This window comes from Caulobacter hibisci (assembly GCF_016135805.1).
In the GTDB taxonomy this organism is placed as follows: Bacteria; Pseudomonadota; Alphaproteobacteria; order Caulobacterales; family Caulobacteraceae; genus Caulobacter; species Caulobacter hibisci.
On sequence record NZ_JADWOX010000002.1, the window covers coordinates 339,797 to 395,701 of the forward strand.

The following is a 55,905-nucleotide window of genomic DNA, read 5'->3' on the forward strand; positions in this document are numbered from 1 at the left end:
AACGCACAGGTGGACGCGTTCTTGGCCAAAGTGCTAGGGAGGCCACGGATATTGCACTGCGAGATTCAAAATCGTGGTGCTGTTCCAAGGCGAGACGACCCCGACAGAGGGCGCGGCCTTTTTCACTTTATCGCAGGGTGAACTCAAAATGCCGGTTGAGACGCTGACGAAGTCCCTTTGGGTCTATTCGTTCGGAGGGGGCGGCGCTGATGGCGACGCCTCGATGAAGAACCTCCTCGGAGGCAAGGGCGCCAATCTCGCCGAGATGTCGTCCCTGGGTCTGCCGGTGCCGCCCGGCTTCACGGTCACGACCGAGGCCTGCGTCCACTATTACACCAACGGCAAGCAGTACCCGGCCGACCTGGCGGGTCAGGTCGCCGCCGGCCTCGCCAAGGTGGAAGCCATCACCGGCAAGCGCTTCGGCGACGTGGCCAACCCGCTGCTGGTGTCGGTGCGCTCGGGCGCCCGGGCCTCGATGCCGGGCATGATGGACACCGTGCTGAACCTGGGCCTCAACGACGAGACCGTCGAAGGCCTGGCCAAGCTGTCGGGCGACCGCCGCTTCGCCTACGACAGCTACCGCCGCTTCATCCAGATGTACTCGAACGTCGTGCTCGACCTGGAGCACCACATGTTCGAGGAGATCCTCGACGATCATAAGGACCGCCTCGACGTCCACGTCGACACCGGCCTCACCGCCGACGACTGGGCCGCGGTGATCAAGGACTACAAGGCCGCCGTCCAGAACGAGCTGGGCAAGCCGTTCCCGCAGGACGCCCAGGAGCAGCTGTGGGGCGCCGTCGGCGCCGTGTTCGCCAGCTGGATGAACGACCGCGCCAAGTTCTATCGCCGCATGCACGACATCCCCGAAAGCTGGGGCACGGCCGTGAACATCCAGTCGATGGTGTTCGGCAACATGGGCGACACCTCGGCCACCGGCGTGGCCTTCACCCGCAACCCGTCGAACGGCGACAACCGCCTGTACGGCGAGTTCCTGATCAACGCCCAAGGCGAGGACGTCGTCGCCGGCATCCGCACGCCGCAGTCGCTGACCAAGGCCGCCCGCGAGGAGATGGGCGACACCACGCCGTCGATGGAAGAGGCGATGCCGGAGGTCTTCCAGCAGTTCAAGACCGTGGTCGAGACGCTGGAACGCCACTACCGCGACATGCAGGACATCGAGTTCACGGTGGAGCAGGGCGTGCTCTACATGCTGCAGACCCGCAACGGAAAGCGCACCGCCAAGGCCGCGCTGAAGATCGCCGTCGACATGGCCGCCGAGGGCGTCATCAGCAAGGAAGAGGGCATCAGCCGCGTCGAGCCGGCCTCGCTGGACCAACTTCTGCACCCGACCATCGATCCGACCGCCCACCGCGACGTCGTCACCGTCGGTCTGCCGGCCTCGCCCGGCGCGGCCACCGGCAAGATCGTCTTCGATAGCGACGAGGCCGAGAAGGCCGCCGCCGCCGGCGAAAGCGTCATCCTGGTCCGCGAAGAGACCTCGCCGGAAGACATCCACGGCATGCACGCCGCCCGCGGCATCATCACCGCCCGCGGCGGCATGACCAGCCACGCCGCCGTCGTGGCGCGCGGCATGGGCCGTCCCTGCGTCTCCGGCGCCGGCGACGTGTCGATCTTCCCCAAGGAAGGCCTGTTCCGGGCCAAGGGCCGCGAGTTCAAGGCCGGCGAAGTCATCACCATCGACGGCTCCACCGGCGAGATCCTCGCCGGCTCGCCCAAGATGGTCGAGCCCGAGCTGACCGGCGACTTCGCCACCCTGATGGGCTGGGCCGATCAGGTCCGGCGCCTGAAGGTGCGCGCCAACGCCGAGACCCCGCTCGACGCCAAGACCGCCCGCCAGTTCGGCGCCGAAGGCATCGGCCTGTGCCGCACCGAGCACATGTTCTTCGACGACACCCGCATCGCCGCGGTGCGCGAGATGATTCTGGCCGACGACGAGGCCGGCCGCCGCGCCGCCCTCGCCAAGATCGCGCCCTTCCAGAAGGCCGACTTCGTCGAGCTGTTCACGATCATGGAAGGCCTGCCGGTCACCATCCGCCTGCTCGACCCGCCGCTGCACGAGTTCCTTCCGCATACGGAAGAAGACGTGCAGGCCGTGGCCGAAGCCACCGGTCTGGACGCCGCCAAGCTGCTGCGCCGCGCCAAGGAGCTGCACGAGACCAACCCCATGCTCGGCCACCGCGGCTGCCGCCTGGGCGTCTCCTATCCCGAGATCTACGAGATGCAGGTCCGGGCCATCGTCGAGGCCGCCTGCGAGATCGCCAAGTCGGGCAAGGCCGCGCCGGTGCCGGAAATCATGCACCCGCTCGTCGCCAAGGGCGAGGAGATGAAGTACCTGCGCGAGCTGACCGACCGTACCGCCAAGGCGGTGCTGGCCGAGCAGGGCGTGGAGATCACCTACACCGTCGGCACCATGATCGAGCTGCCGCGCGCCGCCCTGCGGGCCGGCGACCTGGCCGCCCACGCCGAGTTCTTCAGCTTCGGCACCAACGACCTGACCCAGACGACGTTCGGCATCAGCCGCGACGACGCCGGCAAGTTCCTGGGCGCCTATATCGACAAGGGCATCTTCGAAAAGGACCCCTTCGTCAGCCTCGACCAGGAAGGCGTGGGCGACCTGATCCGCATCGCCGCCGAGCGGGGCAGGGCGGTTCGTCCCGACGTCAAGCTCGGCATCTGCGGCGAGCACGGCGGCGACCCGGCCTCGATCGCGTTCTGCGAGAAGGTCGGCCTCGACTATGTCTCCTGCTCGCCCTACCGCGTGCCGATCGCCCGCCTGGCCGCCGCGCAGGCGGCCTTGGCCGGGAAGTAGGGAAGGGGTCTCCCCCTAAGCTGCGACAACTTGAAACGGCCCCGCTCCCGCAGCGGGGCCGTTTTTCGTCGTCCGCCCGCTTGCACGAACATCGATAGGAAGCTATCTAAATAGATAGCAAGCTACCTATCGTTCTTCGAGCATCGTTCCATGACCGACGTCCGCATCCCCGACGAGCGCACCTTCACCGGCGCCATCCTGCGCCTGGCGCGCATCTACCGCCGCGAGGTCAATCGCGCCCTGGCCGCCCACGGCCTGTCGGACGCCCGAGCCCTGCCGGTGCTGCACATCGCCCGCGCCGGCGGCGGCCTGCGCCAGGGCATGCTGGCCGAGGAACTGGGCGTCGAAGGGCCGTCCCTGGTCCGCATTCTCGACCAACTCTGCGCCGCCGGCCTGGTCGAGCGCCGCGACGACCCTACCGACGGCCGCGCCAAGACCCTGCACCTGACCGAGGAGGGCAAGGCCCTGGGCGTCGTCGTCGAGGACGCCGTGCAGGATCTGCGCTCAAACCTGCTGGCCGGCGTCAGCGACGAGGATCTCGCCGCCACCCTGCGCACCTTCGCCGCCTTCGAGGCGGCGCTGGAAGCCGCCAACGGGCAGGGGGCGTAGACCCCGCCATGCCCAAGCTCGATCGGTGGACGCTGCTGTTCTCGCTGAACAGCTTCGCGGCCGCCATGCTCGCCCTCTGGATCGGCTTCGCCGTCGGCCTGCCGCGTCCGTATTGGGCCATGACCACGGCCTATATCGTCAGCCAGCCCCTGGCCGGCGCGGTGCGCTCCAAGGCGCTCTATCGCGTGCTCGGCACCCTGCTAGGCGGCGCGGCCGCCGTCGCCCTGGTGCCGACCCTGGTCAACGCCCCGGTCCTGCTGTGCCTGGCCCTGGCCCTGTGGGTCGGCGGCTGTCTCGCCGTCTCCCTGCTCGACCGCACGCCGCGCAGCTACGTTCTCATGCTGGCCGGCTACACCGCCGCCATCATCGGCTTTCCGGCCGTCAGCCAGCCCTCGGCCATCTTCGACCTGGCCGTCTGGCGCGTGGTCGAGATCGGCTTAGGCATCGTCTGCGCCACCTTGATCCACAGCCTCGTTTTCCCGCGTCCGGTCGGCACGGTCCTGCGCGCCCGCCTGACCGCCTGGCTGGGCGAGGCCGACCGCTGGGCGCTGGACGTGCTCAAGGGCGCCGACGCCCAGGCCTTCGCCCGCGACCGCCGCCACCTGGCCGCCGCCGCCAGCGAGATCCAGATGCTGGCCGTCCATCTGCCGTTCGACACCTCGCGCTTGCGCGAGACCTCCGGCGTCGTTCGCGCCCTGCACGCGCGCCTGCTGATCCTGATCCCACTGCTGTCGGGCCTGTCGGACCGCATGCTGGCCCTGAAGGACGTCCGAGATCCGGCCGCCCGCCAGGCGCTCGACGCCGTCATCGCCTGGATCGAGGCCGGCGCCACGCGCGGCCCGGGCCTGGAGCTGATCGACCACCTGAACGCCGAGGCCGCTGCCCGCCGCGGCGGCGATTGGAACGCCCTGCTGGTTGAGAGTCTGCTGGTGCGCCTGGCCGAGACCGTCCAGGCCCTGGCCGAGGGCCACGCCCTGATGGTCCGCTTCGAGAACCCCAGCGCGCCGCTGTCGCCGGCCCTGGCCGCCGCCACGCTCACCGCCGCCCGCCGCCGCATGCACAGCGACTTCCCGCTCGCCCTGCTTTCAGGAGCAGCGGCGGCCATCGCCGTCCTGCTGTCCTGCGCCATCTGGATCGTCTCCGGCTGGAGCGACGGCGCCACGGCCCCGGTCATGGCGGCGGTGTTCTGCTGCTTCTTCGCGGCCATGGACGATCCGGTGCCGGCCATCCGCAGCTTCGGGATCTTCACCCTGGTCTCGCTGCCGCTGTCGGCGCTCTACATGTTCGCCGTGCTGCCCGCCATCGACGGCTTCCCGCTGCTGGTGCTGACGCTGGCCCCGCCGCTGCTGTTCATCGGCCTGTTCATTCCCAACCCCAAGACCATGGGGGCGGCCTTGGCCGTGCTGATGGGCTTCTGCAACGCCATGGCCTTGCAGGAGACCTTCAGCGCCGACTTCGCCAGCTTCCTGAACATCAACCTGGGCCAGTTCGTCGGCCTGGGCGCGGCGATCTTCGTCACCGCCGCCATGCGCTCGATGAGCATCGACGCCGGCGCCCGCCGCCTGCTGTCGCGCACCTGGAAGGGTCTCGCCGGCCTGGCCCGCGCCCGCAACGCCCCCGAACCAGCCGCCTTCGCCGCGACCCTGGTCGATCGCCTGGGCCTGCTGACCCCCAAGCTGGCCGCTGTCGGCGAGCGCCACGACCTCGTCGGCGTCGACGTCCTGCGCGACCTGCGGGTGGGCATGAACCTGGTCGCCGTCCAGGGCGCGCGGGGCGAGGTCTCGGGCCCGGCCCGCGCCAGCCTCGACGCCGTGCTCGACGGCATCGGCGACCACTACGCCGCCCTGTCCGCCGGCCGCCGCCAGCCGCCGCACGCTGACCTGCTGGCCAAGCTCGATCGCGCCCTGACCCGCATGGGCGAGACCACCTTCGTCGCCGGCGGCGTCACCGGCCTTGTCGGGCTGCGCCGCAACCTGTTCCCCGACGCCCCCGCCTTCAATCCGGAGCCCGCCGCATGATCGGCGAATACGATATCGACGGCGTCTTCCTGTCGTCCGTCCTGGTCTCGGCGCTCGCCGCCCTGGCCGCTACCTTCGTGCTGCGCCGCGTGCTGTCCTGGACCGGCGCCTACCGCCTGGTCTGGCACCCGGCGCTGTTCGACACCGCCCTGTTCGTCATCCTCTGGGCCGCCGCCGTCGCGACGCCCTGGTCCTCTTTCCGTCCGTAAGAACCATGCCCCAGCTCAAGACCATCCTTCCTTACGCCGGCCGCGTCGCGGTCACCCTGGCCGTCGTCGCCGTCGCCGCCGTCGGCGGCAAGCGCCTCTGGGACCACTATCAGGTCGATCCCTGGACCCGTGACGGCCGCGTCCGCGCCGACATCGTCCAGGTCGCCCCCGACGTCTCGGGCCTGGTCACCGACGTCCGCGTGATCAACGACCAGACCGTCAAGGCCGGCCAGCCGCTGTTCTATGTCGACCGCGACCGCTACGCGCTGGCCCTGCGCCAGGCCGACGCCGCCGTCGCCGCCCAGAAGGCCCAGCTGGCCCAGGCCCGCCGCGAACTGGCCCGCAACCGCCTGCTGGGCGATCTGGTCGCCGGCGAGGTCACCGAGCAGAGCCTGGCCAAGGTCGAGCAGGGGCAAGCCGCCCTGGCCCAGGCCGACGCCGCCCGCGATCTCGCCGCTCTGAACCTGTCGCGCACCCTGGTCACTGCCCCCGCAGACGGCTTCCTGTCGGACCTGACCCTGCGCACCGGCGACTACGTCACCGCCGGCAAGCCGGTGCTGGCCCTGATCGACAGCCGCTCGTTCCGGGTCGAGGGATACTTCGAGGAGACCAAGCTCAAGGGCCTGCACGTCGGCCAGAAGGTCGACGTCCGGGTGATGGGCGAGGACCGCCCGCTGCACGGCCACATCCAGTCGATCGCCGCCGGCATCGAGGATCGCGATCGCGCCGCCGGGTCCAGCCTGCTGCCCAACGTCAACCCGACCTTCAGCTGGGTGCGCCTGGCCCAGCGGGTGCCTGTCCGCGTCGCCCTGGACGAGACCCCCAAGGACCTGCGCCTGATCGCCGGCCGCACCGCCACCGTCGCGGTCCTGGGGGCTGCGAAGTGAGCGCGCTACGCACCCTCGGCGCGGCCGCCTCGCTGCTGGCCCTGGCCGCCTGCACGACCGTCGGCCCCACCTACCAGCGGCCCGACGTCGCCAAGATCAACGAACCGGCCGCCCAGGCGCCGTTCATGGGCGCGACCAGCGCCGCCGTCAGCCAGGACCCGGTCCCCGACGGCTGGTGGAAGCTCTATGACGACGAGACCCTGAACGGTCTGGTGCAGGAGGCCCTGACCGCCAACACCGACCTGCGGGTCGCCGCCGCCAACCTGGCGCGCGCCCGCGCCGTGGCCGGCGAGGCCGACGACGCCGGGGGCTTCTCGGCCGGCGCCTCGGCGGCGGCCATGCACGCCCGCGAGTCCGGCGAGCAATATCTGATGACCGAGCCGCTGCCGGTCGAGAACCTGGCCGACGCCGGCGTGAAGGTCTCCTATCAGGTCGATCTCGTCGGCCGGCTCAAGCGCGCGGCCGAGGCCGCCCATGCCGACGCCGACGCCAGCCAGGCGGCCCTGGATCTGGCCCGCGTCAGCGTCGCCGCCGACGTCGCCCGCGCTTATGTCGAGGTCTGCTCGTCCGGCCACGAACTGCACGTCGCCGAGCAGAGCTTGGACCTGCAGCAAAAGAGCCTGGACGTCACCGGCCGCCTGATCGCCGCCGGTCGCGGCACGGCGCTGGACGCCACCCGCGCCCGCGCCCAGGTCGAACTGCAACGCGCGTCGATTCCGACCTTCGAGGCCCATCGCAGGGCCGCGCTCTACAAGCTGGCTGTCCTGACCGGCAAGCCGCCGGCCGAGTTCCCCAAGGTCGTCGAGGCCTGCGCGTCGCCGCCCAAGCTGTCCCAGCCGCTGCCGGTCGGCGACGGCGCGGCGCTGCTCAAGCGCCGCCCGGACGTGCGCCAGGCCGAACGTACCCTGGCCGGCGCCACGGCCCGCATCGGCGTCGCTCGCGGCGCGCTCTATCCGAACATCAGCTTCGGTCTCGGCGCCGGCTCCACGGGCCTGCTCGCCGACATCGGCCAGCCCGCCGCCAATCGCTGGAGCCTGTCGGGTCTGGTCTCCTGGACCCTGCCGGGCGAGGGCGAGCGCGCCCGCATCCGTGGGGCCGAGGCCGGCGCCGACGGGGCGCTGGCCAAGTTCGACGGCGTGGTCCTGAACGCCCTGCGCGAAACCGAGACTAGCCTCACCGCCTACGCCCACGAACTCGACCGCAACGCCGCCCTGCGCGCGGCTCGAGACGAAGCCGCCAAGGCCGAACACCAGGCCGCGACTCTCTACAAGGCCGGCCGCGCGCCCTATCTCCAGGGTCTCGACGCTCAGCGCACCCTGGCGAGGGCCGAGGCCTCCCTGGCGGCGTCCGATGCGGCCGTGGCGGCGGATCAGGTGACCCTGTTCCTGGCGCTCGGCGGCGGCTGGGAAAATGCGCCGGCGGTCAAGACGGTGCAGGCGCAGAGGTAGACGCGTTCCTGGCCCTCTCCCAGAGGGAGAGGGAGGGGCCCGCGCGAAGCGTGGGAGGGTGAGGGTGTACGCCGCCAACCGTCGTGCCGGCACGCCGTCTTCAGTCCCTAACCCCTCATCCGGCGCTTCGCGCCACCTTCTCCCTCTGGGAGAAGGAAACAAGAGGTCGGACGGGGATTGGCGAGCGTCCATCCCCGGCGAACTCGAAAAAGAGTTCAACCAAAACAGCGCCCTATAACTTTCTCACCCGAACTTATCAGACGCGCCAAAACCAGCCGCATACTCACAGTCATCCCAGCCATGGGGAGGGCTCTTGGTACCGGCCCAAGTTGCGGCTGTGGATCGCATCGAGCGGGGCCGCTTGGGGCGTTGCGGGAAGGGCGGGTTTGCAGGATCGCTCAGAAGGCGTGATTGGGCCGTCAGCCGTTCCGTGACGAGACAAGCGGGTAGACAGGCCGGGAACGTTCAAACCGGTTCAACAGGATCAGCCGAGGCCGCGCCGGATTACCGCGGGGCTGTCGATCCTGCCCGTCCGAGGGCTAGCCGGGCCAATGGCTGAAATAGCGCCTACGCCCCCGGTCCTTCGAGCCAACGATGCGGCGGAGCGGTCTGACGAAGCCGAAACGCTAAAAACCCATCACGGTCTCCGGGCTCCGCCCGGCCGCTCCGCGCCTTCCCATCACCTTTCGTGGATTTCCACGGGAGTGCGAAGTCGCATGCCTGCGTCGACCCCCTCAGTCGCTCCGCGACAGCTCCCCCAGAGGGGGAGCATCTTCCTGGCTCGGCGCTTCTAGATCCTCCCCCTCTGGGGGAGGTGGCCCGGAGGGCCGGAGGGGGTCAGCCCGAAACCCGCTCGCTCCACAGATCCAGGTCCGCCTCATGCCCGATCAGCGCCAGGCCCGAGGCGATCGACTCGAACTCGCCGCCGCGCTCGATCCGCTCGGCCCCGAACCGGCGCAGGAAGATCTCGCGGACGGCCGGCACGAAGGACGAGCCGCCGGTCAGGAACACGCGGTCCACGCCATCGGCCGAAAGACCCGAGCGCTCCAGCGCCTGATCGACGGCCGTCTCGATCGCCTTCAGCTCCGGCGCAATCCAGGCCTCGAACTCGCTGCGGGCCACGTCGCGCTCGATCTCCACCGAGCCGGCCTTGAACGAGAACCGCGCGCTCTCCTGGCCCGACAGCGCCTCCTTCAGGCCCGAGACCGAGCGGTAGAGGGCATAGCCGTGGTTGTCGTCGAGCACCTCGATCAGCCGGCTGATCTTTTCCGGCTCGACCGCCGTGCGTTCCAGGGCGCGGATGTCGCGCATGTCCTTGGAGGCGCGCAGCATGGCCAGCTGATCCCAGCGGGCGAAAGCGGTGTAGTAGCGTTGCGGGATCGGCAGGCGGCTGGACATGGCCCGATAGAGGCTGCCCTTGCCCAGCTCCGGCGAGACGACGTTGTCGATGATCCGGTAGTCGAAGGCGTCGCCGGCCACGCCGACGCCCGAGCGGGCCAGCGGCACCGAGCGCAGCTGGCCGTCATGGCGCTCGAACCGCACGATCGAGAAGTCGCTGGTGCCGCCGCCGAAGTCGGCCACCAGCACCGTGGCGTCCTCGTTCAGCTGACGGGCGAAGAAGAAGGCCGCGCCGACCGGCTCGTGGGCGTAGCGGATGTCGGAGAAGCCCAGCCGCTCGAACGCCGCCTCGTAGCGGCGCAGGGCCAGGGCCTCGTCGGGATTGCCGCCGGCGAAGGTCACCGGCCGGCCGACGATCACCCGCGGCGGCAGGTCGCTCATCTGGCCGCCGGCATGGTCGCGCAGCTTGAACAGGAAGGCCGCCAGCAGGTCCTCGAACAGGTAGCGCTTGTCGAGGATCTTGGTCTCGGTGAAGGCCGCGCTCGCCGCGAAGGTCTTGAACGACTGGACGAAGCGGGTTTCCAGCGGATCCTCGACATAGGCCTCGATGGCCCAGGGGCCGGCCTCGATGACGCGCTCGGTCGGGCGGCCGTCCGGGCCGGCCATCGAATGGAAGCTCAGGGCCGAGCGAAAGGCGAAGATGTCCTTCTCGCCGACCGGAAAGCGCACCAGGCGCGCGGGGCCGCTGCCGTCGGCGATGGCGACGACGGTGTTGGTGGTGCCAAAATCGATGCCGATCGTCGGCTGGACGGCGGACGTCATGGGAGGAGCTCGGGCGGGGAGGGGCCGTGCGTCCTACAGCGGTGAGCGCGGGGGTCAAGCGGATTGACGCTCGCAAGCGCGGTTCAGCGCTCTCGAGCGTGCTTGATGCGCGTGATCAAGACTTCTGTCGGGGTGATTTGGTATTCAACGACGTAGCCGGAGTCGCCGAACGGAACCTGGAGCCGGCGCAAATCTTTCCGTGGTCCAATCTGACCGCGTTCGGCGTATTCCGCCAACGAGCGTATGGAGGCGGCGATAATCTGCCCTGCACGTCGCGCGGCGGATGGGTTCTTGTCGATGAGGAAGTCTCGAGCCTGGAAAGATCGCGGTGAGCCTGAGCGGTCAGCCGGATCGAGCGCCTCATTTGCGCTGCGCCAGCCGCATTTCGATGTTGGCTTGGAATTTGGTCAGGACCTCTTCGGCGTCGTAGGAGACGCCAGTCCGCTCGTACTCTTCCAACGCGGCAAGAGAACTGGCCCAATCATCGTCGATCGCCTGGTCGATGGCGTTGAGGGCGAAGGCCTCCGGCGTTACGCCGGCGGCCTCGGCCGCGACGCGCAGCCGCTCGGTGCGTTCGGGATCGAGATGGATGTCAGCGCCGTCGGCCATGGTTCGAGGATCGCCCCGGGGCGGCAGGGCGTCAACGTGGTTCGCATTGACTTTTCCCCCGCGCGCCCGTCCTTGGCGCGCTCACTTGGAAGGGCCCGGTCTTGGAACAGTTCGACGTCGTGGTGCTGGGAGCCGGCGCGGCCGGCATGATGTGCGCCATCGAGGCCGGCAAGCGCGGGCGCAAGGTGCTGATCGTCGACCATGCCAAGGCGGCGGGCGAGAAGATCCGCATCAGCGGCGGCGGTCGCTGCAACTTCACCAACATGGGCGCGACGCCAGCCCAGTTCCTGTCGGCCAATCCGAAGTTCTGCGTCTCGGCCCTGCGCCGCTATCGCCCCGCCGATTTCATCAATCTGGTGCGCAAGTACGGCATCGATTTTCACGAAAAGACCCTCGGCCAGTTGTTCTGCGACAACTCGTCGAAGGACATCATCGGAATGCTGCTCGACCTGATGGACCAGGGTGGCGTCAAACTTCGGTTGGAGACCAGCGTCGAGGGCGTGGCCAAGGAAGGCGAAGGCTTCGCCGTCCGGCTGTCCAGTGGACCTGTCGCCTGCGCCTCGCTGGTGGTCGCCACCGGCGGCAAGTCGATCCCGAAGATGGGCGCGACCGGCCTGGGCTACGAGATCGCCCGCCAGTTCGGCCTGGCCATCGTCGAGACCCGGCCGGCCCTGGTGCCCCTGACTTTCGAGGCCCGCACGCTCGAACGGCTTTCGCCGCTGTCGGGCGTCTCGGTCGACGCCGTGGTCGCCAGTGGCAAGACCAAGTTCCGCGAGGGGATGCTGTTTACCCACCGGGGCTTGTCGGGACCGTCGATCCTGCAGATTTCTTCGTATTGGCGCGAGGGCGGCGAGATCGTCGTCGACATGGCGCCGGGAACCGATGTCTTCGCGACCCTGAAGGCCGAGCGCTCGGCCAACGGCCGTCGGGCGCTGCACACGGTGCTGGGCGAGATCGTGCCCAAGCGCCTGGCCCAGATGATCGTCGACGACGAGGGCGTGGCCGGCAATATCGCCGACTGCTCGGACAAGATGCTGGCCCGCGTGGCCGCCGTCGTCAACGCCTGGACGGTCAAGCCGGTCGGCTCTGAAGGCTATCGCACCGCCGAAGTGACGCTGGGCGGGGTCGACACCGACGGCCTGGATTCCCGCACCATGGCGGCCAAGGCCGTGCCGGGCCTCTACTTCATCGGCGAGGTCGTCGACGTCACCGGCTGGCTGGGCGGGTATAACTTCCAGTGGGCCTGGGCGTCCGGCTGGTGCGCGGGGCGGGCGGCTTAGGAAAACCCTCTCCCTTTGGGAGAGGTGTCGCCAAAGGCGACGGAGAGGGGAGTTGTTATGAAAGCGGCCGCTTCAGCGAAAGCTGAAAACGGCCCCCCTCCGGCACTCCGGGCCACCTCCCCACAGAAGGGGGAGGGGCCTAGGTGACTACTTCTTCTTGAACGGCTTGGGCTTGCCGGCGAAGTCGCTCTTGCCCTTGAAGGGCTTGGGACCCTTGAACGCGGGCTTGTCGCCGAAGGCCGGCTTGGCCTTGTAGGGCTTTGCCGGAGCGTCGCCGAACGCCTTAGGGGCGCGGGGCTTGTACTCGCGCGGGCCGTCGGCGTTGTCGGCGCGGGGCTTGTAGGCCCGCTTCGGCGCGCCGTCGCTTTCGATCGGCGAATACGGACGCGGCGCCGCATCGCGATCGCGCGGCTTGAAGTCGCGCGGCTTGTCGTCCCGCGGCGGGCGCGGCTTGTAGTCGCCCTTCGGCTCTTCGTTGCGAGCGTAGGGCTTGGCGCTGCTGGCGCCGTCGCGGTCGTAGCCGCCCGGACGCGGCGTGTGGTCGCGCGAGCCCGGAGCGTTGGCGCGGGGGCCGCGCGGCGCGTCGTCGTAGCTGCGCGGGGCGCGCGGCGGACGCGGGGCGTCGCCGTCGAAGTCACGCGGCGGACGCGGCGAGCGCGGGCCGTCGCTGCGCGGAGCCGGGGCCGTGGTCGGGGTGATGCTGACGTCCTCGCGCACGGTCGACTGCACCGCGGCGCCGAACTTCACAACGGCTTCGGCCGAGATCTCGAACTTGGTGTCGTAGTCGAAGATCCGGATCGAGCCGATGTCCTTCTTGGTGATGTGGCCCTGGCGGCAGATCAGCGGGATCAGCCACTTCGGGTCGGCGTTGCCGCGACGGCCGACGCTGATGCGGAACCACTCCGAGCCGTCCATGCTGACGCGCGGTTCTCGCTCGGGACGGTCGCCGAACTCACGGGGCGCGAAGTCGCGGTCGCCGCGGGGCTCGCGCGAGCGCGGACCCGGATCGGCGCCGTGGCGCGGGTCGTCGTACATCTCTTCCGGCGCCGGCAGCTTGGCGCGGCGGGTGCGGATCAGGGCCGCGGCGATCTCGGTCGGGGTGCGCTTGGCCAGCATGGCTTCCGCCAGGGCTAGGTCTTCCTCGTTCGAGGCTTCGGCGAAGATCGGGTCATCCAGCAGGCGCTCGGTGTCCTTGGCGCGGATCTCGTCGGCGCTCGGGGCGCCGCCCCAGACGCCTTCGACGCCGGCCGCGAACAGCAGCTGTTCGGCCTTGCGGCGACGGGTGTAGGGCACGACGAGCGCCGAGACGCCCTTCTTGCCGGCCCGGCCCGTGCGGCCCGAACGGTGCAGCAGGGTGGCCTTGTTGACCGGCAGTTCGGCGTGGATGACGAGGCCCAGATCGGGCAGGTCGAGGCCGCGGGCGGCGACGTCGGTGGCGACGCAGACGCGGGCGTGGCCGTCGCGCAGGGCTTGCAGGGCGTCGGCGCGTTCGCGCTGGCTCAGCTCGCCCGAGAGGCCGACGACGTCGAAGCCGCGTTCGCGAAGCTTGCTGTGCAGCGAGCGGACGCTTTCGCGGGTGTTGGCGAACACCAGGGCGCCGGGGCTTTCGAAGTAGCGCAGCAGGTTGACGACCGCGTGCTCGGTCTCGTTCGGGGCCACGCGCACGGCGCGGTATTCGATGTCGCGGTGCGGCTCGTTGCGGTCGATGGTGTCGATGCGCAGGGCGTCGTTCTGGTAGTTCTTGGCCAGGGCGATGATGTCGCGCGCCAGGGTGGCCGAGAACAGCAGGGTGCGGCGCTCGGCCGGGGCGGCGTCGAGGATGAACTCAAGGTCTTCGCGGAAGCCCATGTCGAGCATCTCGTCGGCCTCGTCGAGGACGGCGACCTTCAGCTCCGACAGGTCCAGGTGGCCGCGCTCGATGTGGTCGCGCAGGCGGCCCGGGGTGCCGACGACGATGTGGGCGCCGAAGTTCAGGGCGCGTTGCTCGCGACGGGCGTCCATGCCGCCGACGCAGTTGACGACCGTGGCGCCGGCCTGGGCATAGAGCCACTCCAGCTCGCGATTGACCTGCATGGCCAGTTCGCGGGTCGGGGCGATGACCAGGGCCATCGGCAGGCCGGCCTTGGGCAGGCGTTCGGCGTCGCCCAGCAGGGTCGGGGCGGCGGCCAGGCCGAAGGCCACGGTCTTGCCCGAGCCGGTCTGGGCGCTGACCAGAAGGTCGCGGCCTTCGGCGTCGGCTTCCAGCACGGCGGCCTGGACGGGGGTGGGCTCGGCGTAACCCTGAGCGGCGAGAGCCCGCTCAAGAGCGGGGTGAGAGGCGGGGAAGGGCATGTTGGTCCAGTTCGATCCTGCAGGCGGCGGCACACAAAAACGCCCGCGGCCTGCGCCACGACCAAATTACGACCCCGATGTCCCGGACCCGTCTGATTGGTCACTTGTCATGAGAATAAACCCCTCCGGTCGCCAAAACGAGGCGCTCGGGCGACCGAGGAAGTTTGGAAAGGGGCGTTAAGACGCCAATCTGCCTCGAAAGGCAAGAGCCGGCGGATAATTAGCCCCTACTGCGGCGCTTTGGCCGCAGCATTTGGTTAAACGAAAACGCCCCGCCCGGAGGACCGGACGGGGCGTCTTTCAGATGACCTGGAGAGCGATCAGCTCTTCGGCGGCGCCATCAGGGTCAGCTTGCCGGCCGCGCCCTTGGCAGCTTGGTGCTGGACCGGGGGCAGCGGGATCAGGCCGCGGCCCTGCAGGTAGCCGCCGCGGCCGGTGGCGGCGTCGGAGACGAACTCGGCCAGGAATTCCTTCAGGCCCGGCGTCACGCCGACCTGGCCCTTCTTGACGTAGATGTAGAGCGAACGCGACACCGGGTAGGTGCCGTTGGCGATCGTCTGCGGGGTCGGCTTCACGCCGTTGACTGAGGCGGCCTTGATGACGTTGCCGTTCTCTTCGAGGAACGAGAAGCCGAACACGCCCAGGGCGCCCGGGGTCTTGGTCAGGGTGCCGACGATGGCGTTGTCGTTTTCGCCGGCGTCGATCCAGGCGCCGTCCTTGCGCAGCGGGTCGATCTTGGCCTTGAAGGCCTTCTCGTCGCTGTCGTGCAGGGCCTTGGCGGTCGGCAGCTTCTTGGCGCCGCCTTCGATGGCCAGCTCGACCCAGGCGTCGCGGGTGCCCGAGGTGGGCGGCGGGCCGTAGACCAGGATGCGGTTGGCCGGCAGGCCGGCGCCCACGTCCTTCCAGGTCTTGTACGGGTTGGCCACGAACTGGCCGCCGCGCAGGGCGTTCTGGGCTAGGCCGAGATACAGGTGTTCGAGCTTGAAGTTGTAGTCGGGCGACTTCTTGTCCATGGCGATGACGATGCCGTCGAAGCCGATCTTGATCTCGACGATGTCCTTGACGCCCTTGGCCTTGCAGGCCTCGTACTCGGACTTCTTCATCGGACGCGAGGCGTTGGCCACGTCGGGGAAGCCTTCGCCCATGCCGCCGCAGAACATCTTGATGCCGCCGCCGGTGCCGAGGCTTTCGATCTTGGGCGACTTCTTGCCGGTCTTCTTGGCGAAGTTCTCGGCGACGCGGGTGCTGAACGGGAAGACGGTCGAGGAGCCGGCGGCCCAGACATAGTCACGGGCGGCGTGGGCGCTGGGAGCGAGGGCCAGCAGGCCGAGCGCGGCGGCGGCTCCGAGGAAGGCTTTCATGGACGACATCCTGATGGTCTTGGGGCCATGGGAATCTTGGACGCGTCGGCCGACCTCGGGGGAGGGCCGTCCGACCTCGTCGCCCGCAGACTAGCGGCGGCGAGGTCGGCTATTTGTCACAGTTCGACGACAGATTTGCGACATCGACCCGGAAAACGTCCGATCACGGATCAGGTTGCGTCTCAGGCTGCGTCGGCGGGCGGGTGGCGGTCGAGGACCTCGAGCACCTTCTCCTTGGGGCGCGCTAGCACCGCGCCCTTGGGCGTGACCACGATCGGCCGCTCGACGAGGATCGGATGCTCGACCATGGCGGCGAGGATCGTCTCGTCCGAGGCGGCCGGATCGGTCAGGCCCAGCTCTTCGGCCAGCGCGCCCTTGGTGCGCAGCAGGCCCCGGACGCCGACGCCGGTGCGGGCGGCCAGGTCCTTCAGCTGGTCCAGGCTCCAGCCGGCTTTCAGATAGTCGACGATGGTCGGCGCATAGCCGGCCGCCTCGATGATCGCCAGGGTGTTGCGCGAGGCGCCGCACTTGGGATTGTGGAAGATGGTGACGGGGAAGTCGGTCATGCGGAGCCTCTCGGGTCGATCGCAGGCCTGATAGCAAGCGGATGGTCCGGTCGCCACGTTTGGCGTGACCCTTCAGGATAGCAGTTGCGATTCACTCTCAACAGTGCGACAGGGACGCCCCGCCCGCCAAGGAGCGCCCCATGCGCGACGACCGGGGTCTGGACGACCCGCCGCCTTCACTCGATGAACTCCTTTCGGAGCCGATCGTCCGTCTGCTGATGCGTCGGGACGGGGTGGAGGAGGGCGAGGTCCGCAAGCTCATCGCCCGCGTCGCCCTCCGCCGGAAGCGCTAGAGGCCTTTCAAGATCAGGTTGGGCAGGACGCTGTTGTCCCACTCGGGCGTCTTGGGCGGATTGTCGCCGACCCGCAGCACGATCAGCCGTTTGGACGGCACGACGTAGACCACCTGGTTGGAATTGCCGCAGAAGAGATAGAGGTCCTCGGCCGCGTAGGGCTCGCTGTGCAGGATCTTGGGCCAGGGCGTGTCCGGCGCCGCCCAGCCGCGACGCTCCGCATAGGGCGCGCCGATATAGACGCCCAGGCCGTAGTGCGGGTTCTGCTCGGTCCCGGTGCGCATTTCGCTCACGTAGCCCTCGGGCAGCAGGCGCACGCCGTCATGCACGCCGTCGTCGATCAGCAGGATGGCCAGGCGCAGCCAGCTTTCGGCCGGCAGCAGTATGCAGCAGCCGGAGTGAGCCAGGCCGCCCGGACGATCGACCCAGATCTGGCCGCCGGGGGCCGCGATGGGCTTAAGCACCTCTTCGGAGATGAACTCGGCGTAGCGGCGGCCGGTGGCGCGCTCGATGACCAGGGCCACCAGTTCCGAGGTGGCGTTGGCGTAGTCGTAGCGGCTGCCCGGCGGGTTCACGAGCGGGTAGTCGTTGATCAGGATGTCGTCGTGGCGCGGGTGCAGATAGGCCCGGTTCAGCACGTCGGCCGGATCGGTGCTGAAGCCCTGCGGCAGGAAGCCGGTGCGCATGTCCAGCGTGTGGCGCACCAGGATGTCGGCCTTGGGCGTGCCCTTCCACTCGGTGATGAAGTCGGCCAGCGACTGGTCCAGCGACTTGATGACGCCCAGGGCCAGGGCGCGGCCGACGGCGACGGCTGTCAGGGGCTTGGCCAGCGACTTCGAGGCCAGCAGGGACGGGCGGCCGGCGCCGGCGAAATAGGTCTCGCGCTCGAGCACGCCGTCGCGCCAGACCATGAAGGCCTTGGCGTTGCTTTGCTGGGCGTAGGTCTCGGCCGCGTCGAGGGCGGCAGCGTCGATCGTGGCGGTCGCGGCGGCCGGAATCAGCGTGCGGCCGGCGGCGCCGGGCACCGGTTCCAGGGTGTCATAGGTCTCTTGCGGCGCATTGGCGGCGGCCTGAAAGCGCTGAAGATACAAAGACTCGTCGGCTGACGTTGCGGAAGTTTCAGCGGTCATTTCGGGCTCCGACGTTATGTGAGCCTGATCGTAAAACCACGAATTGCCACTTCGTTGACCGCGTGGTCAAATATCCGCCCTGCGAAAGAGCAGGCGACGCACAAAAGACGACTCCGACCGTGGCGGAGCTTCGTTGCGCTATCCGGCGAACGGATAGTCGGGACGTGGTTTCCGCCAGACCCCTGCCGCCACGGTCTGGAGTTCGCGTGAATCTGGAGGAGGCGTTTCTATGGAAAAAGGTGTGCCGATCAGGGCCATCAGCCGCTGCATCTCGGTGCTGCAGGCGATCAACCGGCGCGGTTCGCTGTCGATGATGGAGATCGCCCAGACCTCGGGCGTTCCCTATCCGACGGCCTGCCGCATCGTGCAGACCCTGCTGCACGAGAAGCTGATCGAGCGGGAGCCGGCGCGGAAGCGCTATCGACCGACCATGCTGGTGCAGTCGCTGTCTCACGGGTTCCAGGAGAGCGATCGCCTGGTGGCCTGCGCCCGCCCGCACATCGTCGACCTGACGGCCAAGGTGACCTGGCCGGTGTCGATCGCGACCCGCGTCGGCCAGCAGATGATGATCCGCGACTCGACGCACACCATGACGTCGCTGACGCTGAACAACTACTATCCGGGCTACACCCTGCCGATCCTGGAGAGCGCGGCGGGCAAGGCCTATCTGGCCTTCGCCTCGCCCGACGAGCAGGCGGCCGTGCTGGAGGCCTATCGCCGCGGCGAGGGCCAGGTCGATCCGCTGACCCTGCAATATGCGGAGTCCGGCGGCATGTTCTCCGACATCGTCGAGGCCGGCTGGGCGACCAAGGGGCGCAATCCCTACACCGCCACGCCTGGCAAGACCTCGTCGATCGGCGCGCCGATCTTCAACAGCGAGGGCGTGTGCGGGGCGCTGGTGCTGGTGTTCTTCTCTTCGTCGATGAAGATGCCGGACGCCGTGCGCCAGTACGGCGACAAGCTGAAGTCGGCCGCGGCCGCCATCAGCCGCGACCTGTCCGAACCGTTGTCCCGCGCCGCTTGACGGCGCGGGCGACGGCCTCAGGCTTTCGTCTCGGGCGTGTTCCATTGCGGATAGCGTCCCATCAGGAGGATCAGCGCGCCGCTGGCGACAAAGCCGGCGGCCGCGATCGCCAGGGCGCGGCCGTAGCCGCCGTCGTGGTCGTAGAGCGCTCCAAAGCCGATGGCGCCGATCGGCACGCCCAGGGAGATGGCGATCCCCAGCAGGGCGTAGACGGCGCCGTAGGAGCGCATGCCGAAGTAGCGGGCGACGAAGAAGGCGGCGACGTCGACTTCGCCGCCTTGCGCCGCGCCGATCAGCAGAACGGCGAGCACCGCCAGCGGCCATTGGCCGTGGCCGATCGCCAGCAGGCCGACCCCGAGGGCCGGCAGGACCAGGGCGATGGCGGCGGGGATCGGCGCCCAGAAGCGGTCGACCGCCCAGCCGACGACGATGCGGCCCAGCATCACCGAGACGGCCAGCAGGGCCAGCATCCAGCCGGCGACGCCAGCGTCGAGCCCCTGGTCGGTCAGGATCGGCTGCAACTGGCTGATGACGCCGGTCAGGCCCGCCGTGGCCAGGAGGATGGCCAGGGCCAGGATCCAGAAGCGGCCGGTCTTGAGGGTCTGGCCGGCGGTGAGGCCGATCTGGGCCACGCGCTTGGCCGCGGCGATCTCGATCTCGCCCGCGCCCTGCTTGGCCAGCAGGCGAGGGCGCTCCCACAGCGCGAAGAAGACGGTGGGCAGGGCGACGACCAGCGACAGGGCCGCCAGGGCCGCATAACCGCCGCGCCAGCCGTGATGGGCGATGACGAAGCTCAGCGTCGGGGCGCTGAGGGCGGCGACCAGCGACACGCCGGTCAGCGTCAGGCCCAGCGACAGGCCGCGGCCCTTCTCGAACCAGGTGTTGACCGCGCGGGTGTAGCCGATCGGTCCGGTGCCGCAGCCCAGGATCACCAGCAGGGCGAAGAGGCCGTAGAAGGCGCCCAGCGACGGCGGCATGGCGGCCAGGCCCAGATAGACCAAGGCGAGCAGCACGATCGAGACCATGGCCACGGGGCGCACGCCGACCTTGTCGATCAGCCAGCCCAGAATCGGCGCGACGAAGATCGCCGCCAGGGCCGCGCCCTGGGCCTGGGCGATCTTGCCCCGGCTCCAGCCGAGATCGGCCTGAAGCGCCTTCACGAAGAGGGAGCCGACATATTGCTGCAGGCTGATGCCGCAGCCGACCCCGATCCCGGCGGCCAGCACCACGCGCCAGCCCCTGCGGAATTCGTCCCGAACTTCGCTCACGCCTCACATCCCCCCGGCCACTCGGCCCCAATAGCCCTAGTCGAGCATCCGACGGCCCGTGCGCGCCGCGCCATCGCTTCGAACGGCCTGATCGACAGGCGGGGAGGGCGCGCGGGAAAGCGGCGGCCAGCCCGCCCCGGCTTCACAACAGACCTCAGTTTCTTCCGACGGAGTTTCCCATGGCGGACGCCAGCGACGCAGCGATCTACGGCCCTTCGCAGGAGGCCCTGGCCTTTCTGGCGCAGACCCACGGCCAGCTGATCGGTGAGGCCTTCGTCGAAGGCCGCGGCGAGACCCTGATCGAGGTCGAGAACCCGGCCACCGAGCAGCCGATCGCCAAGGTGCGGGCCAGCTCGACCGAGGACCTCGACCTGGCCGTCGCCGCCGCCCGCAAGGCCTTCAAGAGCTGGAGCCGCACCTCCGGCGCCGACCGCGCCCGGATCATGCTGCGCTTCGCCGACCTCCTGGAGCGCGACGCCGACAAGCTGGCCGAGGTGGAGGTGCTGGAAAACGGCATGCCGATCGCCCTGTCGGGCGCGACCATCAAGGGCTTCTGCGCCGACTACGTCCGCTACTATGCGGGCCTAGCCACCAAGCTGGAGGGCTCGACCATTCCGGCCCGGGCCAACGGCCGCGAGGCGCTGGACCTGCTGGTCTATACCGTGCGCGAGCCGGTGGGCGTGGTCGGGGCGATCGTGCCTTGGAACGTGCCGGTGTCGATGATCATCCTGAAGCTGGCGCCGGCCCTGGCCTCGGGCTGCACGCTGATCCTCAAGAGCGCCGAGCTGACGCCGCTGACCTCGATCCTGGTGGCGCGGCTGTGGCTGGAGGCCGGCGGCCCGCCGGGGGTGTTCAACCTGATCCACGGTCTGGGCCACGAGATCGGCGCGGCGCTCGTGTCGCATCCGGGCGTCGACAAGATCACCTTCACCGGCTCGACCGCCGTGGGCAAGGAGATCGTCCGGGCCGTCAGCCACGACCTCAAGCGCGTGTCGCTGGAGCTGGGCGGCAAGTCGCCGTTCGTGATCTTCCCCGACGCCGACCTGGCCGACGCCATCCCGTCGGCGGCCCTGGCCTGCTTCTTCCTGTCGGGCCAGAACTGCATGGCCGGCACCCGGCTGTTCGTGCACGAGAAGGTGCTGGAGCCGGTGCTGGAGGGCCTGGCCCAGACGGCGGCCTATCTGAAGGTCGGGCCGGGCCTGGACCCGACGACGATGATCGGCCCGTTGGTTTCGGCCCGCCAGAAGGGCCGGGTGCTGGAGCACGTCGAGGCCGCCGCCGCGCAAGGCGCGCGCCTGACCTATGCCGGCGGCGTTCCGGACGGCCCCGGCCACTATGTGGCTCCGACCATCTATGCCGACGTCAATCCCGACATGCGCCTGGCTCGCGAGGAGGTGTTCGGTCCGGTGCTGGGCGTGCAGGCGTTCGGCGACGATGACGAGGCGCTCCTGTCGGCGATCAACGCCACGACCTACGGCCTGTCGGGCTCGGTCTGGACCAAGGACCTGACCCGCGCCCACCGCATGGCCCGCGCCATCGACAGCGGCCAGGTCGGGGTCAACATCCACGCCGCCCTGAGCCCCGAGACCCCGTTCGGGGGCAACCGCCAGTCGGGCTGGGGGCGCGAGTTCGGGCGCGAAGGGATCGACTCGTACCTAAAGACCAAGGCCGTGAGCGTGAATTTGGGGCTTCTCTGATCCTTCTCCCTTGCGGGGAAGGTGGCGGCCGCGTGCGAGGAACCTCCCCCTGTGGGGGAGGTGATCGCGAAGCGATCGGAGGGGGGAGTTGGTGCGAGGTTTGCCGACGCCTCGGAAGCTGAGAACGTCCCCCCACCGGCCTTCGGCCGCCTCCCCCACAGGGGGAGGTTCCTTAGACGCACGGCTTCTCAGGCTCACGCGGTGAACCGCTGAGGGGATGTGGAGAGGGCGCGGGGCGTCCGGGCTGCGCCCGGATGTGTGAGTTTTGAATACCGTTTCGACGAAGCTCTGACGCCCCGCGCGATCGTTGAACCTCAGGCCGGGACGCGCGGGCCTTTTCCGCCCTGTGCCCCTTCCCCATGCAGTGCGCCCCGTTTCTTGGCGGCCAGGCGTGCATGCGGCGCGGACCCTCGGACGGGCGGGAGCCTATGTCAGGCAAGCTCCCGATGGATGGGTTTACGTCCCCCATCCTCATTTAAGCTTTCAGGCCCTGCTCACGCAGCTCCCTTAGCCCCGCTCGATCGCATCGCCGTCGCACGCTTCGGGCCGGATCCTTGCGCCCTCTCCCTGCGACGGGACAGGGATTAGTATGCAGCGGGTCTGGACGCGTCTGATCCACGGGCGTGAGAAAGTTGGAAGGGGTTGATTTTACTTGCGTCTGCAAGCTCGCTGACGGGGATGGACGCTCGCCAATCCCCGTCCGACGCGGATTTTCCTTCTCCCAGAGGGAGAAGGTGGCGCGAAGCGCCGGATGAGGGGTTAGGGACCGAAGACGGCGTGCCGGCACGACGGCCAACGGCGTAACCCCTCACCCTCCCAGGCTATGCCTGGGCCCCTCCCTCTCCCTCTGGGAGAGGGGCTACTCCAGACCCTCGACGATCAGGTTCGGCAGCGCGGCGTCGTCGAAGTCGAGGCGCGGCCGGCCAATGCGGACGATGACCAGGTCGCGCGACGGCGAGACGTAGACGCGCTGGCCGCCGAAGCCGTCGAAATAGATCAGGTCGTCGGCGATGAACGGCGCGCTGTGCGGGGCGGCGTAGGCGGTGGAGGGGCCATAGAGGCGCTTGCCGCCCGTGACGGGAGCCGCGCGCCAGACCAGCAGGCCGTAGGCGGGATTGAGCGGGTTTTCGGCGGTGACCGTGGCGATCCAGTCGGCGGGCAGCACCTGGCGGCCGTCGAGGGCGCCGCCGCCGGCGACCAGGCGGCCCAGCTGCAGCCAGTCGCGGGCCCGGGCCTGGAGGCCGGCGAAGAAGCGCGGCTCGCCGTCCTCGCGCTCGACCCAAAGCCTGGCGTCGGCGCCGCCCATCGGCCCCCACAGGGCCTTGGACAGATAGGTCGCCGCATCGCCCAGCCCCTTGGCGGCAACGGCGCGCGACAGGGCCACGCCCGCCACCTGGGCGGCGACGTTGTAGTAGTCGAAGATCTCGCCGGAGGGCCGTTCGGCCTGGACGGACAGGGCCGTCTCGCTGATCTTGTCGCCCAGCATCAAAGCCAGGGCGACGGGGTCGCCCTTGTCGAGGCTGTGGACCTTCAGGCCCGAGCTCATGCCCAGGAGATGGCGCAGGGGGATCTGGCCGCGCGGATCGTCGCGCCATTCGGCGATGTAGAGGCCGACCGGATCGTCGATCGAACCGATCGCCCCGTCGCGGATCGCCGCGCCGTAGAGCAGGGCCAGGGCCGACTTGTGCATCGAGAAGGTCTCGAACAGGCTGTCGGCGGTGACGTGCGGGGCGTAGGCCTCGTGGCGCAGGGCGCCGCCGCTCCAGACCAGCAGGGCCAGGCCGTCATAGCTGTCGGAGAAGGCCTGGGCGGCGTCGAGGGCGGCTTGCGAGATGTCGCCGGAAACCACCGGCGAAGCGTCGGGCGTGGCCGCGCCGGCCACCGGTCGCAAGGGGGCGTAGCCGTGGATCTCGTCCACGCCGCGTCCGTTCGTCGTCATCGCCAAGTCCCCGAAAAAGCGTCACTTACGAGCCTTCAGCCTAGGCTCTAGCGCGGTTCGCAAACGGTTGCGCGCAAAGGCGCCCGCACAGCGGATAGGCGGCCTGCGACCCCTGTGAATCGGGGGCGCGAGGGCTAGCGTCCAGCCTGGAATTTCAGCGTCCCGGGGAATGCGCCATGACCTTCGTCGTCCGTTCGGTCGAACCTCAGACGGAGGGGGCCAAGGCCTTCCTCGCCAAGCGCCGCAAGCAGCTGTTCATCGGCGGCGCCTGGGTCGACGCCCATGGCGGCGACACCTTCCCGACCAAGGATCCGGCCACCGGCGTCATCCTGGCCGAGATCGCCAAGGGCGGAGCGGCCGATGTCGACGCCGCCGTGGCCGCCGCGCGCAAGGCCTTCGACGGCGGCGAATGGCCCTCGCTCACCCCGATGCAGCGTTCGCGCCTGCTGTGGACCCTGGCCGACCTGATCGAGGCCAATATCGACGAGTTGGCCGAACTGGAGACGCTCGACCAGGGCAAGCCGCTGTATGTCGGCCGCTGGGCCGAGATCCCGGGGGCGGTGAACCAGTTCCGCTACTATGCGGGCCTGGCCACGGCCATCGAGGGCCGCACGATCGACAGCTCGATCAACTACCAGCCGGCCGGCAAGCAGGTGGCCAGCTGGACCCTGCGCGAGCCCGTGGGCGTGGTCGCCGCCATCGTGCCGTGGAACTCGCCGCTGGTGCTGACCGCCATGAAGCTGGCCCCGGCCCTGGCCGCCGGCTGCACCGTGGTGCTGAAGCCGGCCGAAGACACCTCGCTGACCGCCGTGCGCCTGGCCGAGCTGGTGCAGCAGGCCGGCTTCCCGGCGGGCGTGCTGAACCTGGTCACGGGCCTGGGCGGCGAAGCGGGCGCGGCCCTGGCCGCGCACCAGGACGTCGACAAGGTGGCCTTCACCGGCTCGACCCCGACGGGCCGGGCCATTCTCGACGCGGCCAAGGGCAACCTCAAGAAGGTCAGCCTGGAGCTGGGCGGCAAGTCGCCGGTGGTGATCCTGCCCGACGCCGACCTCGACCTGGCCATCCCCGGCGCGGCCAACGCCATCTTCTTCAACGCCGGCCAGGTGTGCGTGGCCGGTTCGCGGCTCTACGCCCACCGCTCGATCTACGACCGGGTGGTCGAGGGCGTGGCGGCCCAGGCCCGTGGCCTGCAACTGGGGCATGGCCTGGATCCGTCGACCCACATGGGCCCGCTGGTGTCGCGCAAGCAGGCCGACCGCGTAGCCGGCTTCGTGGCCGGCGCGGCGGCGGCCGGCGCCGAGGTGGTGACCGGCGGCGTGCAGGGCGGCGACGAGGGCACGTTCGTGACCCCGGCCGTGGTGGCGCGGGTCACCCCCGACATGGCCATCGTCCGCGAGGAGGTGTTCGGCCCGGTCGTGGTCGTCCAGGCCTATGACGAGATCGACGAGGTGGTCGCCGCCGCCAACGACAGCGAATACGGCCTGGCCGCCAGCATCTGGACGGAAAGCCTGTCGCACGCCCACCGCCTGTCGCGCCGCATCAAGGCCGGCACGGTGTGGATCAACTGCCACTCGATGTACGACAACGCCCTGCCGATCGGCGGGGTCAAGGCCTCGGGCTGGGGGCGCGACAGCGGCCAGGTGGCCCTGGACGGCTACCTGGAATGGAAGACGGTCTGCGCGGTCGTCTGATGAGCCTGGATATCGTCGAGATCGCCGTCGGCGATCGCACCGTGGGTCTCGCCGTGGCGCGACCTGTCGGACCGCCTAAAGCCGCCATCGCCTTCTCGCACGGGGCTTTCTCGGCGCCGGGCAAGTACGCGGCCCTGCTGGAAGGCTGGGCGGCGGCGGGCCTGCTGGTCGCAGCGCCCCTGCACGTGGACAGCACGGATCATCCGCAGCGGTCGGACTACGACCAGGGCGCCGTCTGGCGCACGCGACTGGAAGACCAGGCCGCGACCCTGGACTGGCTGGCCGGGCAGGGGGCTTTCGGTCTTGCGGCGGCGGGTCACTCGTTCGGGGCCTTGCTGGCCCTGGCGGCCGGCGGTGCGAGCGTTCTGGCCCCGCCCGGCGCGCCGACCCTGGATGCGCGCGTGAAGGCCGTGGTGGCCCTGTCGCCGCCGCCGGCCACGCCGCCGCTGATCTCGGCCGAGGGTTTCGCGACCACGTCCGCGCCGCTGCTGGTGCAGACCGGCGACGCCGACGTACTGCCGGGTTTCGTCGATGACTGGCGCCAGCGCCTGATCGCCTTCGAGGCGCCGTCGCCGGGGGATCGCCACGCGATCGTGCTGCCGGGCGTCGACCACTATTTCGGCGGCCTGATCTGTCGGCCGGAACTGCCGGGTCCGGCGCAGGCCGAGGGGCTGGCTCAGGCGATCGCCGCTTCGGTCGATCTGGTCCTGGCCCATGCCGCCGACGACGCTTCGGCGCTGGAAAGCCTGGCCGCGCGGGCCGCCGATCCGAGCTTCACCACCCGCTGACCGTTCTGCGGATAGGTGGTCCGGGGCGCCTTTCGGAAGGTTTCGACGGGGGTAAAGTCCTTCATCGAAACAAGGTTTTAGAGGTGCGTCATGGAAGCTCCGGCCCTGGCCCAACGCGGGCGCGCGTCGCTCGATTTCCAGGCGGGCGTATCGAAGGCGACCTTCGGCCTGCACTTCGCCTCCGAGGCGGAGTTGGCCATGAAGGGCGTCAACGCCCAGACCATGCCCGACGACATGGACGAACGTCACGCCCTGGTCGTCGAGACCCTGGCTGACTCCAAGATCTTCAAGATCCGCGAACTGTTTGGCGAATGGGCCTCGCGCACCCACGGCGCGCACTGCGACGAAGCGTTCGAAGAGCGCCGCGCGGTCATCGAGCCCTATCTGAAGAGCCTCGACGAAGGCCCGGCCACGCTGGATTACGGCGACGGCGAGCAGGCTCCCAGCTACTGGAGCAAGGTCTGGTTCCACCGCACCACCGGCGGCTGGGATCACATCGACCACACCGGCTACGTCCACGGCGAGCTGGTGCACAAGCAGCTGGTGGCCCGCGGCTACGGCGGCGACATCTTCGGCCAGCGCCGGGCCGCCGCCCAGCAGGCCCCGCGCCGCGACTACAAGGAAATCCTCGATATCGGCTGCGGCTCGGGTCACTTCACCCAGGCTCTGCAGGAGACCTTCCCCGAGGCCCAGATCACCGGCATCGACTGGTCGGCCCGCATGCTCGAACAGGCCCGCCGCGTGGCCAACGAGAAGGGCTGGAACTGGAAGCTGATGGTCAAGGGCGGCGAAAACTCCGGTTTCGCCGACGAGAGCTTCGATCTCGTGACCACCTTCATCCTGTTCCACGAGGCCCCGCCGCGGATCATCAAGTCGGTGCTGGAAGAGGCCTTCCGGATGCTGAAGCCGGGCGGCGACATCATCATGGCCGACGTGCCGCGCTACGCCGAGATCGATAAGATGGCGTCCTGGCGCTACGACTACCTGGCCAAGTGGGGCGGCGAGCCCTACTGGCGCGCCTCGGCGAGCATGGACCTGGTGCAGATCTGCAAGGACATCGGCTACGTCGACGTCGAGGGCGCCACCCAGGCCCCCAGCCACGCCTACTACGTGCTGCGCGCTCACAAGCCCGCCTGATCCTTCCGACAACGAGCGAGCGACATGAACGCGATGACTCCGAAGACCTTCGAACGCCCGATCTCCGAGCCGGTGAACCGCCGGATGCTGTCCGCCGACCAGATCGACGACCTGGGCGAGGCCATCCTGTCCCTGACCCGCGAGATCTGGGTGCTGACCGACCGCGTGCAGGTGCTGGAAGCCGTGCTGGAAAGCCACGGCGTGTTGGCCAATGCCGAGATCGACAACTTCCAGCCCGGCCCGGAGCTGCAGGCCCAGCTGAACGCCAAGCGCGACGCCATCGTCCAGAACCTGCTGCGCGCCCTGCGGGCGGCCCCCGAAGCGCGCAGCTAACAACGTCCCCGCTGCATCTGCGCAGTGAGAGCCTGGCGCGGTCCGAAAGGACCGCGCCTTTTTTGTGCCTGGGGATGGCGTGAACAAGAACCTCCCCCTCTGGGGGAGGCGATCGCGAAGCGATCGGTGGGGGGAGTGTTGTGGAATGGGCCGGCGCTTGGGAAGTTGAAAACTTCCCCCCACCGGCCTTCGGCCGCCTCCCCCAGAGGGGGAGGTTCCTTGCCGATCGGCCTCGTCAGTGTTGATTAAATGCCCAGCGCGCCGGGGTTCATCAGGCCTTTGGGGTCCACCGCCGCCTTGACGGCCTTGACCAGGTCCAGCGTCGGAGCCTCCAGAACGTCGGCATACGGATAGAGCTTGCCGAGCTGGAAGTGCACGGCGTCGTGCTTGGCGTAGAGCGCGATGATCTGGGCCTTCAGCCGGTGTACGAAGGCCGTGGTCTCGGGGTCTTCGGCGTACTGGGGCAGGGACGCCAGGTGCTCGGCCGGCAGGACGCCGGCGTGGTAGGCGGTCTGCTCGCCCGGCCAGTAGAGGGCGACCTCATAGAGGAAGCCGGACGGGCGCAGCACCTCGAACATGCCGCCGCGCCAGACGCCGCGGGCGGTCATCTCTTCGGCGTGGCTGGCGTAGAGGGCTTCGAGCGCGGCGTGGAAGGTGGCGACCTGGCTGTGGGGCAGGATGCCGTTCATCGGGGCCCAGCGCTCGCCCTTGGGACCGAGCACGTTGTAGAGCGGGGCGAACGGCATGCCGCGCACGATGGTCGGCATGGTGTTGGGGATCTCCACCCCCTCGGCCGTCATCAGGGTGCGCAGGCGATCCAGGCGCGCCTTGGCCTCGCGGTCGTCTACCCCTTCGAGAATGTAGTGGACCATGTACTCGGCCTTGCGCAGGGCGCGATCGCCGGCCAGGGCCATCTTGCTCAGCTGCTTGAGGCCGGCGACCAGCGACGGCGAGCTCTTCAGCACGCTCAGGGCCATCTGCACGACGGCGGCCTTGTCCTGGCGGGCGATCTGGCCCTGGGCCAGGGGCGCGTCGATGGCGAAGTGTTCGTCGTCGAGGTTTTCCAGCGCCGCCGCCCGCATGGCGCGGGCCAGGCTCGGCAGGTCGGCGAAGGCGAACGAGGCGCACTGGAAGGCGGGCTTGCGGGCGATCAGCGGCAGGGTGATACGCGCCTTGATCCCCAGCGCGCCGCAGTCGCCCAAGAACAGGCCGCACAGGTCGGGGCCGTACCAGCGAGCGAAGGGCGAGCCGCCGCGGGCGGCCGAGCCGGTGCGCAGCAGGGTCCCGTCGGCGATCACCACGTCGACCGACACCGCCGATTCCGCCGAACCGCCGAACTGGCCCGAACCATGGCTGATGGCGTGTTGCGACATCGATCCGCCGACCGTGGCGGCGAAGCCCGAGAACGGGCCGAAGAACGGGGTGCGCAGGTTCAGCGGATCCAGCGCGGCCTTCAGCTCGGCCCAGGTGACCCCGGCCTCGACCGTGACATAGGCGTCGGTCTCGTTGATCTCGACGATGCGGTTGAGGCCGCCGGTGTCGATCAGCACGGTGTCGGTGCGGACGGCCAGGTAGCCGTCGGTATAGGAGGCGCCGCCGCCGCGCGGAACGATGGCGACCCCTGCGGCCGCCGCTTCGCGCACCACGGCCTGCAGCTGGTCGACGTCGGCCGGGCGGACCACGGCCAGCGGCGTTTCCAGGGTGCGGTAGACGTCGGTGGCGAAGGGCAGGGCGGCCTCGCCCGTCAGGACGCCGTCCTTGCCGACGATCGCCTCCAGGCGGGTCAGCAGGCCGGGTTTCGCCCCCTTGGGGGACGAGGCGGTACGCGTCTTGACGGGCATCAGCTTACTCAGGTCTTGGGCGATCAGGTCTTGGCGATGTCTTCGATCGTGGCGCGGAAGCGCTCGGCCGTGTCGGCCGCGGCGGCTTCCGAGGCGTCCTTGCGGGCCAGGTAGAACAGGCGGCCCAGGAAGTCCTGGCGCCAGGCCTCGCGGGCCTCCAGGGCGGCCTGGTCGAGCGGCAGGGCCTCGATCTCGGCGGCCAGGTCCAGGCCCTTGGCGGCATGGACGCGTTCTGCGGAATCGAGGCGGTCGTGCAGCACGGCCAGTTCGTTGGCCAGGACCATGATCATCGACATGGCCTGGTCGAGCCCGGGGGGTTCATAGAACTGAGGGCGCTTGCCCTTGGCGTCGCGGATGACGTGCGGGCGATCGGCCTGCGGAGCGTGGGCGTTCATCGTGTTGTTTCCTTGAACTTTGCTCAGGCCTTGCGGGCGATCAGGACTTCCCAGCCGCCGCCGGGGGCGTATTCGCCGGCGGCGAACTCGCGGTCGGAGACCGCCGCGCTGGCGTCCTGGCTGTAGCCGGCGGCCTGCTGGGCCACGAACTCCATGATGGCCATGGGCGCGGTGTCGAACTTGACGCTTTCGGGCGGGAAGCCGGCGGCCTTGGCCAGGGCGACCTGATCGGTCTCGCGCATGGCGCCCCAGAAGGGCTCGTTGTTGTACCAGGTCTCGTTGTCCAGGATGAACTGGGTGAACGGGTCCATGTTGTCGAACGGCGGCAGGTCGGCGTGGATCATGTAGCCGCCGGGCGCCAGCAGGCGGTGGCACTCCTGGAAGATCTTCGGCATCGCCTTGCCGGACGTCTCGTGCAGCAGGATGTGGCTGACGATCAGGTCGAAGGAGCCGGCCTCGAAGCGGGTCTCCTCGGCGTTCATCTGGGCGAAGTTGACCTCGAGGCCCAAACCGGCTGCGCGAGCGTGGGCGTAGCGCACCTGCGGCGCGGCGACGTCGACGCCCCAGACTTCCGCGTCAGGGAACAGCTCCTTGTAGGGCAGGGTGGAGTGACCGACCGTGCAGCCCAGATCCAGGATCCGCTTGGGCTTGAAGCCGTCAAGGCGACGATTGACGTAGTTGCAGACCGAGCGGCCCATGTCGTCGTTGAAAGGGCCCATATAGCCCATGGCGTACAGATAGACGCCGCGGTCGTAGAGGGCGCCGGTCGAGATGTCGTCCGGAGCCACCGCGCCGGCATAGCCGCCGGGCATGCAGTGGATGTCGATCGAGGTCACGTAGCGCGGGGTCTCGAATTCCTCGGGCAGGTCGAGCTTGCCCTTGGCCGACGCCGACAGGCCGCGGGCCTTTTCGATCAGCTCGGGCAGTTCGCGGTCGATCGTGACGTTGGTCGATTCCCAGAGCAGTTCCTGGGCGATGCGGTTGGCCGCCGCGTAGTGCTGGAAATAGAGGTCCTTGACCATGGCCGAGCGGATGTCGCGGCGGTCGGCGGGGGCGCGGCCATGCTCGCGCTCGAAGGCCTTGGCGGCGCGGACGCCGAACACGGGGCCCAGGCCCGGCAGCAGACCCTGCTGGATGAACTGCTTGAAGCTCTTGGTGAATTCCTGCCGCGAGCCTTCGTCGTGGGTCGGCTTGGGCAGGATCGGGTGGTCGACCTGCTGGAAGGTGTTGAGCATCTCGGCGGACATGGCGGCCTCCAAACAGCCGGCCCTCAAGGGACGGCGCGAACTGAGGCTAATCTGAAGGGGACCGATCAGTCAAAATATTGCGTTCGCGCGATGCTCCGCTAGGCGATCAGGCTGCGGGGGAGGCAGCGGATGGTCGTCGATGGGCAGCAGGGAAGCGACCGTAGGGTAAGGGACGTCTGGGCAAGCGAGCTTCTCCTTTCGCCCGTCATTCCCGCCCAGCGGCCATCTGAGCGTCGAACGAGCATCAGGGCTAACTTCGCTTCACGACCCATGGCGGACATCAGGCGCGACAACCCTCTCTCTTAGAGAGAGGGAGGGGCCGATCGCGAAGCGATGGGAGGGTGAGTGGTTACACCTTCAGCCGGCGTGCCGGCACGTCGCCGGCAACAGCGCCAAGATCGTCCGGGGGCTTCGCCTACCCTCTCACCCTCCCACGCCTTGCGGCGCGGGCCCCTCCCTCTCTCCATGAGAGAGGGGTTCGAAACCCGCTCTCCACCCTTTGCGGACACTGATGGCGTCCGTTCACTGGGACAGTGTCGGTACCGGTGGAGGTTCTCGCCACAAGGGCGTGTGTTTTCCGAGGCCGAGACTTGCTCGGGGCGAGCGGCTCGTCTGTTCTGACAAACAATTAATGAAAGTCACTGCATCCGGGCGACGGCTCCGGCGCCTCTAAAGCTTGTGTCCAAAGTGATCCGCGCACTTCGAAATACAGGGGCGCGGCATGTGGATTCATGTCTTGGGGAAGTCGGAGGGGGTTTATGAGTGGAGTTGAGATTTTTGCGCCGCGCACCGCCAAAAGTCGGCGCACGTGGACCGCTGCGGCAATAATACTGATCGTCGTCTTCTTCTTGATCGGACAGCTGACGACGATCTTCGCCGTGCTGAAGCCCATGGGGTATCACAAGGCGGACCTTGATACGCAATGGCAGCCGCTGGCCATCTACCTGGCTGGTGGCGGGGTTACTATAATTCTCATCGTTGCCTGGGCGTGGCTGTTCGAGCGCAGGCCGCCCGCAGCCCTGGGCTTCAATGCCAAGATCGTCGGCGCCTATCTGCGCGGGCTGCTGGTCGGAGGGCTTTTCCTCGGCGCCGTCGTAGCCATCATTTTCGCCGCTGGCGGTTACAAGGCCGCCGGGAATTTGTCCTTGGGTTTGCTGGCGCCGGCCGTGCTGACGCCGTTTCTCGCCTTGTTCGGCGGGTATATGATCCAGGGAGCCGCCGAAGAGACCATGTTGCGGGGCTGGCTGATGCCTTTGGTGGCCTCCAGGCATGGGTTGATCGTCGCCGTCCTTCTCAATTCCGGCTTCTTTACTCTGCTCCATGCGAGCAATATCGATCCGTCGAAGGAACTGGCGCTCGGGCTCTTCAACCTGTTTCTTTTCGCCGCCCTGCTTAGTCTCTATGCGGTCAAAGAAGGATCATTGTGGGGCGTGTGCGCCTTCCACACGGCCTGGAACGCCCTCCTTGGTATGGGTTTCGGACTGGAGGTCAGCGGCCAGAAGGCCGTCATCGCCCCGATCGTCGTGGGTTTGGCGCCGGTCTCGAGCGCACCGTGGTGGCTTACCGGCGGGGCGTTCGGCCCGGAGGCGAGCGTCGCCACGACGATCGTGCTCGCTGGCGGCTGCGCCTATCTGATTGCGAAGGGGCGCTTACCAAGACCGCCAACCGATACCCTCTCTCCCTGAGAGAGGGATCTGACGCCTAAACCTCCACCGTCCCGGCGTCGTAGGCGAAGAGGCCCAGGGTCTCTTCGTTCTTGATCTGGGTCATGCCGTAGAGGTGGGCTTCGTCGCCTTCCAGGCGGTCGGCGTTGAGGTTCGACTCGACCTGGATGAAGCCGCAGCGTTCCTTGCGGGCGGCCTCGTAGCGGGCCAGGGCCTCGGGGACGTCGGACGCGGCTTCGAAGGCGCGGGCCAGGACCAGGGCGTCCTCGATGGCGGCGGCGGCGCCTTGGCCCAGGAACGGCGTCATGGCGTGGGCGGCGTCGCCCAGCAGGGCCACGCGGCCGCCGCGCACCCAGCTGGTCAGGGGCTGGCGGGCGAAGACGGCCCACTTGTAGAGGGCGGCCGGATCGATGGTGTCGAGCAGGGCCTGGACGTCGCTGCTCCAGCCCTCGAAGGTCTTGCGCAGGTCGGCGAGATCGGCGCGGATCGTCCAGCCTTCCTCGGCCCAGCCCTCCTGGCGGGCGAAGAAGACGAGATTCAACAGGGTCGAATTGCGCAGCGGATAGCGCACGGCCATGCGGCCCGGGCCGATGTGGATGCCGGGGAAGTGGGCCAGATCCTCCAGCAGCTCGCCCTCGACCGGCACGATGGCGCGCCAGACGACGTGGCCGGTGAAGTGCGGCTCGCCCGGGTCGAAGCCCTTGCGCACGCCCGATTTCACGCCATCGGCGCCGATCACGGCGTCGGCGGTCAGCACGGTTCCGTCGGCCAGGGTGGCGGTGGCGCCGTCGACGGTCGGCTCGGCGGCGACGCAAGGGGAGGACAGGCGCACGGTGGCGCGGCCGGTGGCCTCCAGGGCCTCGACCAGGATGGCGTGCAGGTCGGCGCGGTGGATGTAGACGTAAGGCGCGCCGTAGAGGTCGCGAACCTTCTGCCCGCGCTCGAAGGCGACCAGGTCGCGGCCGTCGGCCCAGTGCTGCACCCGCTGGCGCTGGGGCTCGACCCCGGCCGTGGTGATGGCCTCGGCCAGGCCCAGGTGGTGATAGACCCGCATGGCGTTGGGGGCGAGCGTGACGCCGGCGCCGATCTCGCCGAGGGCGGGGGCCTGCTCCAGCACCTCGACGGTGTGGCCGGCGCGAGCCAGGGCGATGGCCGCGGTCAGGCCGCCGATGCCGGCGCCGGCGACGATCAGGTGCTGGGGACGCATGGGTAGTCTCCAAATACTCAGGCGCAAAAATCAGGCGCCAAAATCAGGCAAAAGTCGCCGCGTCGGCCAGCAGGGCGTCGAGCCCGGCGACGGCGTTGAGGCGGGGAAGGTCGAGAATGTCGAGGCCGTCGGTCGTGCCTTCGGCGCGCAGCGCAGCGAGCCATTCGGGCGCGTAGCGGGTCAGGCCGTGCAGCAGCAGCATCGGGTGCAGGGCGATGGCGAAGCCCAGGTCCTGCAACTCGGCGCCGGTGCGGACGGCGGTGATGCCGCCCTCGACGAGGTTGTGGACCAGCGGCACGCGGGCGGCGAAGCGCTCGGCCACGGCCTTGGTCTCTTTGAGGGTGCGGGGCCCCTCGACGAAGACGATGTCGGCGCCGGCCTCCAGATAGGCCTCGGCCCGGTCCATGGCGGATTCGGCTCCCTCGACGCCCAGCGCATCGGTGCGGGCGACGATCAGGGTCTCGGATCGCGCGTCGAGCGCGGCGCGGACCTTGCCGACCATCTCGGGCAGGGGGATCACGCCCTTGCCGCGCATGTGGCCGCAGCGCTTGGGAAAGGTCTGGTCCTCGAGCTGGACGGCGGCGGCGCCGGCGCGTTCGAGCACCTTGACCGTCCGCTGGGTGTTCAGCGCGTTGCCAAAGCCCGTGTCGATGTCGACGATCAGCGGGATCTCGACGCGGTCGCAGATGGCCCGCACCGCGTCGGCCAGCTCGCCGACCCCGACCAGGCCGACGTCGGGCCGTCCCAGGCGGGCCAGCGACAGGGCCGCCCCCGACAGGAAGGCGGCTTCGAAGCCGGCCTGCTCGATCAGCAGGGCCGAGAAGCCGTCATAGCAGCCCGGCGCGGCCAGCAGCCGGCGGCGGCCGTCGGGGCCGGCCGCCAGCCGCTCGCGCAGGCGCTGGGCGACGCTGGTCATTCGGCCGCGCCCGTCGGGATGTGGCTTTCGTGGTTCTGCAGATACCAGTCGGCGATTTCCTCGCGGGTGGCGAACCACACGCCCGGCAGGCTCTTGGCGTGCTGGATGAACTCGCGCAGGGCGCGGATGCGATAGGCCCGGCCCGAGACGTGCGGGTGCAGGCCCACGTTCATGATCCGGCCCGAGGTGGCGCCTTCCTTGTAGAGGACGTTCAGCTCCTCGATCAGCACGTCGCGGTACTCGTCGGTGGTGTGGCCGCGGCGGGTGAGCAGGGTGAAGTCGTTGATCTCGTTGGAATAGGGCGTCGAGACGATCGGGCCGTTCGGCGTACGCAGCAGGTAGGGCTGGTCGTCGTTGAGCAGGTCGCAATAGAAGGTGCAGCCTTGCTCGGCCAGGATGTCGGCGGTCTGCAGGGTGCTGCGCAGCGACGACGACAGCCAGCCCTTGGCCTTCTTGCCGACGAACTTCTCGTACTGGTCCAGCGAGCGCAGGACGATGTCGCGCTCCTTGACCGGGTCATGGGCGAAGTCGGTCAGCAGTTCGCCCTGTTCCCAGTTGTGGGCCAGAAGCTCCCAGCCGCGCTCGAGGCAGGCGTCGGTCATGGCCTTGCGGCGCTCGAAGGTCACCGCGTTGGTGGTGCAGCTGGCCTTGATGCCGGTCTCGTCGAACAGGTCGAACAGGCGCCAGATGCCGACCCGCTGGCCGTATTCGCGCCAGCTGTAGTTGGGGAAGTCGGGCGTGTCGCCGGCCAGCACGTCGGGCAGGATCGGCGGCCCGCCGGCGTAGTACTTCTCCTTGGTCGGCTTGGTGAGATCCCAAGTCTCCAGGTTGAAGGTCAGGATCAGGGCGACGCGCGCGCCGTTCGGCCAGATCAGCGGCTTGCGGTGCGGGAGCGGAACGTAATCGTATTCCATACTGATACCCTTTGATCCCTAATGCTCGAGCAGGAGCGAGCCGAAGCCGTCGATCTTGTCCTGGATGCCCATGCTCCGCAAAGCATGCCAGTAGGTCGCGGTATTGATGGCCACGACCGGCTTTTCCAGCCAGAACTCGGCGATGGCGGCGACCTTGGCGAAGGCCAGGTTCGTGCCGCACTGGACGACGGCGTCAGCGCCCTCGGCCACTTCCTCGGCGGCGCGCTTCAGGGTGCGCGGGCTCTCGTGGGCGATCAGCATCGGCGAGGGCGACTTCAGGCCCAGCACCTGGGTGACCTCATAGCCCTGGTCCTCGAAGAACTTGCGCACCTGGGTGTCGCCGACCGGCATGTAGGGGGTGATGATGCCGATCTTCTTGATGCCGCCGTGGGCCTTCAGCGCCGCGTCGACGGCGGTGGAGCCCATGACCACGGGCACGCCGTTGGTGCGCTCCAGCATGCGGCGATAGAGCAGCTCGGCCCCGTCGGCGCCGTCCCAGAAGGTCTCGGCCGACATGCCCATGATCACGCAGCCGGGCTCCATGCTCAGCGACACGTCGACGGCGTCCATCGTCGCGTCGCGGATGTTCTGAAGCATCACCATGAACGACTCGTCGCTGGTGACCTTGGTGTCGGGAATGGCGATCCGGCAGAAGTGGTTGGTCACGCCGCGCGGGCGCATGTCGTCGTATTCGGGCTGGACGCTGGTGTTCGTCGACGGCGCGATAACCGCGTACTTCAGGCGGTGTCCCAATGAATCCGGCATGGCGCTTCCCTCGACGTTTCGATGGGCGAGGAATGGCAAAGCCGGATGGTCCGCGCCGCAGCCCAGCGGCCGATATCCGCCCGGCGGATAGGAAATGGCGCCGGGGAAGCGGGAAGTCCGGGCGTCGCTAGGGTCGTCGTTGAACCACAACGGAAATTCCCTCGGGGGACGAGACCATGGCCGCCTATATCGTCGCGACGACCGTCATCACTGATCCGCCCCGCTTCGGGGAATATGTGAAGGCCATCGCCGGCCTGGCCGAACGCTTCGGCGGCGAGAACATCGTCAAGGGGCCGGTGGCCGAAACCCTGGAGGGCGAAGTCCCGGCCGGCGAGCGGATCGTCATCACCCGCTACCCCGACGCCGCGGCCGCCAAGGCCTACCTGTCCTCTCCCGAATACCTGGCCGGCAAGGCCCTGCGCCAGGGCGCGGGGACCGTGGTCGTCCGCCTGGTCATCGACTGACACCTTTCGACTTCATCGGGTTCGCCTGGGCGCGTGGGGAAACCGCGCCCGCAACGCCGATCCAAAACTAGCGAGGTTCCGTGGAACGATTCCAAGTCGTCGTCGCCGGCGCAGGGCCCGTGGGCTCGGTGGCCGCCTATCGGCTGGCGCAACTGGGCATAGACGTGCTGCTGCTCGAAAGCGGGGCGCGCTGTCCCGAGGACCTGCGGGCCTCGACGATGCACCCGCCGACGCTCGACATGATGCAGGAACTGGGGGTGCTCGACGAGCTGGAAGCCCAGGGCCTGCGCGCGCCGATCTATCACTATCGCAACCGCGTGACGGGCGAAGTGATGGCCTTCGACATGGGCGAGCTGGGCGACATCTCGGCCCATCCGTACCGGCTGCAGTGCGAGCAGTTCAAGCTGGCCCGCCTGATGACCGCCAAGCTGGCCGAGCATCCGCGGGGCGAGGTGCGCTTCTCCCACCGCCTGGCGCATTTCGTTCAGGACGACCAGGGCGTCACCGTCTCGATCGAGGCGCCGTTCGGCATCGAACAGGTGCGCTGCGACTATCTGATCGGTGCGGATGGGGCCAATTCCATCGTCCGCAAGTGGCTGGACATCGAGTTCGAGGGCTTCACCTATCCGGAGAAGTTCCTGACCCTGTCGACCGACTGGCCGCTGGAGGATCATTTCAACGGCCTGGCCCACGTCAACTACGTGGCCGATCCCAAGGAATGGTGCGTGCTGCTGCGGGTGCCGTCGCTATGGCGGATCCTGGTGCCGGCCAGCGGCGAGGAGAGCGACGAGAGCCTGCTCTCCGACGCCAAGAAGAACGCCGTGTTGGGCGGGCTGCTCGGCGACGGCGAGACCGTCCAGACCGTGCACCGCACGCTCTACAAGGTGCACCAGCGGGTGGCCAAGACCTACCATGTGGGCCGGGTGCTGCTGGCGGGCGACGCGGCCCACCTGAACAATCCGCTGGGCGGGTTCGGCATGAACTCGGGCATCCACGACGTCTGGAGCCTGACCCAGAAGCTGGCCGACATCCTGATCGACAAGGCCGATCCGGAGAAGCTGCTGCCGCTGTACGACCGCCAGCGTCGGGCCGTGATGCACAAGTTCATCCAGACCCAGACGATCGCCAACAAGGCGGCGATGGAGGCGGGCACCGCCGAGGCCTATGCCGAGCGCGAGGCCAAGATGCGCCAGATCCTGGCCGACCCGGACCAGCGCCGCGAGTACCTGCTGCTGCAGTCGATGTACAAGAGCCTCGAGCTCGAAGCGGCGACCGCCTGAGGGCCCTGACCATGATCCAGTTCCACACCGTCAACACCGCCAACGGCCAGAAGGCTCGGATCGTCCTCGAAGAGACGGGGCTGGCCTACGCCATCACCCCCGTCGACCTGCTGTCGGGCGAGCACAAGCTTGCGCCCTACAAGGCGCTGAGCCCGTTCGGCAAGGCCCCGGCCATCGTCGATCCGGACGGGCCGGGCGGGGCGCCGATCGTGGTCTCCGAGACCCTGGCCATCGCCTGGTACCTGGCCGAGAAGGCCGGCGGGGCGCTGCTGCCCAAGGGGCCGGCCGAGCAGGCGCAGTTCCTGATGTGGGCCTCGGCGGTGTCGTCGTCGGTGGCCGGCGCCTTCACCAACCAGTTCGTGGCGACCTATCTGGCGCCCGAGAAGACGCCGTGGCTGATCGAGCGCTCGATCGCCGACTGCCACGAGCAGCTGGCGGCCTTCGATGCGCGCCTTTCGACCCGCGACTACATGCTGGGCGAGCGGTTCACGATCCTCGACGCCCTGTTCTTCCCGGTGGTCGCCAACTCGGCCAAGCGGCTGGAAGGCGGGCTGTCTCCTTACCCGAACCTGGCCCGCTACGAGGCCTTCGTCGGCGCGCGGGCCGGCGTGCAGCGGGGCATGGCCTACGGCTGACGGCAGGGCGAACCCCGCCCGCCTGCAACCTCCGCGCCGTTTTCGCTCGCAAAGCCTTGTGAGACAGTGGTTCGCGGGGACAGTCGAGCGAGGACGCATGGAGCGCAGCTGGATCAAAGGGCGGGTCTTCGTGGTCGACGACGACCCGCTGCTGCTGGGCTTCCTCGAGGCGGCGCTCGCCAAGTCCGGCTATCTGGTCCAGGCCTTCGACTCCGCCCGCAGCGCGCTGCTGGCCGCGGGGCTGGACAAGCCCTCGATCTGGCTGATCGACATCCGTATGCCGGACATGGACGGCATGGAGCTGCTGAAGATGCTGCGCGCCGACGAGGCGCACCGCGAGACGCCCGTGGTCATGCTGACCGGCGACGGGCGCCTCGACCGCATCGCCGCCGCCATCGGGGCGGGGGCGACGACCTACCTGCTCAAGCCGTTCTCGCCGCAGCAGGTGGTGGAGAAGGTCTATGGGGTGCTGAATTTGCGGTAGGGGGCGCCACCGAAGACGCTGCCTAGAGCGGAGAGGCGTCTGCTTGGTGAACTCTCATCTTCCGTAAAATCCCCGCGAAAGCGGGGACCCAGGTGTTTTATCGTCGAGCGCCGTGGGTTTCAGAAAAAGCCTGGGTCCCCGCTTTCGCGGGGATTTTACGGAGTGGGGTAGCGCCGTTAGCGGCGTAGCCTCTCCGACGGCAGGGCTGAAGGAAGGATCACCAGGCCACTTCCGCTCCCGCCAGGTCGATGAACTTGCCGCTGTCGGCCAGGCTCAGGCCGGCGATCACCTTCTGCTGGCCGACGACGCTTTCCTCGACGGAGTAGGGGGCGTCGGGGCCGCCCAGCGCGGTGCGGGTCCAGCCGGGGGCCATGGCGATGACGGTGACGCCGTCGGCCTTGAGATCGATCGACAGGCCCATGGCCAGCATGTTCAGCGCCGCCTTGGACGAGCGATAGGCGTGCGAGCCGCCGTGGAGGTTGCCGGCGATCGAGGCCAAGCCGCTGGACATCATGACGATGGTCTTGGCCTGGCCGGCCTTGACGTTGTCGATCAAGGCGGCGGTGACCCGGAACGGCGAGACGACGTTGGTGGCCAGGATGTCGGCCCAGATCTCGTAGTCCATGCCGGTCAGGGTCTGGTGCGCCATGCCCTCTGGCAGGGGAATGGGTCCGTAGGTGCCGGCGTTGTTGATGAGCACGTCGATCGCCACGCCCTTCAGGCGCTCGCCGAAGGCGGCGACGGAGGCCGGGTCGTTCACCGACAGGGCCTCGATCCGGACCTTACCCGGATGGGCGTCGGCGATGGCCTGCAATTCGGTCGCGGCGGCCGGATCGCGGCAGGTGGCGATCACCTCCGTCCCGGCGGCGGCGTATTGGCGGACGTGCTCCAGGCCGATGCCGCGATTGGCGCCGGTGATCAGGACCGTGGTCATGGCGTGCTCTCTTCTGCGTTGCTGCGCCGACTTGAACCGGTCGGAAAGGCGAGGGCGGGGCGGCCGCGATCTTCGCCGCTGTGCGGATAACGGCTTCGGCCGCCGGGAGCCGGCGAGGGGGCGGGTCTAGGAGCGAGGCTCGAAGAGTCCGCTGGAGCCGCCCTTGACCGTCATTCGCAAGGCCTATGCCGAGACGCCCGCCGGCCAGGTGCATCTGCGCCGGGTGGACGGCCCCGGCGATCCGATCGTGCTCCTGCACCGCACCCCGGTCAGCTCGGCCTGTTTCGACGGCGTGCTGGCCCTCCTGGCAGGCAAGCGCGCCGCCATCGCCCTGGACACGCCGGGCTTTGGCCAATCGTTCAAGCCCGAAGGCCTGCCCTCGACGGTGGACTACGGCGCCTGGCTGCTGGCGGCCCTGGACGCCCTGGGCGTCGAGCGTTTCCACCTGGCCGGCCACCATACCGGCACCCACATCGGCGCCGAGATCGCCGCGGCCGCGCCCGACCGCGTGCGCTCGCTGCTGCTCAACGGCGTGCTGTTCGCCACCGCCGCCGAACGCGAGATGTTCCGCGAGCAGGTCGGCCAGTCCGCGCCGATCGACGCGCACGGCGCCTATCTGATCCAGTCCTGGGGCCTGCTGAAGGGGATGCTGCCCCGCTTCGACGCCCAGCTGGTGCAGACGGAATTCCTGGGCGCGATCGGCGCGCCGGACGGCCGCAACCAGGCCTTCGGAGCGATCTTCGACCAGGACTTCGCCAGCGTCTTCGAGGGCGTGACCTGCCCGGTGACCGTGCTGCAGGCGGCGGACGACCCGCTGGCCGGCTTCGTCAGCCGCATCCGCAAGGCTCGCCCGGGCGTGGTGGTCACCACCCAGGGCAAGACCGGCGTCGCCGCGCCCGAGCTGGAACCCGAGATCTTCGCCGAGACCCTGCTGGCCTTCGCGGCCGGCGTCGAAACCACGCCTCCGAACACCCCCCTTCAGTGGACCCCGCCCATGACCAATCGCCGTTTCTCCCTCGTCCGCGCCGGCCAGGGCTTCGAGCTGGCCGAGTCCATAGTGCCGGTCCCGACGCCGGGTCCGGGCGAGGTGCTGGTGCGGGTGCGCGCCGTGGCCCTGAACCGCCGCGACGTGATGATCCGCCAGGGCTGGTATCCGGTCGGCGAGGCCGACGGCTTCACCCCGCTGTCGGACGCCGCCGGCGAGATCGTCGCCCTGGGTGACGGCGTCGAGGGCCTGGCCGTGGGCGACCGCGTCGCCTCGGCCTTCTTCCAGAACTGGGCCGGCGGCCGCATCACCTTCCCGGCGGTGATCTCGTCGCTGGGCGCCGGCGGTCCCGGCGTGCTGGCCGAGCACGTGGTGCTGTCGGCCGGCGGGGTGGTGAAGCTGCCCGACGGCCTCGACTTCGTGCAGGGCGCGACCCTGACCTGCTCGGGCGTCACGGCTTGGTCCTCGCTGGTCACGCACGGCGGCCTCCAGGCCGGCGACTGGGTGGTGACCCTGGGCACCGGCGGCGTCTCGCTGTGGGGCCTGCAGATCGCCAAGGCCTTCGGCGCCAAGGTGGCCGTGGTCGGCGGCGACGACGCCAAGCTGGCCCGCGCGGCGCAGATGGGCGCGGACCTGACGGTGAACTATCACACCACGCCCGACTGGGAGGCCTCGGTGAAGGAAGCCTCGTTCGGCGGCGTGCAGCACGCCCTGGAACTGGGCGGCGCCGGCACCCTGGCCAAGTCGCAGGCGTCGGTCGGCGTCGGCGGCCACGTGGCCGTCATCGGCGCCTTGGATGGCTTCGGCGGCACGCTGGACGCCTCGGCCATGGTGATGATGGCCCAGCGCGCAACGGCCATCTCGGTCGGCTCGCGCGCCGACCACCAGGCGCTGTCGGACTTCGTGGCCGCCAAGGGCATCGTCCCGGTGGTCGACAGCGTCTTCGCCCTCGACGCCATCGAAGGCGCCTACGCCCGCGCCGACAAGGGCGCGTTCGGCAAGGTCGTGGTGACGCTGTAGTCGTTGCGCCCCTCTCTCTTTGAGAGAGGGAGGGGCCCGCGCCGAAGCCATGGGAGGGTGAGAGGTTACACACTCACAGGAAAAGGCGCGGTCGTTCGGCCGCGCCTTTTCTGTTTTTCAGTTGTTGATGGCCGCGTTGCTGTCGTCGGAACGGTGAGAGATCCACGCGGCCAACGGCGCACCCTCTCACCCTCCCACCGCTTCGCGGCGGGCCCCTCCCTCTCTCCATGAGAGAGGGGTTTTAGGCTTCCACCACCTCGACCAGCGCGCCGCCCGGCGCGCGCAGCGCGCCGACGCGCTTGCCGCCGTAGACGGCGCCGTCGCGGATGGTGGGCGGGACGATCCAGTCGCCCTGGACGCTGTCGAAGTTCGGGTGCTTGAGGGTGCAGATGGCGATGCCGGGCGGCAGGGCGCCGGGGTGACCGGGGCGCACCGTGGCCTCGGCCGGGTACTGGTCGAACTCGAGGAAGACGTCCTTTTCGAAGGTGGCCGTCGCCAGGGCGTGGCGGCTGTCCTTGGGGAGCTCGAAGGCGTCGTTGATCATGTTGTAGACGATGGTCATCGGCGCGCCGACGTCCAGGCCCAGGGTCTGGCCAAACCAGCGGCCGCTGGCGTCCATGTCGTCGCTGGCCAAAACGAGGATGAACAGCCTGTCGATCAGGCTGCCGGGATAGGGCAGGCCGTTGCCGGGCGAGACGATCTCGGTGAGGTAGACGATCTCGCCGTCGGGACCCTTGACCTGCATCGGGTGGATGGTCGGCAGGCCGTCGATGCGCTTGGGCGGGCCGATGATCTCGAACGGCGCGGTCTGCATGCGGGCGTTCACGGCCATGACGTCCTGGCAGCAGATCTCGATCGCCGCCCAGCCGTAGGTGCGCAGAGGCCGATATTCCGGCACCGGGTCGCCCTCGACGAAGCGCAGGAAGACGTCGGCGCCGCTGGCCGGCTGCAGCACGGCGTAGGGCCGGCCGGCGCTGGCCGGGGCGCCCCAGCTGGCGGCGAGGTCGGCGGGGACCTCGCCCTGCTCGACCACCGTGTAGTCCAGCCATTGGGCGTAGCGCAGCGCGGTCGCGGCGACGTTCGGCGTCACCAGGGTGGCGGCCCGGAGAAGGTTCATCGATCTGATCCTGAAAAAGCTAGTCGCGCAGCTCGACGGCCACGTCTTCGGAAGCGACATCGCCGGTGGCGACGGCGGCCTCGGCCTCCTGCTGGACGATGCGCAGCACGCGGGACAGATACTCCTGCAGCCAAAGGCCGCGCTCGGCGGCGGCTTCGGCCGAGGGTTCGAAGGCCTCGATCCTGGCGCGGTCGAGGCCGCCCTGGGCCTCCAGCACGCGCTCCAGCGTGTCGAGGCGGGCGCGGGTGACGGCCAGTTCCTGGACCACGGCCATGGTGATGGCCAGCACCCGCTCGACTTCCGGATTGGCGAAGAAATAGGGGCGCTTGCCGGCGGGCTTGGCGCCGGCGTCGGCCAGGGCGTCTGCGATGCTCATTGGGCTTCCTTGGGAGCCTTCCGCGCTCCGATCACGCGCCAGGCGGCTTTGCGGCCATAGTCTTCGCTGTCGTCGTCGGCGGCGTCGGGGAAGACCTCGCGGTCGACCACGGCGGTGACGCCGTCATGGATCAGCTCGCTCTCCGCGAAGCCGGCCTCGACCATGCAGGCGTCCAGATCGATCTCGTGCAGCGTGCTCCAGAAGGGCTCGTTGTTGTAGAAGGCGTCCCAGTCGCGCAGGGCCTGCTCGAACAGCGGCATGGTCGGGGCGTACTGCGGCTGCTCGACGTGCAGCACGACGCCGCCGGGGGCCAGCACGCGGCGGCTCTCGGCGAAGATGGCCTTCATCGAGGTCAGCGACAGTTCGTGCAGGAACATGGTGGTCTGCACCCAGTCGAAGGTGCCGGTCTCGAAGCGCGACAGGTCGGCGCCGTCGGCCTGGACGAAGCGGATGTTGGTCACGCCCAGCGAGGCGGCGCGGGCGGCGGCGTAGCGCAGCATCGGCCCGCCGACGTCGATGGCGATGACCTCGGCGTCCGGGAAGGCCTGGGCGATCGGCAGGACGCTGTGACCGACGGTGGCGCCGATGTCGAGGATGCGCCTGGGCTTGAAGTCCGGCAGCCGGCGCTTGACCCAGCGGACCACGGCGTGGCCGCCGCCGTCGGAGAAGCGGCCGAGCAGGCCGCCGGTGGTGGCGAAGCCGCCGTGGTCGTAGTTGGCGCCGCCGGAGACGTCGCCCTCGAAGCGCTCGACGTGATAGCTGCCGGGCATGCAGTGGTGGTCGACGGCCGACACGTAGCGCGGGATCTTCAAGGCCGGATCGAGCTCAAGCTGGTCGGAACCGGCGTTGAGGGCGGCGGCCTTGGCGGCCAGTTCCTCGGCCTGGCGCAGGGTGGTCCAGCGGCCGGCCTGCTGGCGCTGTTCCATGGTCAGGCGGCGAAGCGCCGACCAGGTCTGGAAGGCCGGATCCTTCAGCAGGGCCTTGCGGACCTCGTGGCGATCCTCGGGCGCGCGGCCGTGGGCCTTTTCGAAGGCCGGCAGGGCGCGGGTCTCCCAGGCCTGTTTCACGCCGGGGATGAGGCGGGTCGACAGGTGTCGGTTGAGCTGGGCCAGGACGTTCAGCCGCTCGACCTCGTCGTGCGACATCTGCGGGAAGACCTCGTGGCGGCCGACCTTGCGATAGTCGGGCGGGCCGTCATAGGCCTGGATCGGCCCCTCGTTGACGCGACCGGTCATGGCGCACTCCTACTCAATCGGCGTCAGCTTGCGCCCGTCGGGCCGCGCGCGGGAGCGCCTCGGCACGAAAATCCGCCTGCCGGGAAATCAGGCGCCGGGGACGGCGACGCGCTCGCCGGCGGCCGCTTCGATCCGGGCGTTCTCGACCGCGTGGGCGGCGGCGAAGCGGTAGCGGCCCAGCGGCAGCAGGATCAGGCCGCCCAGCACCAGCAGGCCGGTGGCCACCAGTAGCGACAGCTGGTAGCCGCCGCTGCGGTCGAAGTCGGCCCCGAACGCCACGGGACCCAGGCCTGACCCTGCCGCATAGGCGCAGTAGAGGCAGCCATAGAGGGTCGAATAGGACCGAGCTCCGAAATAGCGGGCGATCAGGAAGGCCAGCAGGTCGAACTCCATGCCCGCCGCCACGCCGACAAGCGCGATGGCCAGCAGGGCGCCGCTGAAGCCGGGGTCCTGTCCGTGCAGGATCAGGCAGCCCAAGGCCGGCAGGCACAGCAGAACGAGCGCCACAGCCGGGGCCCAGAAGCGGTCGACCAGCCAGCCGCCGGCCACGCGTCCGGCGATCACCGACAGGCCGACGACCGGGGCCAGGCTGACGATCTCGGCTTTCGTGAAGCCCTTGAGCTTCAGCATGTTTTCGAGGTTGGGCAGCGGGCCGGCGATGGCGAAGGAGAACAGCAGGAAGCCGCCGGCGATCAGCCAGAACTTCGGGTCGCGCAAAGCCTGGGGCAGTGTCAGGCCCGGCAGCGGCGCGGTCTCGCTATGGACGCGGCCGACGCCGGGGTCCTTGAAGGCCAGCAGCGCGACGGGCAGGGCGATGACCAGGGGCAGGGCGCCGGTGACCAGATAGGCCGCGCGCCAGCCGTGAGCCTCGATCATCCACATCAGGAACGGCTTGATCATGAAGCCGAACACGCCGGTGCCCATCAGGGCGATGCCCAGGGCCAGGCCCTTGTTGGCCTCGAAGCCGTTGTTGATCGCCCGGGTCCAGGTGGTGGGCAGGGTGCCGGCGCCGACCGCGCCCATCAGCGCCCAGTTCAGATAGAACAGCGGCAGCGAGCCCTTGGTCAGGGAAAAGGCCATGAAGGCGAAGGCGAACAGCACCAGCGAGGCGATCGCCACCGGCCGCACGCCGATCCTGTCGCCCAGCCAGCCGATGACCGGGCCGACGATCATGACGGCCAGGGTGGCGACCGGCAGGCCCAGCATGATCGAGGCGAAGCTCCAGCCGAACTCCTTGGCCAGCTGCGGGGCCAGCATGCCGATGCTGTAGAAGGGCAGGGGCGACAAGCCCAGGCCCACGCCCAGCACGACGCTGAGCAGCAGCGGCCAACCCCTGCGAAATTCGCCAGCCTGGTTTTCGGATAGTTTCGCCATCGCCGTTTGCCCCGCCGCGATCAGATCGGTAGGCGAGGCAGCCTGGGGCGTTAAACGTCGCCCGCAACAGGAATATCCGGAGCAGTCGCCTTGCGATCAGACACCCGACCCGGGGCGGCCCTTGCGGGGGTCAAGGTGCTCGATCTTTCCCGCGTGCTGGCTGGTCCTTGGGCGACCCAGGCCCTGGCCGACATGGGCGCCGAGGTGGTCAAGGTCGAGCGGCCGGGCGTCGGCGACGACACCCGGGCCTGGGGCCCTCCGTTCTTCGAGACGGTGGACGGGGGAAGGGGCGACGCGGCCTACTTCACCTGCGCCAACCGCAACAAGCGCTCGGTGACCATCGACATGGCCGACCCGCGCGGCGCGGCGCTAATCCGCCAGATGGCCGCCGAGGCCGACGTGGTGGTCGAGAACTTCAAGGTCGGCGGCCTGGCCAAGTACGGCCTCGACTACGAGAGTCTCGCGGCGATCAATCCGCGGCTGGTCTATTGCTCGATCACCGGCTTTGGCCAGACCGGCCCCTACGCGGCGCGGGCCGGCTACGACTACATGATCCAGGGCATGGGCGGGTTGATGTCGATCACCGGCCAGCCGGACGGCGCGGCCGGGGCCGAGCCGATGAAGGTGGGCGTGGCGGTCGTCGACCTGTTCACCGGCCTCTACGCGGCCAACGCCATCCTCTGCGGCCTGCTGCATGCACGCGCCACGGGGGAGGGCCAGCACATGGACATCGCACTGTTCGACGTGCAGGCCGCCGTCCTGGCCAACCAGGCCAGCAACTATTTCGCCACGGGCGTCGCGCCAGAGCGCCTAGGCAACGCCCACCCGAACCTTGCGCCCTACCAGGTGTTCGCCACGGCCGACGGGGCGATGGTGCTGGCGGTCGGCAATGACGGGCAGTTCCGCGCCTTCGCGCGGGCCGCCGAAGCGCCTGAGCTGGCCGAGGATCCTCGTTTCGCCACCAACGCCCAGCGGGTGGCGGCGCGGGCGCAGCTGGCCCAGGCCATGGCCCCGATCCTGGCGACCCGCGAGACCAAGGCCTGGATCGTCCTGCTGGAAGCGGCCGGCGTGCCCTGCGGGCCGATCAACACCATCGACCAGGTGTTCGAGGAGCCGCAGGCGGTGCATCGGGAACTGGTGGTCGAGCAGGCGCGGGACGATCTGGCGGCGCCGATCCGCACGGTGGCCTCGCCGATCCGGGCGTCTCGGACGCCGGTCGTTGTCGAGCGCCCGCCGCCGGCTCTGGGGGCGGATACGGCGGCGGTGCTGGCGGGGCTGGGCAAGAGCGAGGCCGAGATTGCCGAACTGGCGAACGCTGGGGTGATCTAGCCCACGCCGTGCATGTCCTCGTCCTTCGACAGGCTCAGGATGAGGACAATTTGCGCTGCGGCTCAGTAGAAACCTCACCCTGAGCTCGTCGAAGGGCGAGGGTTCGCCCCTACCGCGCCGCCCGCGCCACGCCCTCGGGCAGGGCCCCGGCGAAGTCGATGACGCACATGGCGCCGTACGACCGGTGGCCGCCGCAGGCGACGCCGGCGAGGCTGTAGCCGGTCGACAGGATGTTGCGGCGGTGGCCGCGGCTGGGCACGCCGCTGTCGACGACCAGCTGGCGCACCACGTCGCGCGGCTCGTCGTAGCCGTAGGAGATGTTCTCGGCCGAGAGGCCGGCATAGACGCCGTACTTGCGCAGGCGAAGGCCCAGGCTTCCCGCCGCGCCATGGCCGACGTCGCCGCGCGCGGCCTGGGCGCTGACGTGATCGCGGGCGGCGTCGTCGATGCGCCCGTCCGCGCCCAGCGGCGGCAGCGGGCGCTGACGCTGGAGTTCGGCGACGGCCTCGTCGAGGGCGTCCGGATCCTCGCCCATGGCCGGCCGGCCTTGCGCCAGCTCGCGGGCATAGGCCTGGGGATTGGCGCGGACGTAGTTGATCTCGTCGAGGACGGCCTGGGACTGGGTCTGGGCGGCGGCCAGCGCGGGCAAGGCGAGCAGCAGCAGGCCGGCGAGCGCCGGACCTAAGCGACGATGGGTACGCATACGAACCTACAAGATCGAAAAGCCCCTCGGTTCGTGCCTTAGCACGCAGTTCCGGATTCGCGGGGCGCCGCCGAACGTCGCGGCCCATGTCGCGGTGCAGGGCGTATCCGCGAGGCGATAAATCCGGCGACCACGCCCCATGGCGCCCGGCGAGGCGGCATCAAGGCGGCACGACAACCGCCGGATTCCGCGATGCTTCTCGCCCTTCTGACCCTGCTGCACGTGCTGGTCTTCGTCTACTGGCTGGGCGGGGACCTGGGGGCCTTCTACGTCTCGCGCTACGTCACCGCGCCCGACCGGACGGTGAAGGAGCGGGGCCTGGCGCTGAAGGTGCTGGCCGATGTCGACATGGCGCCGCGCACCTGCCTGATCCTGGCCCTGCCGACGGGCCTGACCCTGGCCAAGCTGAAGGGCTGGTGGGACGTGCCGCCCGAGGTCGTGGCGGCGATCTGGGCCCTGTGCCTGTTCTGGCTGGTCATGGCCTGGAGCATTCATATCCACCACAGCCCGCCCAAGGCCGGCATCCGGCGCATCGACATCTTCATCCGCTGGATCGTGCTGGCGGGCCTGGCCGCTTTCGGCCTGGCCAGCCTGGTCGGCCTGGCGGACGCGCCGCTGTTCATCGCCATCAAGATGCTGATCCTGGCCACTGCCATCGGCTGCGGCCTGCTGATCCGCCGCCAGCTGGCCCCGCTGGGGCCGCCGGTCGTGGCGATGATGACCAATGGCCCGACGCCCGAGACCGACAAGGCCATCAACGCCGTGCTCGAGGCCACGCGGCCGGTGGTGCTGACCCTCTGGGCCCTGCTGATCGGCGCGGCCTTCCTCGGCCTCTGGACCCCTTCCTAAGGACCCCCGCCATGACCCTGCGCTTCGAACCGACCATGGTGCGTGAAGACAAGACCGCCCGGCAGCTCTACGAGGCGGTGAAGGCCAATCCGGCCCGCGCCCGCTTCGGCTTCGGCAGCAAGGCGGCGGTGGTCAATATCGACTTCCAGCAGGCCTATACCCGGCCCGACCTGTTCCCCAAGAGCGCCTACGTCACCGATCCCGACCAGATCGCCCACGTGAACCGCCTGTCGGCCCTGGCCCGCTTGCGGGGCATGCCGGTGATCTGGACGCGGGTGATGTACAAGCCCGACGGCGGCGACGCCGGCGTCTGGGGCACGCGCACCGACACCCCCGACAGCCTGCAGAACATCAAGCAGGACAGCGAACGCCACGCCTTCGATCCGCGCGTCGAGATCGATGCGGCGGTCGACCTCGTCTACGACAAGCGCATGCCCAGCGCCTTCTTCGAGAGCCCGCTGCAGAGCTATCTGATCTGGCACAAGGTCGACACGGTGATCCTGACCGGCGGCTCGACCAGCGGCTGCGTGCGGGCCAGCGCCGTGGAGAGCCTGTCGCGCGGCTACCGCACCATCGTTCCCGAGCAGTGCGTGGCCGACAAGCACGAGAGCTACCACTTCGCCAACCTGACCGACCTGCAGCTGAAGTACGCCGACGTGGTCGATGTCGAAGAGGCCGCGGCCTGGTTGAAGGGGTGATGGGGGCGCCGCCTGTAAGGCGTGTCGGCCCTTCCAGCCTCTCGAGTGTTCTCGTCTTCCAGGTTGTGACCCGGGCGTCTTCGCGGGGTCTTGCATTCCGCTGGGGGAGGGGCGCTCCAGTCTTTGAACGAAGGGCCACAAGGCCTCGGGAGGAGGCAGGGATGACCGACCAGGGCCCTCTGAGCGGCGGCTGCAACTGCGGCGCCGTGCGCTATGTCATCGCCTCGCCGCCGGTCGCGGTGATCGCCTGCCACTGCACCAGCTGTCGCCGGCAGTCGGGCGCGGCCTTTTCGGTCAACCTGATCGTCCGGGCCGACACGATGAGCGTCGAGGGCGAGCTGGCCAGTTGGCTCGATCCCGACACCGAGAGCGGCGCGGTCATCGACCGGCAGTTCTGCGGCGCGTGCGGCTCGCCGATCCGCTCTGTGCCGACGGCGGCGCGCCAGATGATCGCGGTCAAGGCCGGGTGCCTCGACACACCCGAGAGCTTTGCGCCTCAGATGCACATCTGGACCCGCTCGGCCCTGCCGTGGGCGACCATCCCCGAAGGCCTGCCGCGCTTCGAGAAGGGCCCGGGGGCTTGAGCCAGGCGGGGCGGCCGCTGGACGGGATCCAGGTCGTCGACCTGGTGCGCGGGCCGCTGGCGGCGATCACCCGCTACCTGGCCGAGCTGGGCGTGAGCGTCGTCCGGTTCGATGCGCCCACGGACACCCTGGAGGACCTGGTCGCCCATGCCGGCAAGCGCCGGCTGGGCGCGCCGGACGATGCTCTGCTGGAGGCCGCCGACATCATCGTCGCCGACGCCGGCCAGGCGGTGGACCTGGCGGGGCTGCGCGCACGCCATCCGGCCCTGGTCACCATGACCGTCAGCGACTTCGGGACCGGCGCGGGCCTGCCCGGCTGGCGGGCCAGCGACCTGGTGCTGCATGCGCTGAGCGGCGAGCTGTCGCGGTCGGGGATCCGGGGGCGGGCGCCGCTGCCGCCGCCGGGGGATCTGGCCTGGCAGTGCGCGGCTTCGCAGGCCGCCTACGCCCTGACCGTGTCGCTGTATCACGCCCTGCGCACCGGCCGGGGCGACCACCTGGACTTCTCGGCGCTCGATGGGGCGGTGCAGGCCCTGGATCCCGGCTACGGCATCGCCGGCAGCGCCACCCTGGGCAAGCCGGCCCACCTGCTGTCGCGCGGGCGACCGCCGAAGGGCTACCAGTACCCGATCCTGCCGTGCGCCGACGGCCATGTGCGGATCTGCCTGCTGGCCAAGCGGCAGTGGCGGGGCATGTTCGCCTGGATGGGCGAGCCGGCCGCCTTCGCCTCGCCCGAGTTCGACAAGACCGCCGCGCGCTACAGGTCGCCGGATCTGCTGCCGGCCATCGCCGCCTTCTTCGCCGGCCGCACCCGCGCCGAGCTGGAGGCCGAGGGCCAGGCGCACGGCGTGCCGATCTCGGCGGTGCTGGGCCTGGATGAATTCATGGCCTCCGACCACCTCGCCGCCCGCCAGGCCCTGGTCGAGGTCGAGGGGCGCGACGGACGCAAGGTCCGTATCCCCAATGGCGTGGTCAGCATCGACGGCGCGCGGATGGGGCCGCGCGAGGGGGGCGCGGCGCCGTCCGTGGCCTGGCCGGCGCTGGGCGTCGCGCCTGGGGCGCGGGCCTTCGAGGGGCTGAAGGTGCTGGATCTGGGCGTCATCGTCGTCGGGGCCGAGCAGGGGCGACTGCTGGCCGACCAGGGCGCGGAGGTCGTCAAGGTCGAGAGCCGCGCCTTTCCGGACGGCAATCGGCAGTCGCACCTGTCCTACGGCCTGTCGGCCAGCTTCGCCGCCGGCCATCGCAACAAGCAGAGCCTGGGCCTGAACCTGCGCGATCCGGCTGGGCGGGCGCTGTTCCTGGAGCTGGCGGCCGAGGCCGACGTCATCCTGTCGAACTTCAAGCCGGGGACGCTGGAGGGGCTGGGCATCGACCATGCGACGATCACCGGGTTCAATCCGCGCATCGTCATGGCCGACAGCTCAGCCTTCGGGGCCAGCGGGCCGTGGGCCGAGCGGATGGGTTACGGCCCCCTGGTGCGCGCCGCCACCGGCCTGACCCAGGCCTGGCGCTATGGCGATGATCCGGAGAGCTTCAGCGACTCGATCACCATCTATCCCGACCACGTCGCCGGTCGGATCGGGGCGATGGCGGTGACGGCCCTGCTGATCCGGCGGCTGCGCACCGGGCAGGGCGGCCGCGCCAGCGTCGCCCAGGCCGAGGTGATGCTGGGCCACTTCGCGACCGAGGTGGCGCGGGCGTCCCTCGGCGAACGCGCGCCGGACGTTTGGCGGGGCGGGGTCTATGCGGCGGCGGGCGACGACGCCTGGTGCGTGGTCAGCGTCGAGGACGAGGCCGGGCAGCGGGCGCTGGAGACGGCGATCGGCGTTTCGGAACAGGGGCTAGACGAGGCCGTCGCTGCCTGGATCGCGGCGAGATCGGCGCAGGACGCCGCCGAGGTCCTGCAGGCGGCGGGCGTCGCGGCGGCGCCGATGCTGCGGGTCTCGGAGCTGCCGGACTTCGCCTACTATCGCGAGCGCGGCTTCTATCGCGTCGAGGAGCATCCGTACCTGGCCGAGCCGGTGACGGCCGAGCGGGTCCACGTCCGCAGCGGCGCCCTGAGCGACGCGCCGACGCGGCCGGCGCCGCTGGTCGGCGAGCACACGGCGCAGGTCGTGGCCGACTGGCTGGGCCTGCCGCCCGAGCGGATCGAGGCGCTCGTGGCCGGCGGCGTGCTGGAGCCTGTCGAGCCCGAGGTCCTGGCCGCCGCAGAACAGGCTGGCGGCGCGGCCCGCCCCGAGACGATGATCGCCGTGAAGTTCGAGACTTGAGGCACGATCCTATGAGCACGACCCAGAGACTGGCCGGCCGCACGGTGCTGATCACCGGCGCCTCCTCGGGCATTGGCGCGCGGTTCGCCCGCATCGTCGCCGCCGAGGGGGCGGCGGTGGTGATCGGGGCGCGGCGCGTCGACCGGCTGGAAGCCTTGCGCGACGCCATCGTCGAGGCCGGCGGCAAGGCGCTGGCGGTGGCGCTGGACGTCGCCGACGAGGCCTCGACCCTCGCCGCCTACGACGCCGCCGAGGCCGCCTTCGGTCCGGTCGACGGGGTGGTGGCCAATGCCGGCATCCAGGTCGAGGGGCTGGCGACGGATCTTTCCGTCGAGGACTTCGACCAGGTGTTCGCGGTCAATGTGCGCGGCGTGTTCCTGACGGCTCGCGAGGGCGCGCGGCGGATGCGGGCGGCGGGCTTGGCCGAGCGGGGGCGGATCGTGCTGGTTTCCTCGATCACGGCCAAGGTGGTGACGCCGGGCGTCACGGCCTACAGCGCCTCGAAGGCCGCTGTCAGCCATCTGGGCCGGCACCTGGCCAGGGAGTGGGCGCGGACGGGGCCGAACGTCAACAACCTGTGCCCCGGCTACATCCGCTCGGAACTGGCCGGCGACTGGTTCGACACCGAGGGCGGCCACAAGCAGATGAGCAAGTGGCCGCGCCGCCGACTGCTGGACGAGGACGCCCTCGATACGATGCTGGTTTATCTGCTGTCGGACGAGAGCAAGGGCGTCACCGGTGCGGACTTCACCATTGATGACGGGCAGTCGCTGTGAGCGCTTACGATGAAGCGAGGGGCGCTGATATCGCCAAAAAGGTCGAGGCCTTCGTCCGCGAGGTCGTCGCGCCCTATGAGCAGGATCCCCGGCGTGGTCCCCACGGACCGTCCGACGACCTGATCAACGAACTGCGCGCCAAGGCCCGAGCGGCTGGGGTGCTGACGCCGCACATCCTGGACGGCGGCGGCCACCTCTCGCATCGGGAGACGGCGGTGGTGCTGCGGGCGGCGGGGCTGTCGCCGCTGGGGCCGCAGGCGGTCAATGTCGCCGCGCCCGACGAGGGCAACATGTACCTGCTGAGCAAGGTGGCCTCGGCCGAGCAGCGGCTGCGATTCCTCGATCCGCTGGTCGCCGGGCGGGCGCGTTCGGCCTTCTTCATGACCGAGCCGGCCGATGAGGGCGGGGCGGGGTCTGACCCGTCGATGCTGAAGACCACGGCCGTGCAGGACGGCAATCACTGGGTGATTGACGGCCGCAAGGCGTTCATCACCGGTGCGCAGGGGGCCAGGGTCGGTATCGTCATGGCCAGGGCTGAAGCTCAAAGCGAAAGTATTGGGGCGACGCTGTTCCTGGTCGATCTGCCCGACCCGGCGATCCGCATCGAGCGGGTGCTCGACACCATCGACAGCTCGATGCCCGGCGGCCATGCGGTGGTGGCGATCGAGGGGCTGCGGGTCTCCGCCGACCAGGTGCTGGGCCAGCCCGGCGACGGCTTCAAGCTGGCGCAGCTGCGGCTGGCGCCGGCCCGCCTGACCCACTGCATGCGCTGGCTGGGCGCCTGCACGCGGGCGCAGGAGATCGCCACGGCCTATGCGGTGAAGCGCCAGGCCTTCGGCAAGCCGCTGATCGACCACGAGGGCGTCGGCTTCATGCTGGCCGAGAACCTGATCGAGCTGAAGCAAGCCGAGCTGATGATCGACTGGTGCGCCGGGGTGCTCGACTCTGGTTCGCTGGGCGTGACCGAGAGCTCGATGGCCAAGGTGGCGGTCAGCGAGGCCCTGATGCGCATCGCCGACCGCTGCGTGCAGGTGATGGGCGGCACGGGGGTGACTGGCGACACCATCGTCGAGCAGGTGTTCCGCGAGGTGCGGGCCTTCCGCATCTATGACGGCCCGACCGAGGTCCACAAATGGAGCCTGGCCAAGAAGATCAAACGCGACGCCGCCGCGCGTGAAGCCCAGGCGTAGCGCTCAGCGCCCCGTCCATTTGGGCGGCCGCTTCTGGGCGAAGGCGAGGGGGCCTTCGCGCAGGTCGGCCGAGCGGAACAGCGCCTTGACGGCCGGGTAGCCGTCCTGGCCGCGATAGGCAGCTTCCAGGCTCGCCTCGTCCAGGCCGCGATGGGCGGTCTGCTTGGAGGCGCGGATCGACATCGGGCTGCAGGCCAGGATCTCCTGGGCCCAGCGACGGGCTAAGGTGAGGGTCTCGCCGGCCGGGGCGACCTCGTTGACGAAGCCCAGCTCGACGCCCTCGCGGGCGCCGACCCGGCGGCCGGTCAGGATCATGCCCATGGCCCGCTTGAGGCCGATCAGGCGCGGCAGGCGGTGCAGGCCGCCGGCCAGGGCGGCGAGGCCGACCTTGGGCTCGGGCAGGGCGAAGGTCGCATCTTCGGAGGCGATGATCAGGTCGCAGGCCAGGGCGATCTCGAAACCGCCGCCCATGGCCAGGCCGTTGACGGCGGCGATCACCGGCTTGTCGAGGTCGAAGCGGGCGGTGAGGCCGGCAAAACCCGTCAGCGGCGTGCGCAAAGCCTCGCCCCCGGCCATGGCCACGGCTGTGTATTTCAGGTCGTTGCCGGCCGAGAAGGCCTTGTCGCCGGCTCCTGTGATGATCGCCACCCACTGGTCGGGATCGGCGGCGAAGGCGTCGAAGATCTCGGCCAGCTCGGCGTTGGCGGCCGGGTGCAGGGCGTTCATCACCTCGGGGCGGTTGATGGTGACGATGGTCAGCGGACCCTCGCGCTCGACCGTGGCGAAGGTCCCGGCCTTGGCGGCCCTCGGGCGCTTGGGCCCGCTTTCCCAGGCCAGGTTTCCGAAGACGTCGGTGCGCACATGCCCATCCGCACCGATCGCCGAGCGCTCGGTCGAGAGCAGTTGCGCCATCGAGGCCTCGTCGTCGGGCGCGACGCGGGCCATCAGGCGCTGGCCGGCCGGGGTGCGGGCGATGACGATCCCGTCCTGGGCCGCGCCGTCGCGGCCGAAGCGGGCGGTGTAGGTCTCGATCGTCGCCGGG

Annotated in this window: 50 protein-coding genes (1 of these 50 running past the window's edge); 27 read left to right on the plus strand and 23 right to left on the minus strand. The window is 69.5% G+C overall.

The window, feature by feature from the left end; all coding sequences use genetic code 11:
* Positions 1-148 precede the first annotated feature (148 nt).
* The 6 genes from ppdK (at position 149) to I4Q42_RS04700 (ending at position 8,004) form a co-directional block, all read left to right on the plus strand.
* Complete coding sequence (gene ppdK, locus I4Q42_RS04675) at positions 149-2,833, plus strand: pyruvate, phosphate dikinase (RefSeq protein ID WP_198574900.1); 2,685 nt, start codon at positions 149-151, stop codon at positions 2,831-2,833.
* Positions 2,834-3,088: 255 nt separating this feature from the next.
* Positions 3,089-3,442: a MarR family winged helix-turn-helix transcriptional regulator gene (locus tag I4Q42_RS04680; RefSeq protein WP_408611056.1), complete on the plus strand. Its 354-nt coding sequence runs from the start codon at positions 3,089-3,091 to the stop codon at positions 3,440-3,442.
* A gap of 8 nt (positions 3,443-3,450) precedes the next feature.
* Positions 3,451-5,460 (plus strand): FUSC family protein, encoded by a 2,010-nt coding sequence (locus I4Q42_RS04685; RefSeq protein WP_198574902.1) that lies wholly within the window; start codon positions 3,451-3,453, stop codon positions 5,458-5,460.
* Positions 5,457-5,669: a DUF1656 domain-containing protein gene (locus I4Q42_RS04690; protein ID WP_198574903.1), complete on the plus strand. Its 213-nt coding sequence runs from the start codon at positions 5,457-5,459 to the stop codon at positions 5,667-5,669. The genes I4Q42_RS04685 and I4Q42_RS04690 overlap by 4 nt, the downstream gene beginning before the upstream one ends.
* 5 nt (positions 5,670-5,674) lie before the next feature.
* Positions 5,675-6,556 (plus strand): efflux RND transporter periplasmic adaptor subunit, encoded by an 882-nt coding sequence (locus I4Q42_RS04695; RefSeq protein ID WP_198574904.1) that lies wholly within the window; start codon positions 5,675-5,677, stop codon positions 6,554-6,556.
* Positions 6,553-8,004 (plus strand): TolC family protein, encoded by a 1,452-nt coding sequence (locus I4Q42_RS04700; RefSeq protein ID WP_198574905.1) that lies wholly within the window; start codon positions 6,553-6,555, stop codon positions 8,002-8,004. The genes I4Q42_RS04695 and I4Q42_RS04700 overlap by 4 nt, the downstream gene beginning before the upstream one ends.
* Positions 8,005-8,841: 837 nt before the next feature.
* Here the strand turns inward: I4Q42_RS04700 and I4Q42_RS04705 are convergent.
* The 3 genes from I4Q42_RS04705 to I4Q42_RS04715 form a co-directional block, all read right to left on the minus strand.
* Positions 8,842-10,164: an Hsp70 family protein gene (locus I4Q42_RS04705; RefSeq protein ID WP_198574906.1), complete on the minus strand. Its 1,323-nt coding sequence runs from the start codon at positions 10,162-10,164 to the stop codon at positions 8,842-8,844.
* A gap of 83 nt (positions 10,165-10,247) precedes the next feature.
* Entirely contained in the window at positions 10,248-10,463 is a 216-nt protein-coding gene (locus I4Q42_RS26550; RefSeq protein ID WP_198575172.1) for a type II toxin-antitoxin system RelE/ParE family toxin, read from the minus strand.
* 61 nt (positions 10,464-10,524) lie between these two features.
* Positions 10,525-10,773, minus strand: a complete 249-nt coding sequence (locus I4Q42_RS04715) for a hypothetical protein (protein ID WP_198574907.1) — start codon at positions 10,771-10,773, stop codon at positions 10,525-10,527.
* A gap of 101 nt (positions 10,774-10,874) precedes the next feature.
* Here I4Q42_RS04715 and I4Q42_RS04720 point away from each other — a divergent pair, with 101 nt between their 5' ends.
* Entirely contained in the window at positions 10,875-12,053 is a 1,179-nt protein-coding gene (locus I4Q42_RS04720) for a BaiN/RdsA family NAD(P)/FAD-dependent oxidoreductase (RefSeq protein WP_198574908.1), read from the plus strand.
* Between the two features lie 147 nt (positions 12,054-12,200).
* On the opposite strand, the gene I4Q42_RS04725 is transcribed toward I4Q42_RS04720, so the two are convergent.
* The 3 genes from I4Q42_RS04725 to arsC all read right to left on the minus strand — a co-directional run bounded on the left by I4Q42_RS04725 (position 12,201) and on the right by arsC (position 16,311).
* Positions 12,201-14,384, minus strand: coding sequence for a DEAD/DEAH box helicase (locus I4Q42_RS04725; RefSeq protein ID WP_198574909.1), 2,184 nt, complete (start codon positions 14,382-14,384; stop codon positions 12,201-12,203).
* Between the two features lie 320 nt (positions 14,385-14,704).
* Positions 14,705-15,745, minus strand: a complete 1,041-nt coding sequence (locus I4Q42_RS04730; protein ID WP_198574910.1) for a substrate-binding domain-containing protein — start codon at positions 15,743-15,745, stop codon at positions 14,705-14,707.
* Between the two features lie 182 nt (positions 15,746-15,927).
* A complete protein-coding gene (gene arsC, locus I4Q42_RS04735; RefSeq protein WP_198574911.1) occupies positions 15,928-16,311 on the minus strand; it encodes an arsenate reductase (glutaredoxin) in 384 nt (127 codons plus the stop codon).
* A gap of 140 nt (positions 16,312-16,451) precedes the next feature.
* Here arsC and I4Q42_RS04740 point away from each other — a divergent pair, with 140 nt between their 5' ends.
* Positions 16,452-16,604: a hypothetical protein gene (locus I4Q42_RS04740; protein WP_158285847.1), complete on the plus strand. Its 153-nt coding sequence runs from the start codon at positions 16,452-16,454 to the stop codon at positions 16,602-16,604.
* On the opposite strand, the gene I4Q42_RS04745 is transcribed toward I4Q42_RS04740, so the two are convergent.
* Positions 16,601-17,734 carry a serine hydrolase domain-containing protein gene (locus I4Q42_RS04745; RefSeq protein ID WP_198574912.1) on the minus strand — a complete coding sequence of 378 codons (1,134 nt, stop codon included), beginning with the start codon at positions 17,732-17,734 and terminating at the stop codon, positions 16,601-16,603. The two genes, I4Q42_RS04740 and I4Q42_RS04745, sit on opposite strands and share 4 nt — an antisense overlap.
* 241 nt (positions 17,735-17,975) lie before the next feature.
* On the opposite strand from I4Q42_RS04745, the gene I4Q42_RS04750 reads away from it, so the two are divergent.
* Positions 17,976-18,758 carry an IclR family transcriptional regulator domain-containing protein gene (locus I4Q42_RS04750; protein ID WP_198574913.1) on the plus strand — a complete coding sequence of 261 codons (783 nt, stop codon included), beginning with the start codon at positions 17,976-17,978 and terminating at the stop codon, positions 18,756-18,758.
* A gap of 17 nt (positions 18,759-18,775) precedes the next feature.
* On the opposite strand, the gene I4Q42_RS04755 is transcribed toward I4Q42_RS04750, so the two are convergent.
* Positions 18,776-20,026, minus strand: coding sequence for an MFS transporter (locus tag I4Q42_RS04755; RefSeq protein WP_198574914.1), 1,251 nt, complete (start codon positions 20,024-20,026; stop codon positions 18,776-18,778).
* A gap of 179 nt (positions 20,027-20,205) precedes the next feature.
* Here I4Q42_RS04755 and I4Q42_RS04760 point away from each other — a divergent pair, with 179 nt between their 5' ends.
* Entirely contained in the window at positions 20,206-21,723 is a 1,518-nt protein-coding gene (locus tag I4Q42_RS04760; RefSeq protein WP_198574915.1) for an aldehyde dehydrogenase family protein, read from the plus strand.
* 859 nt (positions 21,724-22,582) lie between these two features.
* Here I4Q42_RS04760 and I4Q42_RS04765 read toward each other — a convergent pair.
* A complete protein-coding gene (locus tag I4Q42_RS04765; protein ID WP_198574916.1) occupies positions 22,583-23,662 on the minus strand; it encodes a serine hydrolase domain-containing protein in 1,080 nt (359 codons plus the stop codon).
* 176 nt (positions 23,663-23,838) lie between these two features.
* Here I4Q42_RS04765 and I4Q42_RS04770 point away from each other — a divergent pair, with 176 nt between their 5' ends.
* The 4 genes from I4Q42_RS04770 (at position 23,839) to I4Q42_RS04785 (ending at position 27,611) form a co-directional block, all read left to right on the plus strand.
* Positions 23,839-25,353, plus strand: a complete 1,515-nt coding sequence (locus I4Q42_RS04770) for an aldehyde dehydrogenase family protein (protein WP_198574917.1) — start codon at positions 23,839-23,841, stop codon at positions 25,351-25,353.
* A complete protein-coding gene (locus tag I4Q42_RS04775) occupies positions 25,353-26,141 on the plus strand; it encodes an alpha/beta hydrolase (protein ID WP_198574918.1) in 789 nt (262 codons plus the stop codon). Before I4Q42_RS04770 ends, I4Q42_RS04775 begins: the two co-directional genes overlap by 1 nt.
* Before the next feature lie 90 nt (positions 26,142-26,231).
* Positions 26,232-27,278 carry a class I SAM-dependent methyltransferase gene (locus I4Q42_RS04780; protein ID WP_198574919.1) on the plus strand — a complete coding sequence of 349 codons (1,047 nt, stop codon included), beginning with the start codon at positions 26,232-26,234 and terminating at the stop codon, positions 27,276-27,278.
* A gap of 24 nt (positions 27,279-27,302) precedes the next feature.
* Positions 27,303-27,611: a hypothetical protein gene (locus I4Q42_RS04785; protein ID WP_198574920.1), complete on the plus strand. Its 309-nt coding sequence runs from the start codon at positions 27,303-27,305 to the stop codon at positions 27,609-27,611.
* A gap of 245 nt (positions 27,612-27,856) precedes the next feature.
* Here I4Q42_RS04785 and I4Q42_RS04790 read toward each other — a convergent pair whose 3' ends face one another.
* The 3 genes from I4Q42_RS04790 to I4Q42_RS04800 are packed head-to-tail and all read right to left on the minus strand — an operon-like array spanning position 27,857 to position 31,094.
* Positions 27,857-29,452, minus strand: coding sequence for an FAD-binding oxidoreductase (locus I4Q42_RS04790; RefSeq protein WP_198574921.1), 1,596 nt, complete (start codon positions 29,450-29,452; stop codon positions 27,857-27,859).
* 23 nt (positions 29,453-29,475) lie between these two features.
* Complete coding sequence (locus tag I4Q42_RS04795; protein WP_198574922.1) at positions 29,476-29,847, minus strand: hypothetical protein; 372 nt, start codon at positions 29,845-29,847, stop codon at positions 29,476-29,478.
* Between the two features lie 23 nt (positions 29,848-29,870).
* Positions 29,871-31,094 (minus strand): class I SAM-dependent methyltransferase, encoded by a 1,224-nt coding sequence (locus tag I4Q42_RS04800; RefSeq protein ID WP_198574923.1) that lies wholly within the window; start codon positions 31,092-31,094, stop codon positions 29,871-29,873.
* A gap of 758 nt (positions 31,095-31,852) precedes the next feature.
* Between I4Q42_RS04800 and I4Q42_RS04805 the strand changes: the two genes are divergently transcribed.
* Positions 31,853-32,779, plus strand: coding sequence for a CPBP family intramembrane glutamic endopeptidase (locus I4Q42_RS04805; RefSeq protein WP_198574924.1), 927 nt, complete (start codon positions 31,853-31,855; stop codon positions 32,777-32,779).
* A 16-nt stretch (positions 32,780-32,795) separates the two neighbouring features.
* Here the strand turns inward: I4Q42_RS04805 and I4Q42_RS04810 are convergent, their stop codons facing one another.
* Genes I4Q42_RS04810 through I4Q42_RS04825 form a run of 4 tightly spaced genes read right to left on the minus strand, consistent with a single transcriptional unit; the run spans position 32,796 to position 36,560 of the window.
* Entirely contained in the window at positions 32,796-33,965 is a 1,170-nt protein-coding gene (locus tag I4Q42_RS04810; RefSeq protein WP_198574925.1) for an FAD-dependent monooxygenase, read from the minus strand.
* A 43-nt stretch (positions 33,966-34,008) separates the two neighbouring features.
* Positions 34,009-34,881 carry an isocitrate lyase/PEP mutase family protein gene (locus tag I4Q42_RS04815; RefSeq protein ID WP_198574926.1) on the minus strand — a complete coding sequence of 291 codons (873 nt, stop codon included), beginning with the start codon at positions 34,879-34,881 and terminating at the stop codon, positions 34,009-34,011.
* Positions 34,878-35,795 carry a polysaccharide deacetylase family protein gene (locus I4Q42_RS04820; protein ID WP_198574927.1) on the minus strand — a complete coding sequence of 306 codons (918 nt, stop codon included), beginning with the start codon at positions 35,793-35,795 and terminating at the stop codon, positions 34,878-34,880. Before I4Q42_RS04820 ends, I4Q42_RS04815 begins: the two co-directional genes overlap by 4 nt.
* Positions 35,796-35,813: 18 nt before the next feature.
* Entirely contained in the window at positions 35,814-36,560 is a 747-nt protein-coding gene (locus tag I4Q42_RS04825) for a maleate cis-trans isomerase family protein (protein ID WP_198574928.1), read from the minus strand.
* Between the two features lie 176 nt (positions 36,561-36,736).
* On the opposite strand from I4Q42_RS04825, the gene I4Q42_RS04830 reads away from it, so the two are divergent.
* The 4 genes from I4Q42_RS04830 (at position 36,737) to I4Q42_RS04845 (ending at position 39,423) form a co-directional block, all read left to right on the plus strand.
* Positions 36,737-37,024 carry a DUF1330 domain-containing protein gene (locus I4Q42_RS04830; RefSeq protein WP_198574929.1) on the plus strand — a complete coding sequence of 96 codons (288 nt, stop codon included), beginning with the start codon at positions 36,737-36,739 and terminating at the stop codon, positions 37,022-37,024.
* A gap of 80 nt (positions 37,025-37,104) precedes the next feature.
* Positions 37,105-38,304 (plus strand): FAD-dependent oxidoreductase, encoded by a 1,200-nt coding sequence (locus I4Q42_RS04835; RefSeq protein WP_198574930.1) that lies wholly within the window; start codon positions 37,105-37,107, stop codon positions 38,302-38,304.
* An 11-nt stretch (positions 38,305-38,315) separates the two neighbouring features.
* Complete coding sequence (locus tag I4Q42_RS04840) at positions 38,316-38,939, plus strand: glutathione S-transferase family protein (protein WP_198574931.1); 624 nt, start codon at positions 38,316-38,318, stop codon at positions 38,937-38,939.
* A gap of 97 nt (positions 38,940-39,036) precedes the next feature.
* Entirely contained in the window at positions 39,037-39,423 is a 387-nt protein-coding gene (locus tag I4Q42_RS04845) for a response regulator (protein WP_198574932.1), read from the plus strand.
* A 217-nt stretch (positions 39,424-39,640) separates the two neighbouring features.
* Here I4Q42_RS04845 and I4Q42_RS04850 read toward each other — a convergent pair whose 3' ends face one another.
* On the minus strand, positions 39,641-40,357 hold the full coding sequence (locus tag I4Q42_RS04850; protein WP_198574933.1) for an SDR family oxidoreductase: 717 nt from the start codon (positions 40,355-40,357) through the stop codon (positions 39,641-39,643).
* A 163-nt stretch (positions 40,358-40,520) separates the two neighbouring features.
* Between I4Q42_RS04850 and I4Q42_RS04855 the strand changes: the two genes are divergently transcribed.
* Positions 40,521-42,362: an alpha/beta fold hydrolase gene (locus I4Q42_RS04855; RefSeq protein ID WP_198574934.1), complete on the plus strand. Its 1,842-nt coding sequence runs from the start codon at positions 40,521-40,523 to the stop codon at positions 42,360-42,362.
* A gap of 241 nt (positions 42,363-42,603) precedes the next feature.
* On the opposite strand, the gene I4Q42_RS04860 is transcribed toward I4Q42_RS04855, so the two are convergent.
* The 4 genes from I4Q42_RS04860 to I4Q42_RS04875 form a co-directional block, all read right to left on the minus strand.
* A complete protein-coding gene (locus I4Q42_RS04860; protein ID WP_198574935.1) occupies positions 42,604-43,479 on the minus strand; it encodes a VOC family protein in 876 nt (291 codons plus the stop codon).
* A 19-nt stretch (positions 43,480-43,498) separates the two neighbouring features.
* Complete coding sequence (locus I4Q42_RS04865; protein ID WP_198574936.1) at positions 43,499-43,855, minus strand: hypothetical protein; 357 nt, start codon at positions 43,853-43,855, stop codon at positions 43,499-43,501.
* On the minus strand, positions 43,852-45,090 hold the full coding sequence (locus tag I4Q42_RS04870) for a class I SAM-dependent methyltransferase (RefSeq protein ID WP_198574937.1): 1,239 nt from the start codon (positions 45,088-45,090) through the stop codon (positions 43,852-43,854). Before I4Q42_RS04870 ends, I4Q42_RS04865 begins: the two co-directional genes overlap by 4 nt.
* Positions 45,091-45,177: 87 nt before the next feature.
* Positions 45,178-46,464, minus strand: a complete 1,287-nt coding sequence (locus tag I4Q42_RS04875) for an MFS transporter (RefSeq protein WP_198574938.1) — start codon at positions 46,462-46,464, stop codon at positions 45,178-45,180.
* Positions 46,465-46,599: 135 nt separating this feature from the next.
* Between I4Q42_RS04875 and I4Q42_RS04880 the strand changes: the two genes are divergently transcribed.
* The gene (locus I4Q42_RS04880; RefSeq protein ID WP_456298601.1) at positions 46,600-47,793 is read left to right on the plus strand and encodes a CaiB/BaiF CoA transferase family protein; all 1,194 of its coding nucleotides are present in this window, start codon (positions 46,600-46,602) and stop codon (positions 47,791-47,793) included.
* Positions 47,794-47,902: 109 nt separating this feature from the next.
* On the opposite strand, the gene I4Q42_RS04885 is transcribed toward I4Q42_RS04880, so the two are convergent.
* Positions 47,903-48,496, minus strand: coding sequence for a CAP domain-containing protein (locus tag I4Q42_RS04885; protein ID WP_198574940.1), 594 nt, complete (start codon positions 48,494-48,496; stop codon positions 47,903-47,905).
* A gap of 192 nt (positions 48,497-48,688) precedes the next feature.
* On the opposite strand from I4Q42_RS04885, the gene I4Q42_RS04890 reads away from it, so the two are divergent.
* The 6 genes from I4Q42_RS04890 to I4Q42_RS26475 all read left to right on the plus strand — a co-directional run bounded on the left by I4Q42_RS04890 (position 48,689) and on the right by I4Q42_RS26475 (position 54,863).
* Entirely contained in the window at positions 48,689-49,345 is a 657-nt protein-coding gene (locus tag I4Q42_RS04890) for a hypothetical protein (RefSeq protein ID WP_198574941.1), read from the plus strand.
* Between the two features lie 11 nt (positions 49,346-49,356).
* A complete protein-coding gene (locus I4Q42_RS04895; RefSeq protein WP_198574942.1) occupies positions 49,357-50,043 on the plus strand; it encodes an isochorismatase family protein in 687 nt (228 codons plus the stop codon).
* 161 nt (positions 50,044-50,204) lie between these two features.
* Positions 50,205-50,627, plus strand: coding sequence for a GFA family protein (locus tag I4Q42_RS04900; protein WP_198574943.1), 423 nt, complete (start codon positions 50,205-50,207; stop codon positions 50,625-50,627).
* Positions 50,624-52,897, plus strand: coding sequence for a CaiB/BaiF CoA-transferase family protein (locus I4Q42_RS04905; RefSeq protein WP_198574944.1), 2,274 nt, complete (start codon positions 50,624-50,626; stop codon positions 52,895-52,897). Before I4Q42_RS04900 ends, I4Q42_RS04905 begins: the two co-directional genes overlap by 4 nt.
* Positions 52,898-52,908: 11 nt before the next feature.
* Positions 52,909-53,673, plus strand: a complete 765-nt coding sequence (locus tag I4Q42_RS04910) for an SDR family NAD(P)-dependent oxidoreductase (RefSeq protein ID WP_198574945.1) — start codon at positions 52,909-52,911, stop codon at positions 53,671-53,673.
* Entirely contained in the window at positions 53,670-54,863 is a 1,194-nt protein-coding gene (locus tag I4Q42_RS26475; RefSeq protein ID WP_198574946.1) for an acyl-CoA dehydrogenase family protein, read from the plus strand. The genes I4Q42_RS04910 and I4Q42_RS26475 overlap by 4 nt, the downstream gene beginning before the upstream one ends.
* A 3-nt stretch (positions 54,864-54,866) precedes the next feature.
* Here the strand turns inward: I4Q42_RS26475 and I4Q42_RS04920 are convergent, their stop codons facing one another.
* Positions 54,867-55,905, minus strand: partial view of an enoyl-CoA hydratase-related protein gene (locus I4Q42_RS04920; protein WP_198574947.1) — the 3' end only. 1,286 nt of this gene lie beyond the right edge of the window; only the last 1,039 of its 2,325 coding nucleotides appear in the window; its start codon lies beyond the right edge, outside the window; its stop codon occupies positions 54,867-54,869.

Bases quoted from the DNA above. Each gene is read 5' to 3' on its own strand.
- I4Q42_RS04805 (WP_198574924.1), top strand. From the start codon at position 31,853: ATGAGTGGAGTTGAGATTTTTGCGCCGCGCACCGCCAAAAGTCGGCGC.
- I4Q42_RS04820 (WP_198574927.1), bottom strand. From the start codon at position 35,795: ATGGAATACGATTACGTTCCGCTCCCGCACCGCAAGCCGCTGATCTGG.
- ppdK (WP_198574900.1), top strand. From the start codon at position 149: ATGCCGGTTGAGACGCTGACGAAGTCCCTTTGGGTCTATTCGTTCGGA.
- arsC (WP_198574911.1), bottom strand. From the start codon at position 16,311: ATGACCGACTTCCCCGTCACCATCTTCCACAATCCCAAGTGCGGCGCC.
- I4Q42_RS04830 (WP_198574929.1), top strand. From the start codon at position 36,737: ATGGCCGCCTATATCGTCGCGACGACCGTCATCACTGATCCGCCCCGC.
- I4Q42_RS04860 (WP_198574935.1), bottom strand. From the start codon at position 43,479: ATGAACCTTCTCCGGGCCGCCACCCTGGTGACGCCGAACGTCGCCGCG.
- I4Q42_RS04690 (WP_198574903.1), top strand. From the start codon at position 5,457: ATGATCGGCGAATACGATATCGACGGCGTCTTCCTGTCGTCCGTCCTG.
- I4Q42_RS04740 (WP_158285847.1), top strand. From the start codon at position 16,452: ATGCGCGACGACCGGGGTCTGGACGACCCGCCGCCTTCACTCGATGAA.
- I4Q42_RS04715 (WP_198574907.1), bottom strand. From the start codon at position 10,773: ATGGCCGACGGCGCTGACATCCATCTCGATCCCGAACGCACCGAGCGG.
- I4Q42_RS04730 (WP_198574910.1), bottom strand. From the start codon at position 15,745: ATGAAAGCCTTCCTCGGAGCCGCCGCCGCGCTCGGCCTGCTGGCCCTC.
- I4Q42_RS04870 (WP_198574937.1), bottom strand. From the start codon at position 45,090: ATGACCGGTCGCGTCAACGAGGGGCCGATCCAGGCCTATGACGGCCCG.
- I4Q42_RS04745 (WP_198574912.1), bottom strand. From the start codon at position 17,734: ATGACCGCTGAAACTTCCGCAACGTCAGCCGACGAGTCTTTGTATCTT.
- I4Q42_RS04815 (WP_198574926.1), bottom strand. From the start codon at position 34,881: ATGACCAGCGTCGCCCAGCGCCTGCGCGAGCGGCTGGCGGCCGGCCCC.
- I4Q42_RS04885 (WP_198574940.1), bottom strand. From the start codon at position 48,496: ATGCGTACCCATCGTCGCTTAGGTCCGGCGCTCGCCGGCCTGCTGCTG.
- I4Q42_RS04785 (WP_198574920.1), top strand. From the start codon at position 27,303: ATGAACGCGATGACTCCGAAGACCTTCGAACGCCCGATCTCCGAGCCG.
- I4Q42_RS04775 (WP_198574918.1), top strand. From the start codon at position 25,353: ATGAGCCTGGATATCGTCGAGATCGCCGTCGGCGATCGCACCGTGGGT.
- I4Q42_RS04725 (WP_198574909.1), bottom strand. From the start codon at position 14,384: ATGCCCTTCCCCGCCTCTCACCCCGCTCTTGAGCGGGCTCTCGCCGCT.
- I4Q42_RS04765 (WP_198574916.1), bottom strand. From the start codon at position 23,662: ATGACGACGAACGGACGCGGCGTGGACGAGATCCACGGCTACGCCCCC.
- I4Q42_RS04695 (WP_198574904.1), top strand. From the start codon at position 5,675: ATGCCCCAGCTCAAGACCATCCTTCCTTACGCCGGCCGCGTCGCGGTC.
- I4Q42_RS04810 (WP_198574925.1), bottom strand. From the start codon at position 33,965: ATGCGTCCCCAGCACCTGATCGTCGCCGGCGCCGGCATCGGCGGCCTG.
- I4Q42_RS04795 (WP_198574922.1), bottom strand. From the start codon at position 29,847: ATGAACGCCCACGCTCCGCAGGCCGATCGCCCGCACGTCATCCGCGAC.
- I4Q42_RS04900 (WP_198574943.1), top strand. From the start codon at position 50,205: ATGACCGACCAGGGCCCTCTGAGCGGCGGCTGCAACTGCGGCGCCGTG.
- I4Q42_RS04705 (WP_198574906.1), bottom strand. From the start codon at position 10,164: ATGACGTCCGCCGTCCAGCCGACGATCGGCATCGATTTTGGCACCACC.
- I4Q42_RS04840 (WP_198574931.1), top strand. From the start codon at position 38,316: ATGATCCAGTTCCACACCGTCAACACCGCCAACGGCCAGAAGGCTCGG.
- I4Q42_RS04770 (WP_198574917.1), top strand. From the start codon at position 23,839: ATGACCTTCGTCGTCCGTTCGGTCGAACCTCAGACGGAGGGGGCCAAG.
- I4Q42_RS04895 (WP_198574942.1), top strand. From the start codon at position 49,357: ATGACCCTGCGCTTCGAACCGACCATGGTGCGTGAAGACAAGACCGCC.
- I4Q42_RS04800 (WP_198574923.1), bottom strand. From the start codon at position 31,094: ATGTCCGCCGAGATGCTCAACACCTTCCAGCAGGTCGACCACCCGATC.
- I4Q42_RS04875 (WP_198574938.1), bottom strand. From the start codon at position 46,464: ATGGCGAAACTATCCGAAAACCAGGCTGGCGAATTTCGCAGGGGTTGG.
- I4Q42_RS04845 (WP_198574932.1), top strand. From the start codon at position 39,037: ATGGAGCGCAGCTGGATCAAAGGGCGGGTCTTCGTGGTCGACGACGAC.
- I4Q42_RS04890 (WP_198574941.1), top strand. From the start codon at position 48,689: ATGCTTCTCGCCCTTCTGACCCTGCTGCACGTGCTGGTCTTCGTCTAC.
- I4Q42_RS04780 (WP_198574919.1), top strand. From the start codon at position 26,232: ATGGAAGCTCCGGCCCTGGCCCAACGCGGGCGCGCGTCGCTCGATTTC.
- I4Q42_RS04790 (WP_198574921.1), bottom strand. From the start codon at position 29,452: ATGCCCGTCAAGACGCGTACCGCCTCGTCCCCCAAGGGGGCGAAACCC.
- I4Q42_RS04760 (WP_198574915.1), top strand. From the start codon at position 20,206: ATGGCGGACGCCAGCGACGCAGCGATCTACGGCCCTTCGCAGGAGGCC.
- I4Q42_RS04850 (WP_198574933.1), bottom strand. From the start codon at position 40,357: ATGACCACGGTCCTGATCACCGGCGCCAATCGCGGCATCGGCCTGGAG.
- I4Q42_RS04910 (WP_198574945.1), top strand. From the start codon at position 52,909: ATGAGCACGACCCAGAGACTGGCCGGCCGCACGGTGCTGATCACCGGC.
- I4Q42_RS04685 (WP_198574902.1), top strand. From the start codon at position 3,451: ATGCCCAAGCTCGATCGGTGGACGCTGCTGTTCTCGCTGAACAGCTTC.
- I4Q42_RS04865 (WP_198574936.1), bottom strand. From the start codon at position 43,855: ATGAGCATCGCAGACGCCCTGGCCGACGCCGGCGCCAAGCCCGCCGGC.
- I4Q42_RS04825 (WP_198574928.1), bottom strand. From the start codon at position 36,560: ATGCCGGATTCATTGGGACACCGCCTGAAGTACGCGGTTATCGCGCCG.